Source organism: Streptomyces mauvecolor (assembly GCF_039532965.1).
In the GTDB taxonomy this organism is placed as follows: Bacteria; Actinomycetota; Actinomycetes; order Streptomycetales; family Streptomycetaceae; genus Streptomyces; species Streptomyces violascens.
Map to the genome: position 1 here is coordinate 1 of NZ_BAAASQ010000056.1, position 55,785 is coordinate 55,785.

51 protein-coding genes, 3 tRNA genes and 2 pseudogenes (1 of these 56 only partly in view) are annotated in these 55,785 nt (G+C 71.0%); 23 read left to right on the plus strand and 33 right to left on the minus strand.

The window, feature by feature from the left end; all coding sequences use genetic code 11:
• Positions 1–53: 53 nt before the first annotated feature.
• Entirely contained in the window at positions 54–707 is a 654-nt protein-coding gene (locus ABD346_RS37430) for a chaplin (protein ID WP_344380784.1), read from the minus strand.
• A gap of 261 nt (positions 708–968) precedes the next feature.
• Here ABD346_RS37430 and ABD346_RS37435 point away from each other — a divergent pair, with 261 nt between their 5' ends.
• Complete coding sequence (locus tag ABD346_RS37435) at positions 969–1,814, plus strand: hypothetical protein (protein ID WP_344380785.1); 846 nt, start codon at positions 969–971, stop codon at positions 1,812–1,814.
• Positions 1,815–1,829: 15 nt separating this feature from the next.
• On the opposite strand, the gene ABD346_RS37440 is transcribed toward ABD346_RS37435, so the two are convergent.
• The 3 genes from ABD346_RS37440 to ABD346_RS37450 form a co-directional block, all read right to left on the minus strand.
• On the minus strand, positions 1,830–2,549 hold the full coding sequence (locus tag ABD346_RS37440; RefSeq protein WP_344380786.1) for an MgtC/SapB family protein: 720 nt from the start codon (positions 2,547–2,549) through the stop codon (positions 1,830–1,832).
• Between the two features lie 81 nt (positions 2,550–2,630).
• Positions 2,631–4,154, minus strand: a complete 1,524-nt coding sequence (locus ABD346_RS37445; RefSeq protein WP_344380787.1) for a helix-turn-helix domain-containing protein — start codon at positions 4,152–4,154, stop codon at positions 2,631–2,633.
• Between the two features lie 394 nt (positions 4,155–4,548).
• Positions 4,549–4,622: transfer RNA gene (locus ABD346_RS37450), tRNA-Pro, on the minus strand.
• Positions 4,623–4,715: 93 nt separating this feature from the next.
• On the opposite strand from ABD346_RS37450, the gene ABD346_RS37455 reads away from it, so the two are divergent.
• Entirely contained in the window at positions 4,716–5,201 is a 486-nt protein-coding gene (locus ABD346_RS37455) for a DUF309 domain-containing protein (protein ID WP_344380788.1), read from the plus strand.
• Here ABD346_RS37455 and ABD346_RS37460 read toward each other — a convergent pair.
• From ABD346_RS37460 to ABD346_RS37485, 6 genes are all read right to left on the minus strand, one after another.
• Positions 5,191–5,814, minus strand: a complete 624-nt coding sequence (locus ABD346_RS37460) for a LutC/YkgG family protein (protein WP_344380789.1) — start codon at positions 5,812–5,814, stop codon at positions 5,191–5,193. The two genes, ABD346_RS37455 and ABD346_RS37460, sit on opposite strands and share 11 nt — an antisense overlap.
• Positions 5,811–7,229 carry a LutB/LldF family L-lactate oxidation iron-sulfur protein gene (locus ABD346_RS37465; RefSeq protein ID WP_344380790.1) on the minus strand — a complete coding sequence of 473 codons (1,419 nt, stop codon included), beginning with the start codon at positions 7,227–7,229 and terminating at the stop codon, positions 5,811–5,813. Before ABD346_RS37465 ends, ABD346_RS37460 begins: the two co-directional genes overlap by 4 nt.
• The gene (locus ABD346_RS37470) at positions 7,226–7,981 is read right to left on the minus strand and encodes a (Fe-S)-binding protein (RefSeq protein ID WP_344380791.1); all 756 of its coding nucleotides are present in this window, start codon (positions 7,979–7,981) and stop codon (positions 7,226–7,228) included. Before ABD346_RS37470 ends, ABD346_RS37465 begins: the two co-directional genes overlap by 4 nt.
• 141 nt (positions 7,982–8,122) lie before the next feature.
• Positions 8,123–9,352 carry a cytochrome P450 gene (locus tag ABD346_RS37475; protein WP_344380792.1) on the minus strand — a complete coding sequence of 410 codons (1,230 nt, stop codon included), beginning with the start codon at positions 9,350–9,352 and terminating at the stop codon, positions 8,123–8,125.
• A 110-nt stretch (positions 9,353–9,462) separates the two neighbouring features.
• Positions 9,463–10,320, minus strand: coding sequence for a class II fructose-bisphosphate aldolase (locus ABD346_RS37480; protein WP_344380793.1), 858 nt, complete (start codon positions 10,318–10,320; stop codon positions 9,463–9,465).
• A 76-nt stretch (positions 10,321–10,396) separates the two neighbouring features.
• A complete protein-coding gene (locus ABD346_RS37485) occupies positions 10,397–11,281 on the minus strand; it encodes an SIS domain-containing protein (RefSeq protein ID WP_344380794.1) in 885 nt (294 codons plus the stop codon).
• A gap of 157 nt (positions 11,282–11,438) precedes the next feature.
• Here ABD346_RS37485 and ABD346_RS37490 point away from each other — a divergent pair, with 157 nt between their 5' ends.
• Positions 11,439–12,218, plus strand: a complete 780-nt coding sequence (locus ABD346_RS37490) for a DeoR/GlpR family DNA-binding transcription regulator (protein WP_344380795.1) — start codon at positions 11,439–11,441, stop codon at positions 12,216–12,218.
• Between the two features lie 197 nt (positions 12,219–12,415).
• On the opposite strand, the gene ABD346_RS37495 is transcribed toward ABD346_RS37490, so the two are convergent.
• Positions 12,416–13,015 carry a TetR/AcrR family transcriptional regulator gene (locus tag ABD346_RS37495; protein ID WP_344380796.1) on the minus strand — a complete coding sequence of 200 codons (600 nt, stop codon included), beginning with the start codon at positions 13,013–13,015 and terminating at the stop codon, positions 12,416–12,418.
• Between the two features lie 171 nt (positions 13,016–13,186).
• Here ABD346_RS37495 and ABD346_RS37500 point away from each other — a divergent pair, with 171 nt between their 5' ends.
• Positions 13,187–14,059: a phosphatase PAP2 family protein gene (locus ABD346_RS37500; protein WP_344380797.1), complete on the plus strand. Its 873-nt coding sequence runs from the start codon at positions 13,187–13,189 to the stop codon at positions 14,057–14,059.
• A complete protein-coding gene (locus tag ABD346_RS37505; protein WP_344380798.1) occupies positions 14,056–14,970 on the plus strand; it encodes a DMT family transporter in 915 nt (304 codons plus the stop codon). Before ABD346_RS37500 ends, ABD346_RS37505 begins: the two co-directional genes overlap by 4 nt.
• Positions 14,971–14,980: 10 nt before the next feature.
• Here the strand turns inward: ABD346_RS37505 and ABD346_RS37510 are convergent, their stop codons facing one another.
• Positions 14,981–16,090, minus strand: a complete 1,110-nt coding sequence (locus tag ABD346_RS37510; protein WP_344380799.1) for an FAD-dependent monooxygenase — start codon at positions 16,088–16,090, stop codon at positions 14,981–14,983.
• 224 nt (positions 16,091–16,314) lie between these two features.
• Here ABD346_RS37510 and ABD346_RS37515 point away from each other — a divergent pair, with 224 nt between their 5' ends.
• A complete protein-coding gene (locus ABD346_RS37515) occupies positions 16,315–17,280 on the plus strand; it encodes a TetR/AcrR family transcriptional regulator C-terminal domain-containing protein (protein ID WP_344380800.1) in 966 nt (321 codons plus the stop codon).
• Here the strand turns inward: ABD346_RS37515 and ABD346_RS37520 are convergent.
• The 3 genes and pseudogenes from ABD346_RS37520 to ABD346_RS37530 all read right to left on the minus strand — a co-directional run bounded on the left by ABD346_RS37520 (position 17,270) and on the right by ABD346_RS37530 (position 20,579).
• Complete coding sequence (locus tag ABD346_RS37520; protein WP_344380801.1) at positions 17,270–17,857, minus strand: zinc-binding dehydrogenase; 588 nt, start codon at positions 17,855–17,857, stop codon at positions 17,270–17,272. The two genes, ABD346_RS37515 and ABD346_RS37520, sit on opposite strands and share 11 nt — an antisense overlap.
• Before the next feature lie 113 nt (positions 17,858–17,970).
• Positions 17,971–18,252, minus strand: a pseudogene (locus tag ABD346_RS37525) (alcohol dehydrogenase catalytic domain-containing protein); the annotation flags it as partial.
• A gap of 134 nt (positions 18,253–18,386) precedes the next feature.
• Positions 18,387–20,579: a glycoside hydrolase family 31 protein gene (locus ABD346_RS37530; RefSeq protein WP_381226525.1), complete on the minus strand. Its 2,193-nt coding sequence runs from the start codon at positions 20,577–20,579 to the stop codon at positions 18,387–18,389.
• A gap of 1,075 nt (positions 20,580–21,654) precedes the next feature.
• Between ABD346_RS37530 and ABD346_RS37535 the strand changes: the two genes are divergently transcribed.
• Complete coding sequence (locus ABD346_RS37535) at positions 21,655–22,797, plus strand: acyltransferase family protein (protein ID WP_344380802.1); 1,143 nt, start codon at positions 21,655–21,657, stop codon at positions 22,795–22,797.
• A 64-nt stretch (positions 22,798–22,861) separates the two neighbouring features.
• Here the strand turns inward: ABD346_RS37535 and ABD346_RS37540 are convergent, their stop codons facing one another.
• A complete protein-coding gene (locus ABD346_RS37540) occupies positions 22,862–23,443 on the minus strand; it encodes a DUF308 domain-containing protein (protein WP_344380803.1) in 582 nt (193 codons plus the stop codon).
• A 451-nt stretch (positions 23,444–23,894) separates the two neighbouring features.
• Here ABD346_RS37540 and ABD346_RS37545 point away from each other — a divergent pair, with 451 nt between their 5' ends.
• Positions 23,895–24,632, plus strand: coding sequence for an AfsR/SARP family transcriptional regulator (locus tag ABD346_RS37545; RefSeq protein ID WP_344380804.1), 738 nt, complete (start codon positions 23,895–23,897; stop codon positions 24,630–24,632).
• Between the two features lie 12 nt (positions 24,633–24,644).
• Here ABD346_RS37545 and ABD346_RS37550 read toward each other — a convergent pair whose 3' ends face one another.
• Entirely contained in the window at positions 24,645–25,637 is a 993-nt protein-coding gene (locus ABD346_RS37550) for a phosphatidylglycerol lysyltransferase domain-containing protein (protein ID WP_344380805.1), read from the minus strand.
• Positions 25,638–25,821: 184 nt separating this feature from the next.
• On the opposite strand from ABD346_RS37550, the gene ABD346_RS37555 reads away from it, so the two are divergent.
• The 8 genes from ABD346_RS37555 to ABD346_RS37590 are packed head-to-tail and all read left to right on the plus strand — an operon-like array spanning position 25,822 to position 33,449.
• Complete coding sequence (locus ABD346_RS37555; RefSeq protein WP_344380867.1) at positions 25,822–27,483, plus strand: aldehyde dehydrogenase family protein; 1,662 nt, start codon at positions 25,822–25,824, stop codon at positions 27,481–27,483.
• A gap of 10 nt (positions 27,484–27,493) precedes the next feature.
• Complete coding sequence (locus ABD346_RS37560) at positions 27,494–28,627, plus strand: acyl-CoA dehydrogenase family protein (protein WP_344380806.1); 1,134 nt, start codon at positions 27,494–27,496, stop codon at positions 28,625–28,627.
• Positions 28,628–28,640: 13 nt separating this feature from the next.
• Positions 28,641–29,927, plus strand: coding sequence for an aspartate aminotransferase family protein (locus tag ABD346_RS37565; RefSeq protein WP_344380807.1), 1,287 nt, complete (start codon positions 28,641–28,643; stop codon positions 29,925–29,927).
• Positions 29,920–30,453 carry a type II toxin-antitoxin system RatA family toxin gene (locus ABD346_RS37570; RefSeq protein ID WP_344380808.1) on the plus strand — a complete coding sequence of 178 codons (534 nt, stop codon included), beginning with the start codon at positions 29,920–29,922 and terminating at the stop codon, positions 30,451–30,453. Before ABD346_RS37565 ends, ABD346_RS37570 begins: the two co-directional genes overlap by 8 nt.
• The gene (locus tag ABD346_RS37575) at positions 30,453–30,944 is read left to right on the plus strand and encodes a hypothetical protein (protein WP_344380809.1); all 492 of its coding nucleotides are present in this window, start codon (positions 30,453–30,455) and stop codon (positions 30,942–30,944) included. Before ABD346_RS37570 ends, ABD346_RS37575 begins: the two co-directional genes overlap by 1 nt.
• A 14-nt stretch (positions 30,945–30,958) precedes the next feature.
• Positions 30,959–31,423: a flavin reductase family protein gene (locus ABD346_RS37580; RefSeq protein ID WP_344380810.1), complete on the plus strand. Its 465-nt coding sequence runs from the start codon at positions 30,959–30,961 to the stop codon at positions 31,421–31,423.
• Between the two features lie 5 nt (positions 31,424–31,428).
• Positions 31,429–32,403 carry a VlmB-like protein gene (locus ABD346_RS37585; RefSeq protein WP_344380811.1) on the plus strand — a complete coding sequence of 325 codons (975 nt, stop codon included), beginning with the start codon at positions 31,429–31,431 and terminating at the stop codon, positions 32,401–32,403.
• Positions 32,400–33,449, plus strand: a complete 1,050-nt coding sequence (locus tag ABD346_RS37590) for a fatty acid desaturase family protein (protein WP_344380812.1) — start codon at positions 32,400–32,402, stop codon at positions 33,447–33,449. The genes ABD346_RS37585 and ABD346_RS37590 overlap by 4 nt, the downstream gene beginning before the upstream one ends.
• An 11-nt stretch (positions 33,450–33,460) precedes the next feature.
• Here the strand turns inward: ABD346_RS37590 and ABD346_RS37595 are convergent, their stop codons facing one another.
• Genes ABD346_RS37595 through ABD346_RS37605 form a run of 3 tightly spaced genes read right to left on the minus strand, consistent with a single transcriptional unit; the run spans position 33,461 to position 37,880 of the window.
• Positions 33,461–34,225, minus strand: coding sequence for an SGNH/GDSL hydrolase family protein (locus ABD346_RS37595; RefSeq protein WP_344380813.1), 765 nt, complete (start codon positions 34,223–34,225; stop codon positions 33,461–33,463).
• Positions 34,222–36,291: an MmgE/PrpD family protein gene (locus tag ABD346_RS37600; protein ID WP_344380814.1), complete on the minus strand. Its 2,070-nt coding sequence runs from the start codon at positions 36,289–36,291 to the stop codon at positions 34,222–34,224. The genes ABD346_RS37595 and ABD346_RS37600 overlap by 4 nt, the downstream gene beginning before the upstream one ends.
• Positions 36,288–37,880, minus strand: coding sequence for a DHA2 family efflux MFS transporter permease subunit (locus tag ABD346_RS37605; protein ID WP_344380815.1), 1,593 nt, complete (start codon positions 37,878–37,880; stop codon positions 36,288–36,290). Before ABD346_RS37605 ends, ABD346_RS37600 begins: the two co-directional genes overlap by 4 nt.
• A 150-nt stretch (positions 37,881–38,030) precedes the next feature.
• Between ABD346_RS37605 and ABD346_RS37610 the strand changes: the two genes are divergently transcribed.
• The 3 genes from ABD346_RS37610 to ABD346_RS37620 all read left to right on the plus strand — a co-directional run bounded on the left by ABD346_RS37610 (position 38,031) and on the right by ABD346_RS37620 (position 39,794).
• Positions 38,031–38,660 carry a TetR/AcrR family transcriptional regulator gene (locus ABD346_RS37610; protein ID WP_344380816.1) on the plus strand — a complete coding sequence of 210 codons (630 nt, stop codon included), beginning with the start codon at positions 38,031–38,033 and terminating at the stop codon, positions 38,658–38,660.
• Between the two features lie 89 nt (positions 38,661–38,749).
• Positions 38,750–38,841 (plus strand) — tRNA-OTHER (locus ABD346_RS37615).
• 53 nt (positions 38,842–38,894) lie between these two features.
• Positions 38,895–39,794: a diacylglycerol/lipid kinase family protein gene (locus ABD346_RS37620; protein WP_344380817.1), complete on the plus strand. Its 900-nt coding sequence runs from the start codon at positions 38,895–38,897 to the stop codon at positions 39,792–39,794.
• A gap of 93 nt (positions 39,795–39,887) precedes the next feature.
• On the opposite strand, the gene ABD346_RS37625 is transcribed toward ABD346_RS37620, so the two are convergent.
• Positions 39,888–41,498, minus strand: a complete 1,611-nt coding sequence (locus ABD346_RS37625) for an alpha/beta fold hydrolase (RefSeq protein ID WP_381226497.1) — start codon at positions 41,496–41,498, stop codon at positions 39,888–39,890.
• Positions 41,499–41,511: 13 nt separating this feature from the next.
• Positions 41,512–42,804 (minus strand): alpha/beta hydrolase, encoded by a 1,293-nt coding sequence (locus tag ABD346_RS37630; RefSeq protein WP_344380818.1) that lies wholly within the window; start codon positions 42,802–42,804, stop codon positions 41,512–41,514.
• 454 nt (positions 42,805–43,258) lie between these two features.
• Between ABD346_RS37630 and ABD346_RS37635 the strand changes: the two genes are divergently transcribed.
• Complete coding sequence (locus ABD346_RS37635) at positions 43,259–44,149, plus strand: DUF4436 family protein (RefSeq protein ID WP_344380819.1); 891 nt, start codon at positions 43,259–43,261, stop codon at positions 44,147–44,149.
• Between the two features lie 167 nt (positions 44,150–44,316).
• Here ABD346_RS37635 and ABD346_RS37640 read toward each other — a convergent pair.
• The 3 genes and pseudogenes from ABD346_RS37640 to ABD346_RS37650 all read right to left on the minus strand — a co-directional run bounded on the left by ABD346_RS37640 (position 44,317) and on the right by ABD346_RS37650 (position 46,114).
• A tRNA-Pro gene (locus ABD346_RS37640) sits at positions 44,317–44,393 on the minus strand.
• Positions 44,394–44,512: 119 nt separating this feature from the next.
• Positions 44,513–44,848, minus strand: a pseudogene (locus ABD346_RS37645) (MmcQ/YjbR family DNA-binding protein).
• Positions 44,849–44,920: 72 nt separating this feature from the next.
• Positions 44,921–46,114: a Gfo/Idh/MocA family protein gene (locus ABD346_RS37650; protein ID WP_344380820.1), complete on the minus strand. Its 1,194-nt coding sequence runs from the start codon at positions 46,112–46,114 to the stop codon at positions 44,921–44,923.
• Between the two features lie 1,249 nt (positions 46,115–47,363).
• On the opposite strand from ABD346_RS37650, the gene ABD346_RS37655 reads away from it, so the two are divergent.
• The gene (locus ABD346_RS37655) at positions 47,364–48,569 is read left to right on the plus strand and encodes an acyl-CoA dehydrogenase family protein (RefSeq protein WP_344380821.1); all 1,206 of its coding nucleotides are present in this window, start codon (positions 47,364–47,366) and stop codon (positions 48,567–48,569) included.
• 24 nt (positions 48,570–48,593) lie between these two features.
• On the opposite strand, the gene ABD346_RS37660 is transcribed toward ABD346_RS37655, so the two are convergent.
• From ABD346_RS37660 to ABD346_RS37690, 7 genes are all read right to left on the minus strand, one after another.
• A complete protein-coding gene (locus tag ABD346_RS37660; RefSeq protein ID WP_053730981.1) occupies positions 48,594–49,157 on the minus strand; it encodes a GAF domain-containing protein in 564 nt (187 codons plus the stop codon).
• Between the two features lies 1 nt (position 49,158).
• A complete protein-coding gene (locus tag ABD346_RS37665) occupies positions 49,159–49,776 on the minus strand; it encodes a GTP-binding protein (protein ID WP_344380822.1) in 618 nt (205 codons plus the stop codon).
• Positions 49,754–50,125, minus strand: coding sequence for a DUF742 domain-containing protein (locus tag ABD346_RS37670; RefSeq protein WP_189966701.1), 372 nt, complete (start codon positions 50,123–50,125; stop codon positions 49,754–49,756). The genes ABD346_RS37665 and ABD346_RS37670 overlap by 23 nt, the downstream gene beginning before the upstream one ends.
• Positions 50,126–50,127: 2 nt before the next feature.
• Positions 50,128–50,562, minus strand: coding sequence for a roadblock/LC7 domain-containing protein (locus ABD346_RS37675; protein ID WP_189966702.1), 435 nt, complete (start codon positions 50,560–50,562; stop codon positions 50,128–50,130).
• 7 nt (positions 50,563–50,569) lie between these two features.
• Positions 50,570–52,489 (minus strand): ATP-binding protein, encoded by a 1,920-nt coding sequence (locus ABD346_RS37680; RefSeq protein WP_344380823.1) that lies wholly within the window; start codon positions 52,487–52,489, stop codon positions 50,570–50,572.
• 340 nt (positions 52,490–52,829) lie between these two features.
• Positions 52,830–53,027, minus strand: a complete 198-nt coding sequence (locus ABD346_RS37685; RefSeq protein WP_344380824.1) for a hypothetical protein — start codon at positions 53,025–53,027, stop codon at positions 52,830–52,832.
• 94 nt (positions 53,028–53,121) lie between these two features.
• Complete coding sequence (locus ABD346_RS37690; protein WP_344380825.1) at positions 53,122–53,559, minus strand: hypothetical protein; 438 nt, start codon at positions 53,557–53,559, stop codon at positions 53,122–53,124.
• A 241-nt stretch (positions 53,560–53,800) separates the two neighbouring features.
• On the opposite strand from ABD346_RS37690, the gene ABD346_RS37695 reads away from it, so the two are divergent.
• Both ABD346_RS37695 and ABD346_RS37700 read left to right on the plus strand, forming a co-directional pair.
• The gene (locus ABD346_RS37695; protein ID WP_344380826.1) at positions 53,801–55,060 is read left to right on the plus strand and encodes a sensor histidine kinase; all 1,260 of its coding nucleotides are present in this window, start codon (positions 53,801–53,803) and stop codon (positions 55,058–55,060) included.
• On the plus strand, positions 55,045–55,692 hold the full coding sequence (locus ABD346_RS37700; protein ID WP_344380827.1) for a response regulator transcription factor: 648 nt from the start codon (positions 55,045–55,047) through the stop codon (positions 55,690–55,692). Before ABD346_RS37695 ends, ABD346_RS37700 begins: the two co-directional genes overlap by 16 nt.
• Positions 55,693–55,694: 2 nt before the next feature.
• On the opposite strand, the gene ABD346_RS37705 is transcribed toward ABD346_RS37700, so the two are convergent.
• Positions 55,695–55,785 carry the end of a transglycosylase domain-containing protein gene (locus ABD346_RS37705; protein WP_344380828.1) on the minus strand. It continues 1,979 nt past the right edge of the window, so the window shows 91 of its 2,070 coding nt (coding positions 1,980–2,070); the start codon falls outside the window, past its right edge; its stop codon occupies positions 55,695–55,697.

Here is a 55,785-nt window from a genome sequence, read left to right on the forward strand (position 1 = left end):
TCTTCGCCATGATCAAGACCAACCAGCGTTAACAACGCTCGTGATCAATACAGCTAGCGCGTAGCGCCGCGGAAGCGCCGGTAGAGGACGCCACCGCCCAGCAGCAGCCCGGCGGACGCGGGGATCGCGAGGCCGATGCCGTCGGCGCCGGTGTGGGCCAGCGTGGCCCCCTGCGGCACGGGCAGCGCGCGGGAGACCGGGACCGGGGCGGGCGCCGGGTGCGCGGGAGGCGCGACCGGGTGGTGGCGAACCGGCGTGGAGTGGTTCACCGAGGTGTTGCCCACGGCCGGGTTGAGCGCGCCGACGACGCTGACCGAGTTCCCGGAGACGTTGACAGGGAGATCAACGGGGAGCTGGAGGCCGTTGCCCGAGAGCACCCCGGGCGAATCCTTTCCTCGACCTGATGCGGAGGCTCCGCCGGTGCGGCCGGAGTGCTCGGAACCCGCCTTGGCGCCGTGGTGGGCGCCCGAGACGTTGGCGCACGTGTTGCCCGCGCTGGGATTGAGCAGCCCGAGGACGTCGACGGTGTTCCCGCACACGTTGACCGGGACGTTCACCGGAAGCTGCACGGAATTGCCCGCCAGCACGCCTGGGGAGGAGTCAGTGCTGCCGCCTGCGTGGGAGTCCGCGTAGGCGTAGCCGGTCGCGGCCAGCACACCGCCCGTGGCCACCACCGTGACCAGGCCTTTCATGGCGACCCGTCTCATTGGTTTCCTGCCTTCCGGAGGTTGTCGCGGGCCACTCGCCCGCACCGCCATCAACTCCGGAGAGGCCTGATGGGTTATGCCTAATACGCCTTTCACCCCATCGAGTGGCCTGATTATCGATTTGAGTCAACTAAGTGATGTTTGCCGCTTTATGTACCTGTATATACGCACGCGCCAAGGCGCCGCACACCTGGTCGAATAGGTCCGGGGGCGGCCCCTGCCCCGTGTCCGTCCCATGGCAGGATCAAGGACCGGAGGTCGGTGGGGAGTCCCTGGCCGGAGCGGGTCTGGGGGTTGTCGGTGAGCGTGGACGCGGAAGCCCGGGTGCGGGCTGCGGGGCCGGAACCGGCCCTCGCCGGAGTTCGGCGACCCGTCGCCGCCCCGGCGCTCCGCCCGCCCGGCCGAGCCGAACGCAGCCTCAAGAGCTTCGTACGTTTCCTCGGACGAAACCTGCTCCGCGAATTCCGCTCCATCGTCGCCGAGCCCGTACGCGAGCTCGTGCGGCGCGGCCTGTCCGGCATTCTCATCGCGATCCTGGCGTCCGCCGCGGTGCTCTCGCTGCACGCGGTGGACCAGCACCGCACCGGCGCGGTACTGGTGCGGCTCGTCTCGCACGTGCGGGGCGACATCCCGCTCCCGCTCGTGCTGCTGCGTACGCCGCTCTCGCTGTTCGTCCCGGCCCGCGACATGCCCGCTCTGCCGGGCATCCCCGTGCTGTTCCTCGGCTTCGCACTGGCCCAGCTGGTGCTGGGGCGCAGGCGGACCCTGGTGGTGGCGTGCGCCGTGTCGCTGGCGGGCACGCTCAGCGCCCGCGTCATGATCGCGGTGGGGCCCAGGTGGTGGGGGCTGCCGCCCGAGGCCGCCCATGTCGTCGACACGGGTGCCTCCGCCGCCGTGGTGGGCCTCTTCGCCCATATCGCCACGGTGAAGCGGGCGCCCGTCCTGTTCTTCTTCGCGGTCACCCCGACCGTGATCAGATCCTTCGAGAAGCCGAACCTGGCCGGCCGCGAACACATCGTCGCCATCACGTTCGCCGTGGTCCTCGGCTTCCTCGCCACCCGGAAGCCCAAAAAACCGGCACCCGTCGACACCGCTCGTCCGGCCTGAGGCCGAGGCCGCGGCTCATTCGTCCTCGTTGCCGCCACGCGTGCAGGCCACCACACCGGCCACATCGGCGAACCGGGCGGTGAGGACGGCCGGGTCGCCGCGGCCGACCGCCGAGATGAGCACCTCCGCCGGGTCCCCGGTACCGCCCGCCCTCAGCATCTGAAGCCCCCCGACGGCGAACCCGGCGCGCTCGCACTGCTCCATGAGTTCCTGAAGCAGCCCGGGCCGCTGCTCGTACGCGATCCGGAAGGTCGAGGCCACCGACCGCATGGCGGGCAGCCGGTGGGCTATCGGGCGGACCACGTAGGCGGCGACGAAGTACGCGGCGGTCGCCAGGACCGAGAGCAGCGGCAGGCCTGCGGCAGCGGCAGCGCCCACGGCCGCCGTCAGCCAGATCGTGGCCGCCGTCGTGAGGCCCTGGACGGAGCCCCGGTGCACGAAGATCACCCCGGCGCCGATGAAGCCGACCCCCGACACGATCTGCGCCGTCACACGGGACGGGTCGAGCTCGATGGTCCCGGCGTGCAGGACATCGGCGAACCCGTACTTGCTGACCAGCGTGAACAGCGCCGCGCCGACGCCGACCGTGGTGTACGTCCGCAGCCCCGCTGCCTTCTGGCGGATCTCCCGCTCCAGGCCGATGGCCGCGGAGAGCAGGAACGCCAGGCCGAACTCGCCCGCCTGGAGCCAGCCCTGCCCGCTCGGCTCCAGCGCCCCGGCCGCCAGCAGCACCATCCCGTGCCCCTTCCCACGTCAACCGCACGAACAGGCTCTCCCTACCCAGACAGCCACATTCCATGAGGCCCGCCGCTCGGCTCAGCGGCAGCGGAGAGCGGCGTACAGGTCGAGCTTGTGCTCCAGGCGGGAGAGGTCGCGGCCGGTGAGGACCTCGATGCGCTGGATGCGGTAGTGGACGGTGTTCACGTGCAGGTGCAGGGCCTCGGCGGTGCGCGCCCAGGATCCGTTGTGCGCGAGGAAGCACTCCAGGGTCTCCCGGAGCATCTGCGAGGACGTGTTGTCGTCGTCGGCCAGCGGCCCCAGCACGCGGTCGTGGTAGGCGGCCCGGACATCGGAGGGGATACCGGCAAGCAGCCCCTCCAGCGTGGTCAGGTCCTCCACGGAGCCCAGCCTCGCCCCGTCGGGTGCCTTCGAGCGGGCTGCGGTCAGGGCGTACCGGGCGCCGGTCAGGCTGGAGTTGAGCCGGTCCGGCGAGGTCACCTCGGCGCCGATGCCGCCGTGCAGCGGGACCAGCGGTGCACAGGCGTGCACCACGGGCCACAACTCACCCAGTTCCGCGGCCGGTTCGGGCCCACCCTGCACCACGGCCACCACCTCGCCGTGCGGGAGCCGGCCGAGGGCGAACGGCCGGTCGGAGATGTGGCGCAGGGCCTCGGCAAGGGCGTCGGCCGCCGCGCCCTGGTCGGCGTCGGCCTTCGCGGCGGCGGTGACGACGTGGAACGGGCCGCCGTGGGACAGCCCGCAGTCGGTGAGCGCGCCGCGCAGCGCGGAGAGGTCGGGGCTCCTGGCGTCGATGAGCCGGACCAGGTCACCGGCCCGCCGCCGGGCCTCCTTCCTCGCCCGGTCCCGGCCGTACCGGTGGTCGGCGAACACGTCGGCCGTCTCGTGCAGGAGCCGGGGTGGGGCGGTGGCCGCGTCGGCGAGGTGCAGGTACCAGCTGTCGTACGGCGAACTGTCGGTGTCGATGCGCAGGGTGAGGCCGTCGGGCGCGCGGCGCAGCAGCTCCCGGGCCCGCTGCGCCGGGATCGCGGGGGCCTCGGGGGTGCGCGCGACGGTGCGCCCGGTCGGGGTGAGTACATAGCAGTCCGGGGCGCCGAGATGGGCGAGTGCGCGGTCGAGCAGAACGTCGGGTTCCGCGCCCGCCCGGACGAGGTCGCTGAGCTCGCTGCGGACGTTCTCGGGCAGGGCATAGCGGTGCGAGGTGGGCCGCCGGCTGAGGTCGCCCCACTGACGCAGATAGACGGCCTCGGTGATGGCCCGGAAGTTGGTGCGCGAGGGCACGGCGAGCAGCGGAATGCCGTTCTCGCGGCACGACCGGGTCAGCTCGTCGGGCACGGCGCCGTGTGTCTCCTCACCGGCCAGGAGCGCTGCCGCGCCCGCGGTCGCGAGGGCCGAGACGAAACGGCTGATTTTCTCCGTCCCGTTCCCGGGGCTCCACCACACCAGACCGCTGAGCACGACCTCGCCCGGCCGCAGGAAGCGGGTCGGGTCCTCCAGGTCGGTGGCGGTCACCCCGGTGATCTCCCGGACGAGCTGCTGCTCCTCGCCCCAGAGCAGTTCCAGGTCGAGCGATTCGAGACGCAGGAGGTCTTCGACGTGCATGAGTGGCTCCTTGGTGCGGGTGCCGGGCCGTCGGCACCGGTTCTCGCATTCACCAGGTGAATATGAGTTTCTGCATCGTAGATACAAGGCTAGCTGGCCGATACACCTCTTGTTTGATCCTCCAGAGATGACTCGGCCCTCTGGTGGTTTTCCGTGTGACGCACCAGTCGCGCCGGATCGAAATACATTGCTTCACTCCCCCGGCGAACGGGCGGCGGACGGTGCGGATCGAGGGTGTCGGCGCCCCGGGTCGAGGGTGCGGATGCCCCGATGGCCTCAACTCCACTCCGCGCGGCGGAGGTTCCCCGATGAGCGGGGCTTCACAACGGCCCCGAAAACGCCGAAAGCCGCATCGGAATGATCCGATGCGGCTCTGACCTACGACTCTTACAAGTCGGGACGACAGGATTTGAACCTGCGACCCCTTGACCCCCAGTCAAGTGCGCTACCAAGCTGCGCCACGTCCCGATGCCCGTCTGACCTGGGGTTTCCCCCGGCCGGTCGTGCATGAGAACCATACCGCACTCTGGGACCCCGACAGGAACGGGGGACAATCGGCACATGGAGAGTTCGACGCACCGCGATCGTGATGCCGAGGGGCGGGCGCGCAACGCGCGGCCCAGGGACGGGCTCGGCCGGCCGCTGCCCTATGGCGCCGGCGGGGTGGCCCGCCAGCCGGAGGGCGTGACCAGGTCCCCCGAGGAGACGGTGCGGGAGGCGCAGCGGCTCCTCGACGCGGGGATGCCGTTCCACGCCCACGAGGTGTTCGAGGACGCGTGGAAGTCGGGCCCGGCTCAGGAGGAGCCGCTGTGGCGGGGGTTGGCGCAGCTCGCGGTGGGTTTGACGCACGCGGCGCGCGGCAACGCGAAGGGCGGGGCCTCGCTCCTCGATCGCGGCACGGGCTCGCTCGCCACGTACGCGGCGCGCGACGGCGCACCGACCTACGGGATCGATCTGGCCGGGCTCGCCGTATGGGCACGCGCGCTGGCGGACCGGCTGCCGGGCCCCGTGGACGCGGCGGCCGAGGCACCCCGGATCACCCGCTGAGCAGAACTACTTCGAGGGTGCGGGGGCCGTGCACGCCCTCCACCCGGTCGAGTTCGATGTCGCTGGTGGCGGAGGGGCCCGAGATCCAGGTCAGCGGGCGGCGCGGATCGAGCCGGGACATGGCCTGCGGAACGGAGGCGACGATCTGGTCGGGGACCCGTACGACGCAGATGTGGTGGTCCGGCACGAGGGAGATGCGGCGGCGGCCCTGGCCGGGCCCCGCGTCCAGAACGATGGTGCCGGTCTCGGCGATGGCCAGGGCGCAGCCGGTGACGACGCTGTCGACGGCGTCGAGTTCGGCCGCTGTCGAGTCCGGGGTGTCGTCGACGCGTACGGCCGTGGCGCCCGACAGCCACTCCCGCGGCAGCCCGTCCGGCACAAGGACGCTCCCGGAGCCTCGTGCGGCGAGCAACTCGGCGATGAGAGGACCGGCCGCATCCGTGCGGTGCACGACGGCGCGGTAGTCGGCGAGGTTCTCGTGCAGGAGGTCGAGTACGGCCGCCGGGTCGTCCGGGGTGTGGCTCGTCAGGTAGTCGCGGGTGATGGCGGGGGCCGCCGGGGCGTCGGCCACGGCGGCCCGGACCCGGGCCAGGATGCGGTCGCGTGAGCTCATGTGCGGTTCTTCTTCCACCAGTCACGGAAGGGGGCTTCGGGGAGTTCCGGCAGGTCGCGGCTGTCGGTCCAGGCCCTCGCGCCGGGCGGCCGCTCCGGATGCAGCGCCCGGGTCCTCGCGGCCGCCCGCTCCCCCGCCGCCATGACGGCGGGACGGTCCATGGCCCAACTGGCGGCCTTCATCGCCGCCTTCTCCAGGCGGTGCCCCCGCCCGCCCTGGCCCGCGACCTTCTCGCGGAGGTGGACCAGGACCTCCGGGATGTCGATCGCCACCGGGCACACCTCGTAGCAGGCGCCGCACAGCGAGGAGGCGTAGGGCAGCGAGGCGTCGATCTCGCTTGTCGTGCCCCGGAGTTGAGGTGTGAGGATGGCGCCGATGGGGCCCGGGTAGACCGAGCCGTACGCGTGGCCGCCGGCGCGTTCGTACACCGGGCACACGTTGAGGCAGGCCGAGCAGCGGATGCAGCGCAGCGCCTGGCGGCCGATGTCGTCGGCAAGGGCGGCGGTGCGGCCGTTGTCGAGGAGTACGAGGTGGAAGGTCCGGGGGCCGTCGCCGTCGGCGGTGCCGGTCCACATGCTGGTGTACGGGTTCATCCGCTCGGCCGTCGAGGAGCGCGGCAGGGTCTGGAGGAACACCTCCAGGTCCTGCCAGGTGGGGACCACCTTTTCGATGCCGACGACCGAGATCAGGGTCTCGGGGAGGGTCAGACACATGCGGCCGTTGCCCTCGGACTCGAAGACGACCAGGGTGCCCGTCTCGGCGACCATGAAGTTGGCGCCCGAGATGCCCACCTTGGCGCGCAGGAACTTCTCGCGCAGATGCAGTCGGGCCGCCTCGGCGAGGTCGGCGGGCGTGTCGGTCAGCCCGTCGGGGGCGGGCCTGCCCCAACCGCCCATCTTTTCAAGGAAGATGTCGCGGATCTCGCCCCGGTTGCGGTGAATGGCCGGGACGAGGATGTGCGAGGGCCTGTCGTCGCCGAGCTGGACGATGAGCTCGGCGAGGTCGGTCTCGTAGGCGCGGATGCCTTCCACGGCGAGCGCCTCGTTGAGGCCGATCTCCTGGGTGGCCATGGATTTCACCTTGACCACCTCGCTCTCACCGGTGGCCTTGACCAGGCCGGCGACGATCCGGTTGGCCTCGTCCGCATCGGCGGCCCAGTGGACGACGCCTCCGGCCGCGGTGACCGATTCCTCCAGTTGTACGAGGTAGCGGTCGAGGTGGCGGAGGGTGTCGTCCTTGATGCGTTTGCCCGCCTCGCGCAGTTGCTGCCAGTCGGCGAGCTCGGCGACCGCTTTGGCGCGCTTGTCGCGGATGGTGTGGGTGGCGTGGCGCAGATTGCCGCGCAGGGTGGTGTCGCGTACGGCGTCGCGGGCCGCCCGGGGGAACGCCGGCATGCCGACGAAGGTGCCGCTCATACGTGGGGCTCCGCTTCCGTGCTGCCCAGGATCTCGGCGATGTGCAGGACCCGCAGCGGGGCGTCCTGGCGGTGGAGGATGCCACCGATGTGCATCAGGCAGGAGTTGTCGGCACCGCACAGCACCTCGGCTCCGGTGGCGGCGGCGTTGCGCACCTTGTCGGTGCCCATCGCCGCCGAGACGTCCGGGTTCTTGACGGCGAAGGTGCCGCCGAAACCGCAGCACTCCTCGGCGCCGGGCAGTTCGCGCAGCTCCAGGCCCTTGACCGCGTCAAGGAGCCTGCGCGGCCGGTCGCCCAGACCGAGCAGGCGCAGGCCGTGGCAGGAGGGGTGGTAGGTGACGGTGTGCGGGAAGTACGCGCCGACGTCGGTCACGCCGAGTACGTCGACGAGGAACTCGGTCAGCTCATACATACGCGGCACGAGGGATTCCGCGGCCTCGGCCAGGTCGGCGCCCCGCCGCTGCGCGGCGGCCCTGCGGGCGATGCGGGGGTAGTTGTCGCGGACCATCGCCGCACACGAGCCGGAGGGGGTGACGATGTGGTCGTAGCCCTTGAAGACCCGGCCCATCCGGCGCACCAGGGGCTCGGTCTCGCGCCGGTAGCCCGTGTTGAACTGCGGTTGCCCGCAGCACGTCTGCCCGGCCGGGAAGTCGACCTCGACCCCGAGCCGTTCGAGCAGCTTCACCGTCGCGATGCCGGTGGCCGGGTACACCGCGTCATTGACGCAGGTGACGAAGAGTGCGACTCGCATGGTCGGAGGATATGCCGCGCGAGTGGTTCAGGGTAGGACCGTGATCAGCTGACATTGCGGGCGAATCGGGGCATGTGTTCCGGAAGCCGGTCCGCAGACATCGGACAACTCCCTTGTGTTCAGGGCCAGTTGATACTGGACTCACCACACCAGCGGAAGTTCCTCCGGCGAGCGGTGGATCATCGTGGGGCGCATGACGACGGGTCTCTCCTCGGCCAGGCGCAGTCCTGGCAGCCGCGTCGTCAGGAGTTCCAGGGCGACCCGGAGCTGTTCGCGGGCCAGGCCGGAGCCCGGGCAGCCGTGCACGCCGTACCCGAAAGCGAGGTGGCGCGCGGGCGGGCGGGTGATGTCGAAGACGTCGGGGCGTTCATGGCGGCTCGGGTCGCGGTTGGCGGAACCGTACGCCACGAACACCACGGCTCCGACGGGGAGTTCGGTGCCGGACAGGACGACCGGGCGGGTGGTGATGCGGCGGAAGCCCTGGATCGGGCTGTCGTAGCGGGCGGCCTCCTCGACGGCGGCCGGGATCAACTCGGGCTTCTGGCAGAGGAGTTCCCACTGTGTGGGGTGGTGCATCAGGTGCAGCAGCGTCGAGCCGATCAGGGCGCTCGTGGTGAGGTGCCCGGCGAGCAGGAAGTTCTGCAGATGGGCGACCATCTCGTGGCGCTCGTCCAGCGTGAGCTCGCTGGCGGGCGACTCGCCGCCCGGCGCGAGTGCGCTGGTCAGCGACGTGCACAGGTCGTCCTGGGGCCGGGCGTGCCGTGCCCTTACGTAGGTGTCGAGGAGGTGCTGCATCTCGACGACGTCGCGGGCCGCCGCGAGCTGGTCCTTCTCGGACATCGGCCGGAAAAGGAGCTGCTCGGCGCGGTAGCCGCCGTGCACGACGAGCGGGACGTCCGCCTCGTCGAGGCCGACCAGGCGGCCGATGACCTGGCCGGGCAGTCTGAGCGCGAACTCCGCCATGAGGTCGGCCGAGCCACGGTCCGCGAAGGCGTCGATCAGCGCGGTGGCGCGCTCCACCGCGTACGGCACGACCGCGGCGACGCGCGCGGGCGAGAGGCCGTGCACGACCGGGGCGCGCAGCCGCTGGTGCAGGGCCCCGTCCGAGCTGACCACGACGGGACGGCCGCCGAATCCGCGGCCCATCTCGGCGAGCACCGTCGGCCCCGGCAGGACGTCGGGGCGCAGCACGTTGGCGGAGGAGAACGCCTCTGGGCGGCGCAGGACTTCGCGTACGTCCGCGTCCCGGGCCACCAGCCAGGCGTCGAGCTCCGGCACGAAGGTCAGCCCTTCGGCGTGCCGGGCCCGCGCATAGTGCGGATAGGGGTCGCGCTGCAGCGCGTCGAGCCGAGCGTGCTCATGCCTGTCCACAGGCCCATCGTCTACGACGTCCGGCCACATCGGAAGAGCGCCGTAGGGGCAGAACGTGGCGCTTTCGCCGCCGGGACCCTGCCGGGGGCCCGGCGGCGGGCGCGTACACCTCAGGCGGTCCGGTCGAGCACCCCGATGAGGCGGGTGACGGTCGCGGCCATCGCCTGGCGGCCCACCGTCAGATAGGTGCGGGCGTCCACCGCCTCGGGGTGGGCGGCGAGATAGGCGCGGATCGCGTCGGTCATGGCGATGTTCAGCGCGGTGCCGATGTTGACCTTGGCGATGCCGCCGGCCACCGCGGCCGACAGGGCGTCGTCCGGAACGCCGGACGAACCGTGCAGGACCAGCGGCACCCGCAGCGCGTCGTCGAGCCTGGCGAGGAGGGCGTGGTCCAGTTCGGCGGTGCGCGAGGTCATGGCGTGGACGCTGCCGATGGCGACGGCGAGCGCGTCGACACCCGACTCGGCGACGAACTGCCGCGCCTCGTCGGGGTCGGTGCGCGCACCGGGCGCGTGCGCGTCGAGCGGCGCCTTGCCGTCCTTGCCGCCGACCTCCCCCAACTCGGCCTCGATCCAGAGCCCTTGGGTGTGCGCCCAATCGGCGGCGGCCCTCGTCGCGGCCAGGTTCTCCTCGTACGGCAGATGGGCCGCGTCGTACATCGCGGAGCTGAACCCGGCGTCGGCGGCCTGGCGCAGGAGTTCGTCCTGCTTGACGTGGTCGAGGTGGAGCGCGACCGGTACGGAGGCGGCTTCGGCGGCCGCCGCGGCGGCGCGGGCGAGCGGCAGGACCCGGCCGTAGCGGAACTTGACCACGTTCTCGCTGACCTGGAGGACGACCGGCGATTTGGCGGCCTCGGCGCCCGCGATGACGGCCTCGGCGTGTTCCAGCGTGATGATGTTGAAGGCCGCGACGGCGCGGCGTTTGGCGGCGGCATCGGCGACGAGTGTGCCGGTCCGGGCGAGTGGCATCAGTGCTTCCCCTTCACCTGTGTCACGTAGTCCTGCGCCTGTGTCACGTAGTTCGCTGTCACGCGGTCGCGCCCGCTCACGCGCCGTCGAGGATGACGGAGCGGGTGAGGTGGCGCGGCCGGTCCGGGTCGAGTCCGCGGGCGGCCGCGACGGCGACGGCGAGGCGCTGGGCGCGGACGAGTTCAGCGAGCGGGTCGAGGCGGCCCTCGATCCACAGGGCGCCGGTGGCGGCCACCTGCTCGGCCAGGCCCTCGGGGGCTTCGCCGAACATCCAGGTGGCGGTCGTGGTGGTGGAGATGCTGATGGGGCCGTGGCGGTACTCCATGGCCGGGTAGGCCTCGGTCCAGGACAGTGACGCCTCGCGCATCTTGAGGGCGGCTTCCTGGGCGAGGCCGTTGGTCCAGCCGCGGCCGAGGAAGCTGAACTGGGTCGATGCCACGAGGCCTTCGGGCAGCGGCTCGGCGAGCGCGGTGCGGGCGTCGGCGACGGCCTGCTCGGTGTGCAGCCCGAGGTGGGCGCGGAGCAGCGTGAACGCGGTGGTGGCGAAGCGGGTCTGGACGACCGACTCCTCGTCCGCGAAGTCGAGCACCACGATGTCGTCGGCGGCCCGCATCACCGGCGTGTCGGGGTCGGCCGTGACGGCGGTGGTGCGGGTTCGGCCGCGCACCGCCGCGAGGAGGTCGAGCACCTCGGTGGTGGTGCCGGAGCGGGTCAGGGCGACGACTCGGTCGTAGCTGCGCGCGGCGGGGAATTCGGAGGCGGCGAAGGCGTCGGTCTCACCCAGGCCCGCGCTCTCGCGGAGCGCGGCGACGGCCTGCGCCATGAAGAAGGAGGTGCCGCAGCCGACGACGGCGACGCGCTCGCCGGGGGCCGGCAGGGCGTCCTTGTGCTGGACGGCCAGTTCGGCCGCCCGCTTCCAGCATTCGGGCTGACTGCTCAGTTCGTTCGCGACATGGCTCATGCCGGGCTCCCACCCTCTGAAATCTGACACTCTCTGGATCTGACGCGCCACATGCTTGTTTCTGCAAAATATAGCTCGCTTTCGAGCACAATCAAGCATCTAGCCGTGCGCTAAGGTCATTACGGACGGTTACCGGTACGAAGAATGGAGGGCGCGGATGTCTCGCGATGCCCGCTGGCAGGCGCTCCTCGAACTGCTCGTGGAGCAGGGCCGCCTGGACGTCGACGAGGCGGCGACCGCCCTCGGGGTCTCGGCCGCGACGATCCGCCGCGACTTCGACCAGCTCGCCGAGCAGCAGATGCTGGTGCGCACCCGGGGCGGCGCGCTCGTCCACGGCGTCTCCTACGAGCTGCCGCTGCGCTACAAGACGGCGCGCCAGGCCTCGGAGAAGCAGCGCATCGCGAAGGCGGTGGCGGATCTGGTCGCCCCGGGCGAGGCGGTCGGCCTGACGGGCGGCACCACGACGACAGAGGTCGCACGCGCACTGGCCGTGCGGCCCGAACTGGCCACCGGTTCACCGGCGTTGACGATTGTCACCAACGCGCTCAACATCGCGAACGAGCTCGCGGTACGGCCGCAGTTCAAGATCGTGGTGACGGGCGGGGTGGCCCGCCCCCAGTCGTACGAGCTCACGGGGCCGCTCGCGGGCGGGGTGCTGAACCAGATCACGATGGACGTGGCGGTGCTCGGCGTCGGCGCCTTCGACGTGACACACGGGGCCTCGGCCCACGACGAGGACGAGGCCGGCATCAACCGGCTCCTGTGCGAGCGAGCCGAACGGGTCGTGGTGGCCGCGGACTCCACGAAACTGGGCAAGCGGACGTTCGCCCGGATCTGCGCGACGAGCCAGGTGGGCACGCTTGTGACGGACACGGCGGTGCCCGAGGAAATGGTGGCCGCGTTCACGGAGGCGGGGGTGACGGTGCTGGCGGTCTGAGCACCCACGGCCATGACGCCCCATCAACTGAGGCGCTCGCGCTACGAGTTGGAACCAGCCCGGGCTCTGAGCACGGGCAGGGATGAGCACCCCAGGGGGCGCGGGGAACTGCGGTCCAGCCACGCACGGTCCGCGGCCGAAGTGCGTGAGGAACGCGCCGCCGGACGTGCGGCATGGACCCGTCGGGGGCGGGCGCGTCAGCCGATCCTCAGCGCGGGGAAGATGACCGAGTCCAGCAGCCCGAGCAGCGCGTCCTCCCCCTGGAAGCGGTCCTCGAAGAGCCGCTCGACGCGCAGCATGCCCATGATCATGGGCGCGACGTACCCGATCGCCGGGTTGTCCGCGGCCACCTCGCCCCGCTCGACCCCCCGCCGCAGCATCGCGTCCAGCGCGGCGATCTCCGGGTTCAGAACGGTCTCGCGCAGGGCTTCGCGCAGGTCGGGGTGCTTGATGTAGGCCTGGCCGACGGCTTCCATCAGCGCCGTGTCGGGGCCCTCGCGCCGGCCGGCCACGCGCGCCGCCGCACGCAGATCCCCGACGAGGGTGCCGGTGTCGATGCCGGTGAAGAACGAGCAGCGCTTCGCGCCCAGCGCCGCCGTCACGAGCACCGGCTTGCTCTTCCACTGCCGGTACAGCGTGGCCTTGCCGCACTTGGTGCGCGCGGCCACCCCCTCCATGGTCACGGAGTCGTAGCCGCCCTCTCTGAGCATGTCGAGCACCGCGTCGTACAGCTCCAGCTCACGCTCGGGGCTGATCTTGCTGCGGCGGGCAGCGGCCGTGGCGGCCTGCGTCGACATCGTTCCCTCCGGAGAAAAACAAGGGGTGCTCCTGCACGTACGAGAGTAGGCTCCGCTCAATCGAGACGCAAACGTATCGAGACGTTTGCGTCTCGATGAGTTTCGATCTAGCCTTCCTACGTTTGCTTGTCTTTTTTCCATGTATCGATCCAGGTTCAAAGGGGCCGGAGAATGTTTGCCGGTATAACCACGGGGACGCGTCGCCAGACCCGTCCCGCCGGACCGGAGACGACCGCTTCCCGGCCGCCCCTGGTGCGCGAGCTGCTGCTCGTGACCGCGCTCTTCCTCGTCTACAAGTTCGGCCGTCAGCTGGCGAACGGGCACGAGGCGAGGGCGTTCGACAACGCCGACCGCGTATGGAGCTGGGAGCGCGCGCTGCACCTGCCCGGCGAGGGCTCCGTTCAGCATCTGCTGCTGCACGGCGACACCCTCGTCAAGGCGGCCAACACCTTCTACGCGACGGTGCACTTCCCGGCCACGGTGGCCTTCCTGGTCTATCTGTACCTGCGCCGCCCGGGGCACTACCTGCGGTCGCGCCGGGTGCTCGCGGGGCTCACCGCCGCCGCCCTTGTGCTGCACATCACGGTCCCGCTCGCCCCGCCGCGCATGCTCACCACGGCCGGACTCGTCGACACCGCACAGGTCTACGGGCCCTCCGTGTACGCGGCGACGCCGGACAACGACGCCATGGCGAACCAGTTCGCCGCGATGCCCTCGCTGCACTTCGGCTGGGCACTGATGGTCGCGATCGGCCTGATCATGGCGACCCGGAGCCACTGGCGCTGGCTGTGGCTGCTGCACCCGGCGCTCACCCTGCTCGTGGTCGTCGGCACCGCGAACCACTACTGGCTGGACGCGGTCGTGGCCACCGCGCTCCTGGCGGCGGTCCTCTACTTCGTACCGGCGCCGAAGCGGCTCACAAGGTTGCCTGCGGCATCCAAGGCGGCCCGGCAGGCACCCGCCCCGCAGCAGACGGCCGTCCCCGAACCCGCGCTCGCCTCCCAGCAGGCACCCGCGCCCCAGCTCTCCGAGGCCGTGCGATGAACGAATCCGCGCTGCTCGCCATCCTGCTCTCGCTCGCCTCGGCCGCCGGCTACGCGCTGGCCGCCGTCGGCCAGTCCCGGCTCGCCGCTCAAGGCGGCGGCGGTATCGGCCAGTTGCTCACCCGCCCGCTGTGGTGGTGGGCGGTCGGCCTCAACGCGGCCGGCGCCCTCATGCACGTGGCCGCGCTCCACTACGGCCCGCTCACCCTCGTCCAGCCGCTGGGCGCGCTCACCCTGGTGGCCGCGCTGCCGCTCTCCGCGTACTACGAGCGGCGCCGCGTCACCCGGCGCGAGTGGCGCGGCGCGGCCTGGACGCTGGCCGGGCTCACCGGTCTGATCGCGGTCACCGGCCCCGCGAGCCCCGGCGACGCACTCAGCCTGCGCGAGGCGCTCGCGATCGCCGCGGCCACCGCGCTGCTGCTCGCCTTCCTCGTACGGGCCGGGGCGCACTCCGCACGCGGCGGCGGCCTCGGCCATGCCACCGCGTCCGGCGTCGCCTCGGGTGTCGCGTCCGCGCTGACCCAGACCGTCACCGCGTCGCTGGCCCGCGAACTGCCCGGGGGCCCGCTCAACTGGTGGCAGACCACCCTGCTCGCGGTGCTCGTCGCGACCTTCGCGGTCGGCGGGCTTCTGCTCTCGCAGGCGGCCTATCGCGGTGGCCTCGCCGCCCCGCTCGCCGTGGTGAACCTCGCCAACCCGGCGGCGGCCGCGGTGATCGGGGTCGCGCTGCTCGGCGAGAGCTTCCACGGCGGGCCGCTCGGCTGGCTGATCGCCGCCGCATCGGCGGGCGTCGCGGCCCGCGGCGTGATCATGCTGACCGGCGCCACGCCCGAGGACCTCCCCGCGCCTGTGCCCGCGCCCCTGCCCACCGACCTGTCGGCCCCCGAGCCGGCCGTCCGCATCACCGCCTGAGGCACGCGCCTCAGACATCCAGCGTGATCGCGTTCTTGGCGCGCTCGACGGATTCCTCGGCGGCCGGACCTCCCGGGTTCTCCGTGGCCAGTGCCTGGTTGGCCTCGACGAAGGGCCGCAGGCGCGCCTCGTACTCCGCGAAGGCCGCACGGTGCTCACCGCCCGTGCGGCCCAGCGCGTCCGCGAGGACGTACGCGCCGACCAGCGCGAGGCTGGTGCCCTGGCCGGAGAGCGGCGAGGCGCAGTACCCGGCGTCGCCGAGCAGCACGGCCCGCCCGCGCGACCAGTGGTCGAGCCGGATCTGGGCCATGGCGTCGGAGTAGAAGTCGGGCGCCTCCCGGAGCGCCTTCAGGAGCCGCGGCGTCTCCCAGCGCAGCGCGCCCATCCGCTCGGCGACCTCCCGCCTCAGCGCTTCGGGATCCCGGTTCGCGGGGTCGAACGGGCCGGACGCGAAGCCGAAGGTGACCCTCAGCTCGCTGTTGTCGCGCACCGGGTAGATCCCGTACCCGGCGTCGCCGTCGCGCTGCCAGAGCTGCCAGTTGTCCAGGCCGAGGAAGTTCTCCGCGCTGAAGATCGCGAGATGCGTGCCGAGGTGGTGCAGGAAGTCCGCCTCGGGCCCGAAGACGAGCCCGCGCACAGCCGAGTGGAGCCCGTCGGCCCCCACCACGAGGTCGAACGTGCGGGACGCGCCGTGCTCGAACTCGACGCCCACGCCGTGCTTGTCCTGGTCCAGTGCGGTGACGCGGTCCCCATAGATGAACTCGGCCTGTTCCTGGGCGAGTTGCTCCAGCATGCCGACGAGGTCCTCACGCAGCAGCTCGACGTCACCGCTGTCGAGGCGGCCACTGCTGAAGGTGGCCTCGGTGGACCGGTGGAGCTCATGGCCGTCGGCGTCGAGCATGGACATGCCCCGCATGCGGGTGGCCGCCGCGCGCACCGGGCCGAGCAGCCCCATCCGCTCCACGACGTCGAGCGCCACTCCCCTGATGTCCACGGCCTGGCCGCCCGGCCGCAGCGCCGGGGCGCGCTCCACGACGGTCGGCGCGAACCCGCCCCGACGCAGCCAGTGGGCGAGCGAGCAGCCGGCGACTCCGGCACCGGAGATGAGGACGGTCTTCATGGCGGACTCCTTGATGGGCGCGATGAGGGAGATGGGACTACGAATACGACGTACGCGTCGTGAATGTACGGCGTACTCACACGCCTGCCAACTGGCCTTTTATCACGGCTGAACTAGGACAGAAGGCGCCCCGGACCGCCTCCCCGCTGCTAGCCTCTGCACTAGTACAGGCAGCATGGCCGCCCAAAAAACTTCGCGGCCGCCGAGGGGAAGGACGTACAGGCATGGCCGTGCAGAGCGAACCGCCCTATCTGCGGATCGCCGCCGAGATCCGGCGGCGCATCACGAGCGGCGAGCTCGCGCCGGGCGACCGGGTGCCCTCGACGCGAGGGATCGTCAAGGAGTGGGGTGTCGCCCTCGCGACGGCCACCAAGGCGCTCACCACCCTGCGGCTCGAAGGGTTCGTGGAGACGCTCCCCCGGGTCGGCACCGTGGTGAGCGACCGCGCCCCGGCGCCGCCGGTGAAGGCGCGCACGCAACCCGAGCACGATCTGACGCGCGAGCGGATCGTGCGCGCAGCCATGGACATCGCCGACACCGAGGGCCTGGCCGCGCTGTCCATGCGCGGGGTGGCGGCCCGGCTCGGGGTCGCCGCGATGTCGCCGTACCGGCATGTCGGCAGCAAGGACGACCTGGTGCTCCTGATGGCCGACGCGGCGTTCGGTGAGGCCCGCTATCCGGCCGTGCCGCCGGACGGCTGGAGGGCCCGGCTCGAACTCGGCGGCCGGACACTCTGGTCCCTGTTCCGCAAGCACCCATGGCTCGCCCAACTCGCCCCGCTCACCCGCCCGTTGCTGCTTCCCCACCTCATGACGCACGCCGAGTGGGCGCTGGCCGCGCTCGACGGGCACGGGCTCGACCCGGTCACCATGATGGACGTGCACGTGCTCCTGTACGGCTATGTGCAGGGGCTCGCGGTCGGCCTGGAGCAGGAGGCGCAGGCGGCGGCCACCACCGGGGTGAGCGAGGACGGGTGGATGGAGCAGCAGGCCGCCGCGCTCAACTCCCTTGTGGTGTCCGGGAGATACCCGGTGTTCAGCCGCGTCACGGCGGCGCTGGCGGACGGGTACGAGCTGCGCTTCGACGAGCTCTTCGAGTTCGGGCTCGGCCCGCTGCTCGACGGCTTCGCGGCCGTGATCGAGGGCGGCCGACCCGGGCCGGCCGCCCTCACGACGCCCGTCAGGCGTTGACGTCCACGACCGTGCGGCCGCGCACCTGACCGGCCAGGATGCGCTGCGCCACGGAGGGCACCTCGTCGAGACCGACGACCGTGGTCATCCTCTCCAGGCTCGCCAGATCCAGATCGCGGGCGAGGCGTTCGTACGCCCTGATCCGGCGCTCCATGGGTGCCTGTACGGAGTCGATGCCGGCCAGCGTCACCCCGCGCAGGATGAACGGCATCACGGAGCCCGGCAGGTCGAGGCCCTGGGCGAGGCCGCAGCAGGTGACGGTGCCGCCGTAGCAGGTGCCCGCGAGGACGTTGACCAGGGTGTGGCTGCCCACCGAGTCGACGGCCCCGGCCCAGCGCTCCTTGCCGAGCGGGCGGCCGGGCTCGGAGAGTTCGGCGCGGTCGATGATCTCGGCGGCGCCGAGTTCGTGCAGGTAGCCGGCCTCGGCGGGCCGCCCGGTGGAGGCGAGCACCCGGTAGCCGAGCCGGGCCAGGAGTGCCACGGCGACCGATCCGACACCGCCCGCGGCGCCGGTGACGAGCACGTCGCCGCTCGCCGGGGTGAGGCCCGCGTCTTCGAGGGCGAGCACGCTGAGCATCGCGGTGTATCCGGCGGTGCCGATCGCCGCCGCCTGGGGGTGGTGAGCCCGGCGGGCAGCGGGACCAGCCAGTCGCCGCTGACCCTGGCCTTCTGCGCGAAGCCGCCGTCGTGCCGCTCACCGACGCCGTAGCCGTTGAGCACCACCTTGTCGCCGGGTGCGAACGAGGCGTGGGTGGACGACTCGACGGTGCCCGCGAAGTCGATGCCGGGCACCAGCGGATACGACTTCACGATGCCCTTGTCGGCGAGCGCGAGGCCGTCCTTGTAGTTCACGGTCGAGTAGTCCACGACGACGGTCACATCGCCCTCGTGGAGTTCGCTCTCCTCCAGGGTGACGGTCTCGGCCCGGTGGCCCTGCTCGTCCTTGGTCACACGGATGGCGCGGAATGACATCGAATCGATCTCCTGGCGGTCGGGGGCCTGTGCGGCAGTGAGTCGATCTTGCCTCAGCCTCCGCTGCGCGCGTGCGGAGGGGCCGCACCGGACGGCTCACGGCACGGCCCCCGATCCGGTGGCGGACGGTCAGGTCACGCGATCTCGACGGAGAAGCCGTGCCCGGTGGGCTGCGACGGCGTCTTCACCTCCGTCACTCCGGTCGCGGCATCGACGTACCAGCCCGAGCCGGCCGCGGCGAGCTCCGCCGCGGAGCCGTACCGGTGCAGCCGGTTCCCGCCGAGGGCGACGCGCGCGGGAGCCGCCTTGGTGTGGACGGTGAAGCGGTACGAGCGGGTGGCCGGCTTGCCCTGGTAACTCCCCACGCTGGCACCGACGTCGACGACCGAGGCACGTCCGGCCGAGGTGACCTGCACCCGCTGGGTGGCCGAGGCGCCCTGGGCGAACTGACGGGTGACGCCGTCGTCCTCGTACAGGGTGTAGGAGGACGTGCCGAGCTGCGGGTAGATGTCGTAGTCCAGCTCGCCCTTGTCCCTGGTTTGCCAGGACGTGGTGCCCTTGGGCCACATCGGCACGATCGAGCCGCCCTTCACGAACAGCGGGAGCGTGTCGAGCGGAGCCGCGTAGTTGTCGATGGTCGTCGGGCCCTGGTAGGTCTTGCCCGTCCAGTAGTCGGTCCAGGTGCCCTTGGGCAGATAGATGCCGCTGCGGACACTGGTGTCGCTGTAGACGGGGGCGACCAGGAAGTCGGGCCCGGCCAGGAACTCGTACTTGGCGTTCGCGCCCAGGGTGCCCGGGTCGTCCGGGTACTCCAGGGAGAGCGGGCGGACCGCGCCGACGCCGGTCTTGGTGGCGTCCTTGGAGAGCCCGTACATGTACGGGATGAGCCGCTCCTTCAGCTGGAGGTACTTGCGGTTGATGGAGGCGTACGGCTCGCCGTCGAGCCAGGGCTGCTGGTCGGCGGCCTTGCCGGTGGTGAGGTCCTTGGCCCAGCCGTCCATCGTCATGATGGCGGGCAGGAACGCCTTCCACTGGAGGTCGCGGGTGTACATCTTCGGGTCGTGGCCGAAGATGCTGCCGACGTCGCCCGTGTTGTACGCGATGCCGGAGAGCGTGGCGCCCGCGTAGGTGGGGATCTGCCAGCGCAGGTAGTCCCAGCTGAGCTTCTGGTCGCCGCTCCACAGGACGCCGCAGCGCTGCGCGCCGGACCAGGAGACGGGCAGCCACACGAAGCCGCGCGCGTCGCTGTTGTCCTCGATGCCGGCCTTCGCCTGGTCGCAGGCGTTCAGGGCGAAGCCGTAGCCGTTGCCGACCCAGGCGACGTCCAGTTTCGCGACGCGCTGGCCCGCCTTGACCTGGTCGGCGAGCTTGTCGAGGCCGTCCTGCGTCCACAGGCCGAGCTGGGCGTTGTGCGCCTGGAGGCCCTTGCCCGTCTCGGGGAGGTTCTCGTAGCCGCAGCCGTACCCGTCGTTGACGAGCATCCAGCCGAGCGGCATCTGGTTCTGCGTGTAGCCGTCGGCGACCTTGAGCGCGTCCAGGGTGTGCCGCTCGCCCCGGTTGGCGTTGTGCAGATAGCAGTCGGAGTCGCCCGGTTCGAGTCCGTACACCGGCGGCATGAACGGCTTGCCGACCAGGGAGGTGTACTTGCCGATCACGGACTTCACGTCACCGGTGAAGTAGTAGGCGTCCAGGCGCCGTTCCTGCTGCCCGGTGCGCACCCGGGGCCCGAAGTCGTACACGCCGGGCGCGAAGGTGTTGCGGAAGACGGCGTATCCGGCGGAGGAGATGTAGAAGGGCTGGGAGTTGTTCCAGCCGCCCTCGTTCCAGTTGGTGTTGTTGCCTACGTTCATGACCTGGTCGCGGTGCGAGAAGCTGCCGTTCTGCTCGCCGCCGCCGAAGAACTGCTCGTCGGCGCCGCGCGTCAGGCTCTGGCGCATGCCGCCGGAGGTCCAGCGCAGCGGGTCGGCCTCCGACCAGACCACGGTCTTGTTGTCGCCCTTGTAGAGCGCGAAGCGGAGCGGCTTCTTGTACACGCGCAGGACGACGTCCTTGCTGCGGATACCGTAATAGGCGCCCGTGTCGAAGGACTTGGTGTCCTTCTGCGGCTTTGGCTGAGTCTGGATCATGTGGCTGCCGGGCGGGTCGGTGAACGTCCCGTCCGGGGCGGCGCGCAGCCTCAGCGTGTCGTCGGCGAGGAAGTCGGCGCGGGCCTTGAGCGCCCCCGCGGCGATGTCGTAGGTGCCGTCCTTGCCTCCGAAGGAGGTGAGGCTCCCGGCGTCGGTCGGCTCGGGCAGATAGGCCTTGCCCGTGAACGAGTTGTGGTGCACGTCGTACGGGACGACGACCACGTGGTACGTGCCCGACGCCTTCGGGATGACGGTCGCCTCGGGGTCCGCGGTGCCCGCGCTGGAGGCGACCTGCTTGCCCGCGTCGTCGTAGATGTACAGGTCGAAGTCGTCGGTGGGGGTGGCCCATTGGACGGAAACGGGCACACCGCCCTCCGGGTTGTCGTCCCACTGGCCGGCCGGCGGCTTCACGGTCAGGTCGAAGCGGGCGCAGACGGCGCCGTCCGGGTCCTGCGCGGGCGGCGGGCACTTGTCGGGCGAGTCGACCGTGCCCTTCTCATAGACCGGGCTCTGCCAGGTCAGGGACTTGGTGCCGCTGTCCAGGACGCCGCCGGGCGGCGTCGCGGCCTCGGCGTGTGCGGCGGGGACGGCCAGGGCGGTGAGACCGAGCGCGAGCGCCGAGAACACGGCGACGGCGGGCCTTCGGGGCGGGTGGGAGCGATGCCAGGGGGTCCGCAAGGGTTCGTTCTCCGTTCGTACCGAGCAACAGCCGGGCGCGGCGTGCGCGTTCATGCTTGGAACAGTGGAGTTTCGAGCATCAAGATTCACTGTGGGCCGGGTACATGTCAACGCCTGGGGCGCTTGAGGTACTGGAGGCCTCGACAGAAATGGCGGTTTCACGACACGGGCGACGCCAGGATGGCGCAGAACCGGCCGATCACAACCGGCCCCCGACCAGGCATCCACGGCTCGCCGCACTCCGGCCCACAGGCTTCCGCTTCATCCACCCCGGACCCAGGGCCCGTTGCGGCGATCACGCACTGTCCGGATTCCGGTTCCAGCTTTCCGGATGATCAAAAACGTTCAGAAAGAGACAGATCCGGGCGGCTTGAATGACGGAGGGGCAAAGGAAACCGCCATCGCGGTTTGTTAGCTTGATCGGGTCGCTGTGCGCCACCACCAACACCGTGCGCACCCATCCACCGACGGGGGTAAAACCGCCATGTCCGTTTCCCTTTCCAGACCTCTCCCAGCCGCCAACCACCCGGCTCACGAGCCGAGTTCACAACAGAAGCCAGGACCGTCGAACGGCCGGCGCCGCGCACACGAACCCGCGATGGACGGCCTGCGCGCGCTCGCCATGCTGATGGTGGTCTGCCTGCACCTGGGCCAGTGGACCGGAAGCCTGATCGACGACAAGGGCAGGCCCGGGCCGCTCGCCCGGGTGCTCAACGGCTTCGACGTTTCGGTTCCGCTCTTCTTCGTCATCAGCGGCTACCTGCTCTACCGGCCGTGGGCCGCCGCGGCCCTGACGGGTCGCAGGGCTCCGCGGGCGGCGGACTACTACTGGCACCGATTAATCCGGATCATGCCCGCGTACTGGCTGCTCATCATCACCTCGCTCCTGGTCTTCGACCGCGAGCGCCTGGGTGACGGCTGGCGCATCGTGCGGCTGCTCACCGTGCAGCACGTCGAGCACTGGACGGATCTGCGGGTGGATCCGGGCAGTGTGAGCGACTGGGCGCAGACCTGGAGCCTCGCCACCGAGGTGCACTTCTATCTCGCGCTGCCGCTCATCGCGTTCGTGCTGCACCGCGCACTGTCCTCGCGGCACGGAGTACGCCTCGCCCTCGCACTGCTGGCCGGTGTGGTGGCGCTCGACCTGGCGTGGCTCGTCGACAGCAGCCCCGCGAGCCTCCAGGGCCCCACGGGTCTGTGGTGGCTGTGCGGCTATGTGGGGTTCTTCGCGGTCGGCATGGCGCTGGCCGTGCTCGTCGCCCACATCGACCACTCCGGGCAACTGCCCTCGCCCGTACGCTTCGTCATCCGCCACCCGTGGGTGTGCTGGGTGGCGGCGGCCGTCGCGTTCGCGCTGCTCAACACCCCGCTGGCGGGCGGCCTCAGCGCCCCCGCCGACCAACTGGAGGCCGCCTTCCGTTACGTCGCCGACCTCACCGTGGTCGTCGGCCTCGCGGCACCGCTGGTGTTCGCCCGCGCGAGCGGACCGGCGCGACTGCTGTCCCACCCGGTGCTCGCCTGGCTCGGGGGCATCTCGTACGGGATCTTCCTGTGGCACCTGATCGTGCTGCAGGTGACCGTGCGCGACGTGCTGGGGATGCACTACGCCCAGCCGGGGACGGGCGCGTTCTTCGTACTGCTGCCGTTCGTCCTGCTGCTCTCGGTCGCCGCGGGCTGGGCCTCGCACCAACTGGTCGAAGCGCCGGTCGTCCGCCGATTCCGCAGACGCCCAAGGGGGTAGCGGTCGTACGTCGCCGGCCCCTTCCTCCGCTGCGGAAGCGGCGGGCAGGGGCCGGCGGCGGCCGTCACGGCAGGACGAACCAGTCCATCCCGAGCGCCGCGGCGAGGCCCACCACGAGCAGCCAGGAACCAAGGCGGGTGCGCCCGTTGCGGCTCAGCTCGATGACCACGCCGCACAGGATCAGCGCGAGCCCGTACACCCCGACGACGAGCACGGAGGACCGCGTCGCAAGCCGCACGACGAGGATCACCCCCATCGCCGCCATGAGCACCCCGGCGGCGACCATGCGGATACGGCGCGCCTGCCGCGGGGCCATGCCGTGCCGCTCGGAGTCGTCGGCGGAGTCGTCGACGGGCTCCTCGGCGGGTTCGCCGGAAGGCTCTGGGTCGTCCAAGTTCTTGGCGGAATCCAGCAGTTGCTGGCTCTTAGGCAGCTCGGCGGGCGTGGAGGGGGCATCGTCCCCGGCGGCCCCGCCGACCTTCGCGCCCTCGGCGGCTTCGGCGGCTTCGGCACCCTGCTCCTGCGGAGCCCGCTCGGCCGGGGGCCGGCTGGGGGCCTGGTTCGGTACCGACGCTTCCGTCGCGCGGGACGCACTCCGCGCCTTCGGGGTCGCGTCCACCGCTTGTTCCTGATCCGAGGTGCTCATGAGCCCGGATCGTAATCGCTTCCCCCGTTACGGTGTTCCATCCAGGTCACGGCCGCGCCACACCTCGACGTGAGTCCACTCACAAGCCGTCACCTGCGGGTTGCGCACGGGACCCCGCCACCTGCGGCGCTCCCGCCGGGCGCGGATCACCGCGCGACAGCGGACAGCGCGCTGTCAACCCACCGTTATCTTCTGGGACGTTGACCCTAATAGCAGGGCGAAATACTCTTCCTCCATGTTCTCTACGGGGGTAGAGCACTGCTCTTGGGAGCGATGGGCGAGAGATCGACGGCGAAGAACGCCGATCATTCCGCCGATCCGCGGCCCGGTCGATTCGCCGGGCACACCTGATCCACTCGCCGGGCCCGCACGGCCCGGCGCCGTGGATTCCGTTTTTTGCACGCAGCACGGGGGAAGCACGTTGAAAGTTCGCCTGCTCGGATCCCTTGAATTGACCGACGGACACATCACGTTCAAGATTCCCGGCGAAAAACTCAGGGCGATCGTGGCGGCACTCGCCCTTTCGCCCAACCGTCCGGTATCCCGAAACGACCTCATCGACGAACTGTGGGGAGAGGAACTCCCGCGCAACGCCGAGAACTCCCTGCAGGGCCATGTGGCCCGGCTCCGCCGTGTCATCGAATCCCGTACGGGCCACGACGGCCTGCGGGAACTGATCCGCACGTCCGGTTTCGGCTACGCCCTCGCACTCCCGGAGAGCGACGTGGACGCCTCGCTGTTCGAGTCACTGGTCCGCGAGGCGACCGCGCTCGGCCGGAGCGACCCGGACCGCTCGGTTCGGCTGCTCACCGAGGCGCTCGCGCTGTGGCGCGGGCCCGCGCTGCTCGACGCCGGGCAGGGCCTGATCAGCCGCATGGCGTACACCCGGCTCACCGAGATCAGGCTCACCGCGTACGAGCACCTCTTCGACGCCGAGCTCGCCCGGGGGCTGCACCGTGAAATCATCACGGAACTCCAGCAGTTGCACGCCCAGTACCCGCTGCGGGAGCGGTTCTGCGAGCAGCTGATCACCGCGCTGTACCGCTCGGGCCGCCAGGCCGAGGCTCTTGACGCCTACCACCGCACCCGGCAGCGGCTCTCGCACCACCTGGGTCTGGAGCCCGGCGAGGCGCTGCGGGCCAGGTTCCAGGGCATCCTGCGCCAGGAGCCGGTGCCCGCCGGACGCTGAACACGCCATATCTCAGAGGGAGTTGGTGACCCGAAGGAGCTGCCAGACGGCGCCCGCCCTGGCCCTTCCCTGGAAGGCCAGGTATTCGGGCAGGACCAGGTGCGGCGCCCATTTCTCCTTGTACGCCAGCTGGCTCGCGGCGGGGTACACCTTCTCGCCGTGCGCGGCGAGCTGCCGCAGGAACCAGGCAGTGGGCCGGCTGGCGGAGGGCGCCTCGTGTTCGGGCGCGAGTCCGGTGAACGGAGTGAAGCCGAGGTGCAGCCACTCCGCGCCCTCCGCACGGAAGGCCTCGACGGCCGTCAGGTTGATCGCCTCCAGGACGCCCGGCGCGGTTCCCGGCAGCCGACGGCTGAGGTCGTGCAGCAGGCCGGCGCGCTTGCCGAAGGCAGGCGAGTACGAGATGTAGGCGACGAGTTCGCCGCCGATCCGGCCGGCGAACAGCCGGCGGTGCACCTGGCCGGGACCGCCGAGCTGACCCACGAGGAACTCGATCTCCTTGACGTGGCGCCCCTTGCCGCGCAGCCACTGCCGGTCGATGTTCCGCGCGTCCTCCGCGACGTGCTCGTAGGGCACTTCAGCCACGTCGAGTCCGCTGCGGCGTGCCCGCGACACCTTGTTGCGCAGTTTCACGAACCGCGAGCCCTTGAGCCCGAATTCGGGCAGGTGCAGGGAGTAGGAGGAGCCGACCTGATTCACGGTGAATCCGCACCGCGCGTAGAGAGCGACGTCCTCGCTCTGCAACTGGACGGCTGCCACCGTGCTCCGGCGCGCCCACGCGAAATCGAGGAATCCGCGCAGGAGTTCATCCCGCGCATGCTCCGGCGCGAAAACCCCGCCGAACTGCATCAGATACTTCCCCGCACTCCGATAGGCGATCACACCCGCACTGCCGGGCACGGTGAAGTACTCGTTTCCCGTGTTCATCGCCAGAAACGCGCTGGGATTGTCCGCGTAGTCCCGTAGTTGATGCAGAACGCTGTCAATGGCAAGGACATGACCGGTCATCGAAGCTCCTCCGCTGGTCGTCCGGCGAATCGTCCCACCGGGCCGTGTCGAATTCCCTGAAGCCGCCGTCTCAGCACCGTCTCAGGCGCTTCTCAGCCAGGGCTGAAAAATTTACGGCGAAACATTCAAGCAATTCCGTCGCGCAGTGCGGGGCGGACGTAAACGGGGGCCTTGCGTGACCGGAATATCAGCGAAATCGCGTGCACTGCTGCATCCCGACGACGTGCTGCTCGCCCAGGGGGCGCGCTCCTACGGCTCGTACGTGGCGGGGAAGAGCGTGCCGGGTGAGGAGTGGGTGTACGTCGTCGACTCGGCGGCTCTCCTCGACGACGCGTTCACGAGTCTCACGCTCAAACGCAAGCTGGAGAAGGGCTGGACACCGATCGGGCCACTGCCCGGCTCGATCGTCGCCCGCGTGGCCAAGGCCTCCGCCGACACGGTCGAGGAGGCCCTCGAAGCGGCCGCGGGCGCCGCCGCCGAGTGGGGTGCGACGCCTCTGGACGTACGCCTCGACCAGGTCTGCTCCCTGCTGCGCGAGCGCATCGCCGAGCGCACCGGCGAGATCATCGAGGTGCTCGTCCAGGAGGGCCACCCGCTGGCACTCGCCCGCTGGGAGGTGTCCGGGATGCTGCAGTGCTGGAGCCCGGAGTCGATCGGCTTCTACCACTCGCAGATGATCCAGGAGTTCCGGCACGGGGTGCGCGAGATCTCCGTGCGGCGCAGGCCGGACGGAGTGGTGTGCCTCAACCCGCCGCAGAACGCGCCGATGGCCAGCGCCCTGCTCGGCGTGTACTCGATCTTCGCGGGCAACGCCCTGGTGGTACGGGCACCGCGCAGCGGCCCGCTCGGCGTGATGTACGCCCTGCAGGAGCTGGTCGCCCCCGTCCTCGACGAGGTGGGCGCCCCGCCCGGCACGCTCGGCGTGGTCTGCGGGGACCCGGGGCCGATGCTGAACTCCTGGCTCGCCAGTGAGCATGTCGACGACATCATGTATTTCGGCAGCAGCGAGAGCGGTATCCGGTTCCAGGAGCGGTGCATCGCCGCCGGAAAGAAGCCGATTCTCGAACTCGCCGGCAATGACATCGTGACGGTCTGGAAGGACGCCGATGTCGAACTCGCCGCCGAAGCCCTCACCGAGGGTTTCTACGGTTCCGGCCAGCTCTGCATGATTCCCAACCAGGTGGTGGCCCACCCCGACGTCGCCGACCGCCTGGTGGCCGAACTGGCCCGTCAGGCCCGGCGGATCAGGCCCGGCCGAGCGGGGGACGAGGGGGTGCTGCTCACCCCGGTGCTGCGCAACGAGAAGTTCTTCGAGTGCCTCGACGACGCTCTGGCGCACGGCGCCGAGCTGGTCTGCGGCGGCCATGCCATGCAGCTCGACGGAACGCGGGACGCGAACGGCATCTTCCTGGAGCCGACCGTGGTCCGCGTGAACGGGCTCACCCAGGCGCGGCGGGTGCAGGCAGTGCGGCACGAGACGTTCTTCCCGCTGCTCCCGGTCGTCGTGGCCGAACAGGCCGAGGACGACGAGCTGTTGACGTCGTTCATCGACTTCGTGAACACCAACTGGTACGGCCTGCGCAACTCGCTGTGGGCGAAGGACCGCGCGGTCGTCGACCGGTTCGTGGCCCGGGTCACCGAGGGCGGGCTGCTCAAGGTCAACGACTCGCACATCGGCTTCCTGCCCTATCTGCCCTCGCACGGCGGTACCGGCCTGACCGGCGGCGTGTTCGGCGAGGCCAACTATCCGATGCTGCGCACCACCCATGTGCAGGGCGTGAGCGTGGCACCCGGCGGGATCCGCCCGCGCGACGCCGTGTTCGGCACCGGCAGCAGTGCGGCCTGAGGAGGATCCGATGCGTTCGACGGAACGGGCCGCGGAGGTCTGTGAGGGTTTCCTGCCCGGGCTGCTCGGCAAGCTCGCCGACATCCCGCTGAGGGAGCTTGAGGCGCCGGGCAGCCCGGCCCTCGCCCACTTCAAGGCGTGCAAGGGCCCGGGTCTGGTGATCCCGGAGGCGTACCAGGGCAGCGGCGCCACACCGCTGGAGGCGCTCGCCGTGGTGGGGGCCATCGCGGCGGCCTCGCCGTCGCTGGCCGTGGGCACCACCATGCACCACTTCTCTGTGGCGACCCTGTTCACGCTCGCCGACAGCATCAAGAGCAGCGGCATGGAGTGGGCGCTGCTCGAAGGCATCGCCGAACAGGGCCTCCTGGTCTCGTCGGGCTTCGCCGAGGGGCGGCCCGGACAGGGCATCCTGTCGCCGACCATGACCGCGGCGAAGGCCGAGGGCGGCTATCTCATCAACGGCTCGAAGAAGCCGTGCAGCCTGGCGCACTCCATGGATCTGCTCACCGCGTCCGTGGCGCTGCCCACCGACTCCGGCTCCGAGATGGCGGTGCTCCTGGTTCCGCGCGGCACTCCGGGCATCACCGTCCACCCGTTCTGGAAGAGCTGGGCGCTGGCCGGCGCGGAGAGCGACGAGGTGCGGCTCACGGACGCCTTCGTCGACGAACAGCTCGTCGTGCGGCCGGAGTTGGGCGGAGCCGGTGAGCTGGACGAGCTCCAGACGGTCGGCTTCATCTGGTTCGAGCTGCTGATCTCGGCGTCGTACCTGGGCATGGCCGGCGCCCTGGTGGAGCGGGCGCACGCAGCGGGCCGGGGCAGCGTCTCCGACCGGGCCGAGCTCTTCATGACCTACGAGAGCGCGGGCCTGCTCCTGGAGGGCGTGGCCCGAATGCTGGGGGACGGCGAGCACGGCAACGAGGCGCTCGCCAAGACGCTGGTGGCCCGGTACGCGGCGCAGGACGCGCTCGGCGTGGCGGTGCGGCGGGCGGTGGAACTGCTCGGCGGCATGGCGTTCATCGGCTCGTCCGACGTGGCCTACCTCGCCGCCGTCTCGCACGGGCTCGCCTTCCACCCGCCTTCGCGGGCGAGCTTCGCGGCGCCCTTCCTCGACCACGTCGACGGCCACCCGCTGCGGCTGGCCTGAAGGGGTGGACACCATGACGGTCACGACAACACCGGTCAGGGAACTGCCCGACCGGGACGCCCTCGGCCGCCTGTACCGGGCCCGGCTCAGCAAGGGCCGGGCGACGCTCGGCGAGATGTTCGGCGGCCATGTGGAGGTGGCGTCCGAGGGGGCGTGGGTCACCACGGCCGAGGGGCGCAAGTTCCTCAACTGCGGAGGCTACGGCGTCTTCATCACCGGCGCGAAGCACCCCACGGTGATGCGCCACGTACGGGAGCAGCTGGAGCAGCACCCGGTGGCGACCCGCCTCTTCATGGAGCCGCAGATCGCCCTCGCCGCCGACGCCCTGGTCTCCGTCGCCCCGCCCGGCCTGGAGCGGGTGCACTTCGCGGGCTCGGGCGCCGAGGCGGTGGAGGCCGCGATCAAGGTGGCCCGCACGCGCGGCAGGACCCGGCTCGTCGCGATGGCGGACGGCTACCACGGCAAGACGATGGGCGCCCTCAGCCTCACCGGCAAGGACGTCTTCCAGGACCCCTTCCGCCCGCTGCTGCCTTCGGTCACGCATGTGCCGTACGGCGATGTGGAGGCCCTGCGCAAGGAGCTCGCCGCCTGCCCGGGCGAGGGCTGTGTCTTCGTCGAACCCGTGCAGGGCGAGGCGGGGGTCGTCATTCCGCCGCCCGGCTATCTGGGCGCGGTCGAGAACGCCTGCCGCGAGTACGGGGCCCTGCTCGCCGTCGACGAGATCCAGACCGGCCTCGGCCGGCTCGGCACCTGGTGGGGCTGCGGTCCCGAGGGAGTGCGCCCCGATCTGCTGCTCGTCGGCAAGGGGCTCAGCGGCGGCGTGGTCCCGGTGTCCGCGGTGCTCGCGACGCCCGAGGTGTTCGGCGCCTTCGACCGTGATCCGTATCTGCACACCTCGACGTTCTCCGGTGCGCCGCTCGCGATGGCCGCCGCGCGCGGCGCGATCGCGGCGCTTCGCGAGGACAACCTGGTGGGGCGGGCGCGGGTACTCGGCGAGGAGATCCTGCGGGTCGTCGGCCGGATCGTGCGCGGCCACTACGCAACGGCCGTGCGCGAGGTGCGCGGGCGCGGACTGATGCTGGGCATCGAGTTCGCCGAACCCGGCCCGGCGGGCGACCTGCTGATCGAGCTGATCCAGCACGGCGTCATCGCCAACCACTCGCTCAACTCCCATCTGGTCCTGCGGCTCACCCCGCCCGCGGTCCTGACCCGCGGCGACCTGGACTTCCTGTACGAGGCGGTGGACCGGGCCTGCCGGGCCCAGGCCGCCCGCTACACACCGACCCGTGAAAGTGGCTGAGACAACCATGCGCAGCACTCAACTGACCGTCCGTGTCGAGGCGGTCTGCCCCAGCACGGCCTACCACCGCATCAAGGACTACGCGCGCTATCCGGAACTCGCCCCCGTCGTACGGTCTGTGACGGTCCACGAGGTGGGTGAGGGAGAGGAGCGCAGCGACTGGGAGGTGTACTTCCGCAACGGCATCCTGCGCTGGACGGAGACCGACCGGTTCGACGAGGCGAAGCTGCGGATCTCCTTCCGCCAACTCGAAGGCGACTTCGCCGAGTTCACCGGCACGTGGTCGGTGACGCCGGACGGCGAGGGGTGCCTGGTGGACTTCGCCGCCGAGTTCGACTTCGGCATCCCGAGCCTCGCGGGCATTCTCGACCCGGTCGCGGCGCGGGTCCTGAAGGAGACCATCGGCGTAGTGGTCACCAGCCTCTTCGAGCGGGCCCATGTGGTCGGCGACGACCCGGTGGCACGCTCGGTCGCCCTGGCCGCCGCGGCCGCGCCCCACCGGAACCGCCCCGGAGCGGCCGCCTGATGGACGCGAAGAACCTCTTCGAGACGCCGGTGACGTACCGCCTCGTCCGCCTTGAGTACGCGGTCGGGCTCGCGGTCGCCGCCGGGCTGCTCCTCGCCCATCTCGGCGAGGTGCGGTGGGGCGTGGCAGCCGGCCTCTTCGTGTACATCGACCTGATCGGCTACATCCCGGGGGCGATCGCCCATCACCGAAGCCCGGACGGCCGGATCCCGCAGACGTATTACGTGCTCTACAACGTGATGCACAGCCTCGCCACCCAGACACTGGTGGCGCTGGCGTGGATCTGGCTGTTCGGCGCCGAGTGGGCGCTGCTCGCGCTGCCCATCCACCTGTTCGGCGACCGGGCGGTCTTCGGGAACTTCCTGAAGCCGTTCGGCGTGGGCTTCGAACCCGTGGCGCACCCCGCGTACCAGCGCTTCAGCGGCGAGTACGCGGCCGGAACCACGGGCCGGGAGCACCACGCGGTACGCCTCGGTGCGAGGCCGTCATGACGGCGCCGGGGAGCGTGTCCACCCGTACGGGCTGGCGGTTCGCGTCGGGGGTGTCCGTGCTGACCTGCGGGGCGGCGGACCGGGCGCACGGGGTCACGGTCAGCACGCTGTCCGTGGCCTCGGTCCACCCGCCGATGGTCTCGGTCGCGCTGCGCCGGGGCAGCCGGGGGCTCGGCGCGCTGCTCACGGCGGGCCGCTTCGTGGTCAACGGCCTCACGGTCCAACAGGCCCCGCTGGCCCGGTACTTCGCGCGCAAGGACCGCAGCGACGGGCTGGCCCTGTTCGGCCCGGAGGCCGAGTCGGCGTGGGAGCCGTACACCGCCGACGGGGTGCCGCTGCTCGCCGGAACGGTCGGGCGTCTTGAGTGCCGGATCGAGCGGACCGTGCCCGTCGGCGACCACGAGCTGCTCATCGCCCGCGTGCTCGGCTCATACCTCGGCAGCGGCACTCCCCTGCTCAACACCGACACCAGGAGCTGAATCCGATGACCGACACCAAGAGCGTTCTCGGCGCGATACCCGCCGAGGCCGACCGGGAGCAGGCGCCGTCCCTCGTGGACGGGGCGATGCGCCTTGAGCTGACGGCCGCCGACTGCGATCTGCGGTACTGGCTGCGGGCCGTCCCGCAGGGCACCCTGCGCGGCCAGGAACTGGGCCACGCCGACGACGTCCGCCCGCTGGCGGTGACCAGCGAGCCGGGCCCGCTGAACGACGCCCTCACCCAGGAGCTGGCGTTCCGCTCGATCGCGGAGGAGAAGGCGACCCGGGCGATCTCCTATCTGGTGGCGCTCGCACCCGACATCGACAGCATGGAGTTCTACGCCACCCAACTCCTGGACGAGGCACGCCATTCGATGGTGTTCCGCTCGCACCTGACGTCGCTCGGCGTGGCCGAGAGCGAGCTGTGGCCGACCGTGGAACGGCTGGCCGGAGCGGACCGCGAGGCGGTTCTGGCGCCGTTGGAGGAGCTCGGCCTCCGGGTGCTGCGCGACGAGGGCGACTTCATCGGGGGCGTGGTCGTCCTGACCATCCTGGTCGAAGGGGTGCTCGCGCCCGCGGCGGAGCTCAGCGAGCGCAAGTGGCGGATCTTCGACCCTGCGGCCGCCGACATCGAGCGGGGCGCCGCCATCGACGAGATCCGGCATCTCACGGTGGGCAGCTCAATCGCCCGTGAACACCTTCTCGCGCACCCCGAGGACAAGACCCGCATCCTCGAACTGATCGCACGAGGACGGGAGTTGTGGGGCTCACTGCCCGCCACGGACATGATTTTCCGCCGCGAGTCCCTCTTCCAGGAGGGGCTGCGCAAGCACGCCGAGCTGGCTGGTGACTACGAGATCTGGCCGGGCCGACGCCTGGTGGACACCGATGTCGAGGAGCGCATGACGACCGCGCTCGGCTGGGCGGACGCCATGCAGCGCCGCCGCCTGGAGTACATGGGTCTGGAGGAGGCACTGTGACGACCACCGTCCCCACCTCGTCCGGCACGCTGGACGAGGTCACCCGGATCGTGCGGAACGCCGGCCTGATGGACACCCGTCCCGGCTACTATGCCTGGAAGATACCGCTCAACTTCCTTCTCCTGTCGGTCGGCTGGGTGCTCTTCGCGGTCGTGGGCGACAGCTGGTGGCAGCTCGTGGTCGCCGCGTATCTGGCGTTCTGCTTCGGGCAGACGGGCCTGATCGGTCACGACGCGGGCCACCGGCAGATCGTGCGCACCCGCCGCGGCACCGATCTGCTCGGCCACTTCCACGGCAACCTGCTGACCGGGGTGAGCTTCGGCTGGTGGGTGGGCCACCACACCGCCCACCACAACTATCCCAACCATCTGACACTGGATCCCGACATCCTGCGCCGCCAGGTCATCTTCGACGCGAGCCAGCGCGAGCAGCGGACGAGCCGGGCGGCCCGCTTCATCGTCCGCCACCAGTCGTGGATGTTCTTCGTCCTGATCACACTTGAGGGCGTACGGCTGCACATGTCCGGCTATGTGGCCGCGCGGCGGGGCGCCCTGAAGAAGTACCGTGGGACCGAACTGGCTGTGCTCACCCTGCACTTGGCGGCGTACCTCGCCGGCGTCTTCTACGTTCTGCCGCCCGCGAAGGCGGTCGCGTTCATCCTGGTGCACCAGCTCCTGTTCGGCTTCTACATGGGGCTGCTCTTCGCTCCGAACCACAAGGGTCTGCCGGTGCGCGACGGCGAGACCGAGGAGTTGGACTGGCTCACCCGCCAGGTGGTCACCTCGCGGAACCTGCGCCCGGGCCGGGTCACCGACTTCTTCTACGGCGGCCTGAACTACCAGATCGAGCACCATCTGTTCCCGTCGATGCCGCGTACGAGCCTGCACCGCGCCCAGCCTCTGGTGAAGGAGTTCTGTCTGCGCGGCGGCCTGCCGTACGCCGAGGTGTCGCTCATCGCGTCGTACCGGGAGGTCTCCGGATACCTGGGCGGCATCAGCGCGGAGGTCGCCGAGTCGGAGGGGACGGCGACCTCCGCACCACCATAGGCCTGTGGGCTTCATCGGGTCCGGGCCTGTCCGGCCAGGGCGCGCACGACCGCCGCGGCGGCCACGGCGTGCCCTCGGCCGCCCAGCCGTCCGGGCTGCGAACTCCACAGCAGCTTGGAGTCGAGACCCTTCTCATACGCCATCAGGTCGATGTGCACGGCGCCATGACGCAGCGTCACGACGGTGACGCGCTCGACGAGGAGGCGCTGCCGGGTGCGGATGCGATCGCGCTGGGCGTCGGCCACCTGGCCGGATCCCGACCAGTCGAAGGGGCTGACCACGGCGGCGTCCCGGCAGGTCGCACCCTTCAACGACGTCAGAATCCGGCTGAGTTCGGACTCCACCACATCGGGGTCGAAGCTGCGCGCCCGCAGATCGGGGCCGCCGCAGGCCAGTACCGCGAGGTCGGCCTCGAAGGCCAGCGCCTGCGCCAGCTGCCGGGACCGCACCTCGGACAGGACCAGGTCACGCCGGGGGCGCAGGGACAGGCAGGCGAGTTCGGGCGGCCCGGCCTGCCTGAGCAGGCAGGCCACCCGCTCGGGCCAGGCTTTCGCCCGCCGGTCGCGCACCGCGGCCACCGGCACCGGGCCCGCCTCGCAGCCGCCGAACACCACGGCCCGCCGCCACGGAAGGCCCGCCAGCAGTTCCTCGGGCTCGCCCGGCCGTAGGACATACGGATCGGGGCCCTGCGGATCGGGACTGTACTGATCGGGGTTGTACGGATCGGGACCCGGCGGATCGTGATCCTCCATGGCGTTGCCTCGCTCGACACTCAACCGGCTTTCTCCTCACAGCAGTTGATCCGGTCCGTGTGTCCCGGCAGCTGCTCCTCGGCCCGCAGGCGAACGATCTCTCCCCACGGAACGGTCCCGCTGAACAACTCCTCTCCAGCCCCGTTCACGAGCCGCACCCTCACGTCGGCGGCCCGGTGCCGGTCCGGGGTGCGGGCGAGCAGCCCGACCAGCTCGGCCGCGTTCCGCCGGACGAGCTCGACCAGGACGGCCCGGTCCGCCGCCGCGACGAGCGCATCGATCGCCGCGGGGTCGGTGGCCGCGGCGTTGTCGAGCAGCGGCGCCGCCCCGTCGAGCACCTGCCGCGCGGTGTCCGCCAACAGGCGGTCGCCGAGTGCGAGATGAGCGAGCGTACGGTCGACATCGCCCCCAGCCCCGCCGTCGGCTTCGGAGCCGACGCCGACCCGGGAGGCCGCGGCACGGAACAGCCCGTCGTACGCCGACTCAAGTCCGGCGGTGTCCCACATGACCTCGGATGTGCGAAGCGGGGTCGACCCGAGGTCCGCCGCCCCGCCATCGAAGCCCGCGGGCGCGGGCCGCTCGGTCTGAACCCGCCTGCTCAGAGCCCCCTCCCCCAGATCACCCAGCGCCAGCTCGACGAGTCGCGAAACCCCCGCCGGATCCAACTCCGCCAGATTTTCGACCAGTTCGACGACTTCCGGCTCGCCGCCGCAGCGCAGGAACTTGCGGCGGGCCAGTTCCTCGTGGCCCGGCCCGTCCGTGCTGCCCGCCGCTCCCACGGCGGTGCGGCGCTCGGCCCGCAGCTCACGGCCGTCGTGCAGCCTCACGGTGACCCGGGCGCCCAGATCCTTCGTCGCCCAGCGGAAATCGTCCGCCGGGGCCAGCCAGTCCGGCGGCAGTGCGTCCGCGGCTTCCCGGCCGGCCGCCCCGGCCCAGCCCGCGGCCCGCTGCCCCGCGCGCCGCAGCGCCTGTCCCAGCGGGGCCGTGGCGAGCAGCGCCGCCCGGCTCAGCGCCGGGTCGTGGACGGTCCGTACCTTCGCGGCGAGCGCCCAGCGTTCCGGCCGGGCGACGTCGGGCGGTGCGAGGTCGGCGGGCTCCAGGGATCCGGTCAGCAGGGCGGTCGCCACGTTGTAGGGCACGGAGAAGTTCAGGGCGGCCACGCTGGAGTGGGGACCGACGGACTCGGAACGGGTGAGCCGGTCGAGGCCGCTGGTGAACAACGAGCCCTCGACCACGACCTCGGCGATGCCTTCGTCCCCCAACTCCCTTACCACCGCGTGAAGTTCGGACGCGCAATCGATGGCCGCGCTGAGATAGGCGCTGCCGGGGTGGACCTTGTACGAGAGCGTCTCGGTGTACCAGAGCGTGCCGAGCCCGCCGACGGCTTCCTCGGGGAGCGGCAGCGCGGCGAACCGGTGGAGGAAGCCCTGGGGGTGTTCGAGGACGTCGGCCGGTCCGCCGAGTCCCGCGCGGGCACCGTCGCAGGCGCTGAGCCCGATGCGTACCGGAACGGCGGCCGTGTACAGCTTGGCGTCGGTGGTGAAGAAGCCGCGCGGGAGCGTCCAGGTGGGGGTGGTGAAGGCCAGGCCAAGGGCGTTCACCCAGGTGTCCGTGAGAGCGCTCTCGGCGCGCAGCCTGCCCGCCACCGCACCGGCGAGATGGGTGTGCCCGGCGGTCTGGCCCCGGAACGGGCCGAGCGTGGCGGCGGCCGTGATGCGGGCCGCGCATTCGTTGGCCGCCAGGATCGCGGTGGCGAGCCGCCGCCCGTCGAGGCCGAGCGGCCCGGCATACACCAGGGGGACGTTGACGCAGGAGTGGGAGAGGTGCCCCGCGAACGCGGTGTCGTCGAAGTCCAGGCAGATGGTGGCCATGGCCAGGGAGTGCGCGGCGCGCTCGGGGTCGGCCTGGAGAGGGCTCCCGTACGCCTGGCTGATCCTGGCACCGAGCGGGTGGCCGTATCCGGCCCGGGCGGCGGCGAGCTGGCTGAGCAGTTGGCTCCTGAGGTGGGCGAGGACTCGTTCCGGGGCGTCCTCGACGTCCAACTGGCTTGTCCAGGAAGCTAGTTGGGCCAGCAGTGAAGGCTCACTCATCCCTGCCTCCGGCCCATGGCGGCCTCGGGCTGCGCCGCCTCGGCCTGCTTCGGTGCGGCGCCGTCTCCTCGTCGGCGCAGGAAGACCAGGGCGCACAGGCCTCCCACCAGGGTGCCTGCGGCGGCGACCTCCATCACCAGGTGCATGCCGTCGATGAAGACGGGGCCGACCGCGTCCATGACGGTGCCGCGCATGCCGGGTGGCAGCGTCCCGGCCTGCGACAGGTCGCCGCCGCTGAGCTGGTCGTAGGCGCGGTCGCGGACCTGCTGCGGGAGGGGGGCCGCCGAAAGCGCTCCCGGGAGCCCGTCCCGCAGGTGGCGGAGCAGCAGGGCGCCGGCGAGCGCGACCCCGAACACCGCGCCGACCTGCCGGAAGGTGTTGGAGATACCGGAGGCCGTGCCCGCCTGCTCGGGCGGGACCGAGCCGAGCAGGGCGACCGTGGCCGGGGCGCCGGTGAAGGAGACGCCGACGCCGAGCAGCGCCAGGGCCCACCAGTAGCCGCCGAAGCCGGTGTCCACGTCAAGGGCGGTCAGGCCGTAGAGCCCGGCAGCGGACAGGACGGATCCGACGACGATCGGCCGGCGTGGGCCCGCCTTGGCGGCGACGACGCTCGCCGCGAACGAGGCGATCATGATGGGTACGGTCAGCGCGAGGAAGCGGACGCCGGTCTCCACACTGCTCAGCCCCTGAAGGCTCTGCAGGACGAGCGTCAGCAGGAAGATCGCGGCGAACAGGCCGAAGAGGCTGAGGAAGTTGACGGCTCCGGCGACCGCGACGACCGGGCTGCGGAAGAGCTTCAGCGGAAGCATCGGGTCGGGCCGGCGCAGTTCCCAGAACACGAACAGCACGAGGGTCACCGCGGAGAGCACGAACGATCCGACGATGAGCGCCGAGGCCCAGCCCCTGCTGTTGCCCTCGATGAGCGCGTAGGCGAGCGTGGCGATCGCGACGATGAACAACGCCTGCCCCGTCAGGTCGAGTTGGCGGGCGCGCGGGGACCGGTTTTCGGTGAGCAGCCGGGCGAGGACGAGCGCGGCGAGCACGCCGATGGGAACGTTGATCCAGAAGATGCTCTGCCAGCCGACGTGGTCGACGAGCACTCCGCCGGCCACGGGGCCGGCGGAGAGCGCGACACCGCCGATGCCCGCCCAGATGCCGATGGCCTTGGCCCGGGCGGCGGGTTCGGTGTAGGCGGCGGAGACCAGGGCGAGCGACACCGGGATCATGACGGAGCCGCAGATGCCCTGGAGGGCCCGGCCCACGAGCAGCACGCCGATGGATCCGGCGAGCGCGCACATCACCGAGCTGAGGGTGAAGCCGATGAGGCCGCCGAGGAAGAGCTTCTTGCGGCCGAGGACGTCCCCGAGGGTGCCCGAGGTGAGCAGCAGGCAGGCGAACGCGAGCGCGTAGGCGTCCACGATCCACTGCAACTGGGTTATTCCGGCGGTGAGTTCGTGCTGGATGTTCGGCAGCGCCACGTTCACGATCGTGGCGTCGAGGTACACCATGAACACGCCGAAGCAGAGGAAGGCCAGCAGCAGCCCCTTCCTTGGGGCATGTGCTGAGCCGGCGCCGATGGTCTCGCTCATTGCGGATCCTCACGTGAGGGGGTCCGGGGACGGTCTGGCTTTCGCAACATAATGACCGGCGGTCAGTCAGTCAATGCGCAATGACTGGCGGTCAGTCACCAGAAGGGTAGATTGGGCCATGACCAACTCCCCGCAACCGGAGGCGAGTTCATGGCCACCACCAGTCCCCCGAGCCGTCCGCGCCGCAAGCGGGTCACCAGGAGCCCCGAGGACCGCCGCGCGGCGCTGCTGAGCGGCGCCGCCGAGGTGTTCCGCGAGAAGGGCTTCGCGGACTCCACCGTCGCCGAGCTCGCCGAGGCGGGCGAGGTCGCGAAGGGCACGTTCTACCTGTACTTCGACTCCAAGGACCATCTGCTCGGCGCGATGTGGGAGGAGTACGTCGACCGGTTCCTGGTGACCACCCGGGCGCTCCTCGACGAGGGCGGGGCCTGGTGGCCGACGCTCGACCGGCTGGTGCGGGCGCTGGTGGCGCACGCCGTCGAGAACGCAGAGCTGCACCGCATCGTCTACCGCTCGGCGAACGCCAAGTCCCTCGATCTGTGCCGGAGTTCGAACCAGCGGGTCATCGACCTGATGGCGGAGTTCATCGGCCGGGGCGCGCTCGCGGGCGCCTTCCGGGCCGGGGACGTCGGGCTCGCCTGCCGCATGCTGTTCCACGGCGCGCACGGTCTGCTGGACGACCTGATCAGCAGCGCGGAGCCCATCGACGTCGAGGCGGTCACGGCCGCAGTCCTCGAACTGGCCCACCGCGGCCTGGGCGCGCCCGAGCCGACCGCCTGAGACCACCCGGCCCACGGTCTCAGTGCCGTCTCAGCGAAATCTCAGCCCACGCCCGCAGGATCGGAACGTACGCGGAAAGAGGCGTACGGGGAGAGGTACCCGAAGCGGCCCAACGGGGTTCCGGTGCTTTCCGGTCCGGGTGTGAAAGCCCTCGCAGGTTCGAATCCTGCCCTCTCCGCCACAGCCCAGGAGCCGCCTGTCGCGACGAGGTGCCCGCCGATGACTCCATCTCTCATGTCCGTTCTGGTAGTGGCCAACCCGGCCGCGGGAACGTACACACCGGAGATGTCGGAGGCAGTCGTCCGGCGGATCGCGGGGGTCGGCGCGGCAGTCGAGCTGGCTGTGACCGAGCGGCCGGGCCATGCCCACAAGCTCGCCTTTGCGGTGGGCGAGCGGGGCGGCCCGGCCCTCGTGGTGTCCATCGGAGGCGACGGCACCGCCCATGACGTCATGACCGGCCTGTACGAGGGCGCACCGGCGGAGCGGCGCGTGCCGCTCCTCGTGCTGCCCTTCGGCACGGGGAATTCCTTCTACCGCGAGATCTGGTCCGACCGGCCCTGGCAGGAGGCCCTGGAGAGCGCGCTCTCGCGGCCGCGCGTGCGCCGGGTCGACCTGGCCCGCGTCGCCGAGACGGACGGCCTGGCGCTGCTCGGCGCCTCGTCCGGCCTCGCCGCCCAGACGCTGGTCACCGCGCGCTCCGTCGCCGACACGGGCCGGGCCCGCTACGAGGAGGCCCTGGCCCGCACCGTCGAGGCGTTCCGCCCTTACCCTGGCCGGGTCACCGTCGACGGCGAGGTCGTCCACGCGGGCCCGACGGTCTCGGTCGGCGTGGGGGGCGGCCGCCATCGCGGCGGCCGGTTCATGCTGCTTCCGCGGTCCGTCATGGACGACGGACTGCTCGACGTCTGCGTCGCGGGCACGGCTCTGCCTCTCCCCGAGCTCCTGCGGCTGTGCCGCGACGGCAGCCATGTGGGCGGCCCCGGAGTCGTGTACGCGCGGGGCCGTCGCGTGGTGGTGGAGCGCACCGACGGGGAGCCACTCGTCTTCGAGTACGACGGCGATCTGCTCCCGGGCGCTGCCGCCCGCTACACCCTGGACGTGGACCCGCACGCCCTCCCAGTACTCGCCCCGTGACGGGCCCGAGCCGCGCACGGCGTTCCGGACTTCTTCCGGCCCAAAAACCCGGAACGCCGGAGGTCAGGGGTGTTCGGTGGGGTGATCGCCGGTTCAGCGACCGATCTCGAATGCGGGCGGTTCAAGGCTGTTCAGGCATGCGGTCCTCGGTGCGGCCGGAGTGTCGAAGAAGGACACGGCCATCTCCTGAGCGCACTTCGAGGTGGCGAACACCACGTGCGGCTCGTAGGGGACCGTGACGACCTTGGCCTTGCTCAGCGTACGGGCGACGTACGGTCCGTTGTCCGCTCCGGTCTGGGAGTCGAAGCCGCCCGACAGAGCGAGCGTGGGGATGTCGCTGCGCGTGGCGTCCCGGATCGAGGGGGCGGCGGCGGGGACGTTCCAGGTGTCGCAGTCCGGGCGGAGGAAGGTGAGTTGCGGCGCCTGGGCCTGGACCGGGCGGGGAAACGTCGGAAAGGCTTTCCGGCCGCCTTCGAGCGCCTGGGCCTGGCTTTCGTACGGTGTCCACTCGCTGCAGAAGACGCCGTAGACGAGACCGTGGGCGACCTTGCCGATCGCCGCCGGGCTGAGCTTGCCGCCCGCGTACTGCCGGGCGATCCGCTGGGGCTTGCCGTGGGCCAGCTCGTCGAGGGCGGCGGGTACTTGGGGGGCCACATGGGTGGCGGAGGTCAACCAGTTCACCAGGGCTCCGCCGTCCAGCACGACCTTCACCGGCTTGCCGCCGCCGGGCAGCGTGACGGTGGTGGTGACCGGCTTGGCTTCGAGGTCGCGCACGAGCTTGTCGAAGGTGGCCGACAGGTTGGGATAGCGCTTGTTGCACGCGGGCTGGTCGGCGCAGGCGTTGAACAGGCCGTCGATGCCCTGCCGGAAGCTGTTCCAGGTCATGACCGAACCGGCCTTGGACGGCGGCAGTATGCCGTCGAGGCCCACCGAGCGGAGCCCGTCGGGGTGCAGGCGCATAGCGACCAGGGCCAGGTGGGTGCCGTAGGAAATGCCGTACAGGTTCCACTGCTTGATGCCGAGCACGGTACGCAGGTCGTTGTAGTCGGCGGCGCTCTCCGTGTCGTTGTAGGCGCTGAGGTCGATGCCGCGGGCCGCCAGCTTGTCGCGGCAGGCCCTCGTGGCCTCGACGTGCAGGCGTTCGGTGGACGGAGCGTCGGAGACGAGACCGACGGCACGTGCGTTGAACTCGTCGATGTTGGGACACAGGACGTTCGGCTCGGCCGAGTACGTACCGCGCTGCGACATGAAGATCACGTCGCGGTCGCGGTTCAGGCCGCCGTCGATCGCCATTTTCGCCTCACCGACCGCGTCGTCCCCGGGTCCGCCCGCGAGCCACACGATGGGGTCGGGTTTCGGCGTGGCGGACGCGGCGGCCACGATCGCGACACCGAGCCTGATCGTCCTGCCGGTCGGTTTGGCGCGGTTCTCGGGCACGGTGAGGGTTCCGCAGCGGGCGCCCTTGAGCGCCTCGATCGGTTCCGGCGTCCTGGGGCAGGCGCCCGGTTCGTAGCGGGCGTCGCCCACCGTCCGGGCGGCCGTGCCGATCGGCGCCCCGGGACTGGCGCCGGCGGGGGTGCGGGACTGTGCCTGCACCGGTGCCGCGAGCAGTCCGGTGACGAGGAGACCGGCCGCCATGCCGGCCGACGCGGCCTGGAGTCGACGTACGGTGCGGCGACGACGAGGTGCTCGCTGGCGGGCCATCTGGACCTCCCGGTTACTTCGGGACAATCGTGAACGGTTCGGGTGCGAGTCCGGCCACGCAAGAGGTGTCGGGAGCGGTCGGGCGAGCGAGGAACGACGCCAGCACGCGTTGCGCGCAGGGCGACTGCGGGACCACCCAGTGGCCGATCCCGGGTACCAGGACGGCGGTCGAACGGGACAGGCCGGCTGCCACGCCCTTGGCCCAGCTCGCCCCGGTCTTGGCGTCGAACGTGCCGGAGACGACGAGCGCCGGCACGGAGCTGACCGTGGCCACCCGCTGGATCTTCGCCCGGTCCGGAACGTTCCAGAGACCGCACACCGGGTACTGGAAGGGCAGCTGCGGCACTTGGGCCAGGACCGTGTCCGGCCATCCGGGGAAGGCCTTGCGCCCCGCCTTCAGCACGTCGGATTCCGAATGGCCCGGGGCCCACTCCCCGCACGCGATCGAGTTGGTCAGGCCGTGCGCGAATTGGCCGGTCTTCTGGACCGAGCCGGCCGCCCGGGCCTGCGCGAAGCGCTCCGGGTTGCCCCGGCTGAGCTCGTCGAGCGCCGCCGGGATGTCCTTGGGCCGTGGGGTGAAGGCAACGATCAGGTTCAGCAGGGCGCCCCCGTCGAGGACGGTCTTGACCTGCTTGCCCCCGCTCCGCGGCGTGACGTTCAGCGTCAGGGGGTGGGCTTCCAGCTTGTGCACCTGCTCCGTCAGCAGGCCGGGGAGGTCGGGGTACCGGTCCTTGCAGGCGGGCTGCGCCGCGCACGCGTCGAAGATGTTGTGGATTCCCTCCGCGGCGCTGCCCCATCCCCACGGCAGGGTCAGGAACCGGGGAGGCGCGATCGAGTCGATCGCCACGGCGCGGATTCCCTCGGGGTGAAGGCGCAGGTAGGTGAGGGCCAGATCGCTGCCGTAGGAGTATCCGTACACATTCCACTCGGGGATGTGCAGAGCCGTGCGCAGGTCGGCGAAGTCCGCCGCGTTCTCGGTGGAGTTGTACGCGCCGAGGTCGACACCGTCAGCGGTCAGGCGGGCCCGGCAGTCCTGCACCGCCTTCAGCATGAGCTGCTGCGCCTGCTGCGAGTCATAGCCCAGTCCCACGGCCCGGGCGTTGAACCGGTCGACCTCCGGGCAGGCGAGGTTCGGCTGATCGTAGAGGTTGCCGCGCTGGGCCATGACGATCAGCTCGCGGTCCTTGTTCAGGCCGGAGCCGACGAGGAAGGGAATGTCGTCGAACGTGTCGGCACCGGGACCGCCCGCCATGAACACCACCGGGTCCGCGGCCGGCGTCCCCGCGGCGGTCGGGATTCTCGCCACGGCCAGCTTGATGGTCCGGCTTCCGCGGAGGGAGCGGTTCTCGGAGACCTCCAGGAAACCGCACCGGGCCCTGTTGAGCTCTTGGACGGGCTCCGGTGGCTTCGGACAGGTGCCCGGCACGAACCGGGGGGCTGTCGGGCCGGACTCGGGAGCCTGGGCTGATGCCGATGCGGCGCTGCCCGGTGCGGGGCCGCATACGGCCAGGCCTGCCAGGGCTGCCGCCGCAGTCACCGCTCGGATGCTGTGCTTTGGCATGTGATCTCGTTCCTCTGCCGACATCGCCGACGGCCGCCGACGGGGCCCGGCCGCAACGCGTTTGAGGCGGAACGCTCGCTTTCGACGCTACCGGGTGACGCGTTCGGGTGCACGCGCTGCGGTCACGACGCGTAACCCCCGGCCGTCCGACACGATGGGGCGCGCGCCGGTTCACCCTTCCCACCTCGCCGGAGTCACCATGGCCGCACCGTCGGACCCGCCTCGCCCTCGCAGCGCCGGGGGGTCGATCCTGCGGGTCCTGCTGTCCATCGCGGTCCTGATCGTGGTGGCGGTCGCCATGGGCTCGTGGGTGCAGTTCACCGAGCGGCAGGCCGTCGACACGGTCCACACCTCCGGATCCTCGGCCGCCGACCGGGTCGACGTGGAGGCTGTCGTCCAGCGCGTCGATGCCACGGCCAGGGAGCTGGAACTCCACGTCCAGGTCGTCCCGCGCGGAACCCTCGGCGAGGCGGAGGGATCCGCCCCTGTGGCCGGGCTCAGCCTCCAGACCTCCGGGGCTACGCTCGGTAACCTGGCGTTCAGGGCGCACGAGCGGATCGAGACCAGGGACGTGTCCGTCACGTTCAAAGGCGGGTCGATCAGCGACTACCCGTTCGACACCTACGAGACCGGCATCGGGTTCCGGGCTCAGCTGGGTGGCAGGCAGGTGCCGGTGCGCCTGCTGTTCTCCAACAACGACACGCTCTTCTCGGTCTCCGCCGAACCCGTGGCCTCCCGGCAGGAGGCCGCCGCGGGGCTGCGGCTGGCCCGATCGGGCAGCCTCCTCGTCTTCGCGGTCTTCATGATGGTCGTCATGTGGGCACTGGCGTCGTCCGTGCTCCTCGGGACGTGGTACCTGACGACCCGCGCCAAGAGCCTGGTCTGGCCCGCCCTCGCCTGGATGGCAGCCACCCTGTTCGCCCTCTCGGCGTTCCGCAACTCGGCCCCCGGCACACCCCCGATCGGCTGCGTGCTGGACTGGTTCGCCTTCCTGTGGGCCGAGACCATCATCGCCCTCTGCCTGGTCACCGCGGTCATCACCAGCATCCGCAGCGCCCTCCAGGCGGACGGCGCCCAGCCCGCCACGTGAGGCGGTGCGCACTCCGGTCAATGAGGTACCCGTAGATTTCGGCGGTGGTCGACAGGGTGGAGTGGCACCTGCTGGACGTGCGACCGGGATGCGACCACCCTGGCTCCGGATACGCGAAAGGCCGCCCTCCCACGAGTGAGAGAACGGCCTCCGACCTGCTAAAAGCATGGTCGGGACGACAGGATTTGAACCTGCGACCCCTTGACCCCCAGTCAAGTGCGCTACCAAGCTGCGCCACGTCCCGATGCCCGTCTGACCTGGGGTTTCCCCCGGTCGTTCGTGCATGAGAACAATACCGCACTTCCCCGGGTGGTCACGAACCCCTTTCCCCGGATGCCGCACGGCGGCCCTGAGCGGCGCCCGTCAGCCACCGGGCGCCGGATGCGCGTCCTGGATCTTGCGCGGGGCGACCTGGCGCCAGGAGTCGGCCAGGATCGCGGACAGCTCCCGCGCGCCGTCGAGGGCCGCGAGCCGCACCCTCAGCCGGCCGAAATGGCCGTCGTGCCCCTCACGCGGGAAGAACTTGCCGGGCTCGGCGGCGATCAGCCCGGCCCTCCTTCGGACATCTGACGCCCATCGAGGTGTCGTCGCCGAGCGGGGCGAAGATCTCCCCCCGACGCGGAAGGCGGGCATGCCCCAGGCGAGCTCCTCCGTCGCCTCGGAGAGCGCGATGCGACGTACGTCGTCGGCGGTGGCCATGGGACGACCGTACGCCGCACCACTGACAGCGGCCCCGCGCAGCCGCTCGGCGCTCCGGCTCGGCCTGCCGCCTCAGTCGGCCTCGGGCCGCTGCCCCCGCTCGAAGTAGGCCACGAGCCCGGGGTCCAGCCGCGGCACCTCGTGCGGGGTGCCGCCGGCCCGCAGCGAAGCCGTGGCCTGGTAGCCCGCGGCGACCGCCATCCGGGCGGCGACCGGCGAGGTGTCGGTGACGCCCCCGTCACGCACGAAGCGCAGGAACTCGTCGATGATCAACGGGTCCGCGCCGGCGTGCCCCTGGTCGTCCTCGGGCTTGGGGATGTCGTACGTCTCGTCGGGCTCGGCGCGGTACTCGGAGCGCCGGGAGTTCCAGACCTTCACCTGGCCGCCCGGGCCGTCGCCGAAGTTCTCCAGGCGGCCCGCGTCTCCGATGACCGTGTAGTTGCGCCAGTAGTCGGGGGTGAAATGACACTGCTGGTAGGAGGCGAGGACACCGTTGTCGAGGCGCATGTTGAGCAGCGAGACGTCCTCGATGTCGATGACCGGGTTGAGCGCACGCTGGGTGTGCGGCGGCCAGTGGCCGTCCTCGGTGTACCAGTCCTCGGTCTTGGGCTCGCCGGGAGCCCGGCGGTGCGGGTTGTCGCCGTACACCATCAGATCGCCCATGGCCTGGACGTCGCGCGTGTAGCCACCGGACAGCCAGTGCAGTACGTCGATGTCGTGCGCGGCCTTCTGCAGGAGGAGGCCGGTGGTGTACTGGCGCTCGGCGTGCCAGTCCTTGAAGTACCAGTCGCCGCCGTAGCCCACGAAGTGGCGCACCCACACCGTCTTCACGGTGCCGATGGCGCCGCGGCCGATGAGGTCGCGCATCATCCGGACGACGGGCATGTGGCGCATGTTGTGGCCCACGTACAGCCGGGTGCCGGTCCGGCGCGCGGTCTGGAGGATCTCGTCGCAGCGCTCGACCGTGATGTCCAGGGGCTTCTCGACGAAGGCCGGCTTCCCGGCGAGCAGGGCCGCGCAGGCGACGTCGGCGTGCGTGTGGTCAGGGGTGAGGACGAGCACGGCGTCGAGGTCGGGGGCCTCGATCACCTTGCGGTGGTCGGTCGTGACGAGCGCGCCGGGGAAGGCCGCGGCGGCCGCCTCGCGGGCCCGGGGGTCGGGGTCCGCGACGGCGGCGACCACGGCGCCGCGACCGGGCCGGTGTGCGGTGCGCGCGATGGTGCCGCGCATGCCGTATCCGATGACGCCGATACGGAGGTCGGTCATGTCAACTTCCTTCACGTCGGGCGGTGTTGTGGTGGGACGGGCGGGAGTGCCGCGGGACGGCCGGGCCGCGCCGGGGCGCGGGACGTACCGACCGGCGGGCACAATCTCGTCCAGGGGCACGCTGCGCATTGTTCTCGATGCCGGTGCCCACGGCAGGTACATCCCGGCAGCCACCCGCCGGCGTCGGCCGGGCGGGCGCCCGTACGGCCCACGGGGTGGCCGGAATCCTCACCACTTCCCCACACCTCAGGGACCGCGAGCGCCCGTACGGCAGCGTGGGCCGCTCGGTCAACCCCCGTTTCGCGTCGGCGACCGGTGTCCGGATGCGGACGCCCACTGGCCTGACCGTGCCGGTGCCGCACGACGCCGACCAGGGCGGCCTCCGATTCCGTATCGGATGCTCCGACACGCACCCCGGACCACTTCCGCGCACGGTGCGCGCCGGACCGCACCCCAACGCGCCGCCCCCGAGCGCAACCGCAAGCGTGACGGAGAGGTATCGGTGCCTCTTTCAGAACCGATCAACTCTCGTTCAAGGAAAGGGGGTTACGGATCAAGACAGTCAGCCGGAGATGCCCTCGCGAATTCCTGCCGGGCGGTCGGCGTGAAGCGCCGCGCGGCAAGGCGAGATCGCCGCCCCTCTTCGCTGCCGCCGGTCCGAGATCCGCCATGTCGCACGTCCCACAGGAGACAGGCAGGTCAGCGCTGCGATGGGGCGAATCGCCCAGCCTTCCCGACGGGTCGCGCGACCCGGCCACCGCGGGCACAACTCCCGTACACGGACGACCTGTTCGCCACCCGACGCCACCCCGGCGAAGCGACGGCGCAGGCCGGTGCGGCACTGCGGGCCTCCTTCATTCACCCACATGCATCAAGGGAAGGTCGCTTTCGTCGATGTCGAAGCCGAATCGGTTCTGCACGTGTCCCCGGATGTCACGACCGTGCCCATCCGATTCCGCTTCCTGGCCCTCAGTGCCACATGCCCACGAAACCTTTGCCGTTGGCATGTGGCAGAAAGTTGTGTGAAGGGGATGCAATCGACTGGGACCGAACGGGCCGGCCCGCACACAACACATCGCCATTCAAACGTCAACACGCCTGATTCTGGCCAAAGTTGACGGCGAATGTTGTACGAACCGAAGGTGATCCACAGCATTGAGGAGGTCGGCCTCTTCGGGACGGGACCACTGCCGATGCACCACCTGCCGGGCCTTCGCCTGGCGGGCGTTTCGCGGAGGAGGGCTCGCGGATGGACGGATACTTCAACAGCCGACTGCACCAACAACTCAGGGAAGACGTACGGCACTTCGCGGAACGCGAGGTCCGGCCGCGGATCGCCGAGATGGAGACGGCCCGCACCGTCCAGCACGAGCTGTCGCGGCTCATCGCCCGGCAGGGCTGGATAGGAGCCACCGTGAGCCCCGCGTACGGCGGTATGGGGGTGGGGCACCTCGGCAAGACCATCATCATCGAGGAGCTGTCCCGGGTGAGCGGCGCGATGGGCGCCATGGTGCAGGCCTCCCAGCTCGGCGTCGCCAAGATCGTGCACTTCGGCAGCGAGGAGCAGAAGAAGTGCTGGCTCCCGGCCGTTTCCTCGGGTGACTGCCTGCCGACGATCGCGGTCACCGAGCCGGAGTCGGGCGGTCACGTCCTGGGGATGGCGGCGAGCGCGGTCCGCGACGGCGACGACTATGTACTCAATGGCCGAAAAGTGTACGTCGGCAACAGCCACGTCGGCGATCTCCACGGAGTGATCCTGCGTACCGGACCGGGTTCGAAGGGGTTATCGGCCTTCCTCGTGGAGTCGGACCGGCCGGGATTCTCGCTCGGCGAGCACCGCGAGGCGATGGGCCTGCACGGTTTCAGCTTCGGCGAGGTCCACTTCCACAACTGCCGGGTCCCCGCGGCCAATCGGCTCGGCGATGAGGGCGACGGGCTCGCCGTCGCGTACTCCTCCAGCGTGCTCTACGGGCGAGCCAATCTCACCGCCGTGTCGCTCGGCATCCACCAGGCGATCCTCGACGAAACCACCCGGTTCTGCACGGAGCGGATTCGCTACGGCCGGCCGCTGTATGAACTCCCCAACATCAAAATCAAGTTGGGGCAGTTGAAGTCCCGCCTGATGACGGCCCGGCTCGTCGCCTACCACGCGGTCCATCTGCTCGACCAGGGGCTGCCGTGCGACGCGGAGCTCATGAACGCGAAGGTCGTCAACGTCGAGTCGACGCTGGACTCCGCGCGCAACGCCATGGAGATCCACGCGGCGGCCGGCCTGTTCACCGACCGCCCCATCGAGCGCTATCTGCGCGACGCCCACCACATCTTCGCCCCGGCCGGCACCTCGGACGTCCAGCTGCTGAGGCTGGCCGAGGTGGCCCTGGGCACGGCGAAGGGCCAGTGGTCGCAGCGGCTCTCCGAGCTGGTGCGCATGGAGGAGCTGGCCGCGGCCCACTGACCGTACGTGCACCGCGAGGGCGGCTCAGATACGGCCGTCCTCGCGCCGGTGGATCTGCTCGACGAGTTCCGCCGCCATGGACTTGATGGTCTCCAGGCCGGCTCGGCCCCAGGGCCGCGGCTCGGTGTCCACCACGCAGATCGTGCCGAGCGCGATGCCCGTACGGTCGATGAGCGGCGCCCCGAGGTAGGAGCGGATGCCGATCTCGTCCACCACCGGGTTGCCCGCGAAGCGCGGGTAGTCGCACACGTCCTCCAGGACCAGCGCCTTGCGCCGGACGACCACGTGCGGGCAGTACCCGTGGTCGCGGGCCATGATCCGGCTGACCCCGCCTGACGCGGCGGCCAGGTCCGAGCCGGTGTGCGCACCGTTCGGGGTGTGCAGACCGGCGAAGAACTGCTGGTTCTCGTCGATGAAGTTGACCATCGAGAAGGGCGCCTCGGTCACCTCGGCGAGCTTGCGCGCGAACTCGTCGAAGGCCGGGTCGGGCCACTCCCCCATGCCCAGCTGCCGCAGCCGCTGGACGCGGACCGGCGCCTCCCGGTCGACGGGGGTGAGCAGGAGGTGTCCGGTCGGATCGTACGTCATGTCAAGCTCCATGGCTGGTGGCTGCCGGGATGGTGGCGAGCAGATGCTGGACCAGGGTGACCAGCGTCCGGATGCCGGAGCTGCCGATGCGGGCGTCGCACAGCACGACGGGGACCTCGGGCTTGAGGTCTATGGCGGCCCGCACCTCCTCCGGCTCGTAGCGGTACGAACCGTCGAACTCGTTGACGGCGACGAGGAATCCGATGCCCCGCCGCTCGAAGAAGTCGACGGCGGAGAAGCATTCGTCGAGCCGCCGGGTGTCGGCGATGATCACCGCCCCCAGGGCTCCTTCGGACAGCTCGTCCCACATGAACCAGAAGCGCTCCTGCCCCGGTGTGCCGAACAGGTACAGCACGTGGTGGTCGTCCAGGGTGATGCGCCCGAAGTCCATGGCGACCGTGGTGGTGGTCTTGGACTCGACTCCTTCGAGGCTGTCGTGGGGCACGCTGACCGTGGTGAGGAGCTCCTCGGTGGAGAGCGGTTCGATCTCGCTGACCGCGCCGACGAAGGTCGTCTTGCCGACCCCGAACCCGCCCGCGACGAGGATCTTCAGCGCGGTCGGGAACTGGTCGACGGCGTCCCCGTCGGCCAGGGCGTCAAAGCCGTCGTCGTAGGCCATCGAGCACTGCCTCCAGCAGAGATCGGTCGGTGGGTGTGTGATGGAAGCGGGGGGCTCGCGCGGTCACCGCCCCGCAGTCCACCAGGTCGGAAAGGAGCACCTTGGTGACGACGGCCGGCAGCCGTAAGTGCGCCGAGATCTCCGCCACCGAGGTGGGCCCCTTGCACAGGCCGAGGGCCTGCGAGTGCTCGGGGCCCAGGAGCGTCTGGGGGATCGTGCCGGTGGCCATCACCTGCGAGAGCAGGTCCAGGGTCGCGGTCGGCCGGGTGCGGCCGTTGCTCACCGTGTAGGGGCGGATCAGCCGCCCGGCCGCGTCGTCGAGCCACGGCCCGTCCTGAGGGGCCGCCACGGTCAATTCCTCAGGCCGCTCGGGGTCCCGGCGCCTTGCCTGGCCGGCGTCACGAGGTAGGGCCGTACGCTCTTGACGAGCATGGCCATCTCGTAGCCGAGGACCGCGGCGTCGGCCTCCCGGCCGGCGAGCACGGCGAGACAGGTGCCCGATCCGGCCGTGGACACGAACAGCAGGGTGGAGTCGAGCTCCACCACGACCTGCCTGACCTCGCCCCCGTCGCCGAAGCGGGCCCCCGCGCTCCGGCCGAGCGAGTACAGGCCGGAAGCGAGGGCCGCCATGTGGTCGGCGCTGTCGGTGTCCAGGCCGTGAACGGATTTGACCAGGCCGTCCGAGGAGAGCAGAACCGCATTGCGGGTGTAGGGCACCCGCTGGACCAGTCCGCTCAGCAGCCAGTCGAGGTCCGAGACGTGTCCGGTCGGCGCATCGCTCGCCATGGTGCATCTACTCCTTGGAGTGTTCGGCGTCAGTTTCCGACTGGAGCGCCTGGGGGGACTGGTGGGTCGGCTGTGCGGGGTGACTCTGCTGTGCCTCCGCGAGGCCGATGCCGCGCTGGAAGGCGGCCATCAACCCCGGGTCGTGCAGGGCGTGTTCATCGTCCTTGCGGGGTGCGGGTGCGTCCCGCAGCTGGGGTACGAGGTGTTCCTGGCTGCGGCGCCGGGGCAGATCGGGGCGGCCCATGGTGCCGCGCACGGCTCCGTTCTGGGCTCTCGGGGTGACGGGCACCCGGGTTTCGACGGGCTCGGGGGCCGCGCCGTGGTGGATGCCGGGGGGTGCGGCGGCCGGGTTGGGCCGCTCGTCGTGCGCCCCGCGCACGGGCAGCGGGCCGCTGCCGTGGCCGGCGGTGGTGGGCTCCGGCAGATGCCGGTGCGGCGGGGGCAGCTGGTCGATGGCGGGCCGGGCCTGATGTGCGGGCTCCGGCTGTACGGGAGCGATGGCGGGCGCGGGGACGGCCGGCGGCAGTGGCGCACTCACCTCGGCGGGCCGGGTCACCTGAGGGGGTGACGGCACGACGGGGATCCGGCCGGTGGTGTCCCGCTCCGGGGTCTGCGCCGCCTGCGGCTGGGGCCGCCCCTGCTGGTTGAGGCCCTCGGGCTCGGCACCCAACAGGCCCTGCGGCAGCACCAGTACGGCCTGGACTCCGCCGTAGATGTTGGTCTGGAGGCGGACGGCGATGCCGTGCCTGCGGGCCAGCGCGGAGACCACGAACAGACCGATGCGGCCGTCCTGGAGGAGGTGGGCGACGTTGACCTGGTCGGGGTCGGAGAGCAGCGCGTTCATCTTGTTCTGCTCGGTGACCGGCATGCCGAGGCCGCGGTCCTCGACCTCGACGGCCAGACCGGCCGTCACGAACTGGGCCCGCAGCAGGACTTGGGTGTGCGGGGCCGAGAACACCGTGGCGTTCTCGACGAGTTCGGCGAGGAGGTGGATGACGTCGGCGACGGCGTGGCCGCGCAGTGTCCCGTCGATCGGCGGCACCAGCTTGACCCGGGGGTACTGCTCGACCTCGGCGATCGAGGAGCGCAGGACCTCGGTCATGGTGACGGGGTGGGACCACTGGCGCCGCGAGATGGCACCGCCGAGCACGGCGAGGTTCTCGGCGTGGCGGCGGATACGGGTGGCCAGGTGGTCGACGTGGAAGAGGCCCTTGAGCAGCTCGGGGTCCTCGACCTCGTTCTCCAGCTCGTCCAGGAGCTGGATCTCGCGGTGCACGAGGGACTGGAGCCTGCGGGCGAGGTTGACGAAGACCTCGACCTTCTGTTCGTTGCCGACGCTGCTGGAGAGCTGGGAGGCCTGCACGACGGCGACCACGGCCGCGTCGTGCGAGCGGGTCAGCTCGTGGGCGAGCAGCTCGAACTCATCCGCCCCTGCGGGCAGTTGGGCTGGTGCGTGACGCGCCGGAGGTCCTTCGCCGCGGCGCAGCGCCTCGACGACCGTACGGAGGTCGGCCGCCGAGCGGGCGCTGCTCCGGCGCAGTGCGTTGGCGCGGCCGAGCACGGTCTTGGCCGCCCGGTCGGCGCCGATCCCGGCCGCGATCAGCGCGGCGATGGCGAGCACGGCGAGGCCCGCGAGCACGGCCCAGAGCCCCACGGTGGGGTGCCGGCCGGTGGAGTGCAGGGTGAAGGCGACGGCGGCCGCGCCGCACAGCACCGCCACGGTGGCGGGCAGCACGGCGGCGCGCAGCAGCTGCGGGCGTATGCGGGACTCGGGTGACGGGCGCGGCCCGGGGGGCATCGGCGCCCGGCCCGCCGGGGCCGGATGCCCGGCGTCGGCGGTGGGCTGCTGCGGCCGGGTGGCGTTGCGGCCGTGCCGCCCGCCCTCGCGGCGGTCCGGCCGCGCGGCGGGTGCGCGGAGATGAGACATCGGTGTCCTCGGTGCGTGGGGTCCCATGGATCATTCTGGCAGGCCCAACTCGGCTGATGTAAGGCCCACTTTGATCGTCGACCACTCACCGTAGTCGTCAATACATCACCCTCGGTGCGCAGTTGGCAAAGTTCCACGCACAGCGTCCCGCTCTGGTATGACGCATCGTACGACAGACCGATAACGTGCGGGATCTTCAACTCCCTTCTGCGGAACGGCCGATGTCATTTGCCGCTCCCCCGGGTTCCGCTTCCCGGCATGGGTGGATGGACGGCCGGATGCCTCCGATGTGGGTTCGAAGGGCGGCCGCGGGAACGGCCGGGCGACGGTCACGCCACCGTCATCCGGCCACACTGCCCGGCCACAGCACATCACGTGCGTGAGTCATCGCGACGAACAGCGGGCTGCGGACCGGCTCATCGCGCTCCCGTGCCGTTTCGGCCACGTCCGCCGCACCGGTGTTGCCACCGGGCAGGAAGGTGTCGTACTGCGGCGGATACGCGACGCCCGCCGCCTGACCGCGGCCCCCCTCGTACACGGAGCGGCGCTCTTCACACCGTGTGCGACTCCCGCGGCAGGGGGCATCGACACCATGTGCGCGCCCGGGTCATGTGCGGCCGGAAGGTTGCGCGTCACCGCTGCTTGGGGAACGCGGCTCGCACGTCGGATCCGTTGACCACGAAAGCCGTCGCGCCAATGGTGAGGGCGCACACGACCTGCATCGCGACGAACCACCCCGGCAGGCCCCCGATGATGTCGACGGCGACGATCGCGATCGGCACGACGACCGAGACGACTCGCACACGCACATAGGCCCATCGCTTTCCCTGTGCGGCGATGACGGTCAGCCAGTAGGTCACCGCGGCGCTCGCCAGCACTCCACCCGACCGGCCCCACATGAACGAGCTCACTGTGTGGCCGGTGAGTGCGCGGATGGCGACGGTGAGCAGGACCACCGAGCTCAGCGCACCATAGGCCGCGACGATCAACTTTGCCTTGCGAAACGTGAGTTGGTGGCGGGGGTGCGCGATGTGGGCGGCGGCGGATGTGGTGTGGGCGGTGGTTTCCATGGTCTTCGGCTTCCTTCGTGATGTCTGCGTTCGGCTTGGTCTCGACGTTAGGGAGCGCGTCGGTCCGCCGGTATGGGCCTGGGCGCCGGGGAGGGTGGGTCCAGCCCCACTCCTGGGCCGACCTGGGGCGTTGCGGGCTGCGGGCGGTGCAGAGTGGGGGTCACGAAGCCATGCCCGACTGATGGGTGCGGTACGGGAACTGCCCGTGTCGCGGTCGGGGTTGTGAGGGAGAACGATGGTCATGCGTCAGCTGGGGGCGTGGGTCGCGGATGTCTGTGTGGGTTTCTGGCGCGCCTGCCTAGTGGTGGCGGCCACCATGGTGATCCCGGCTGTGTGGGCTGGCGCCATGGCGCTGGGGATCTGGTGGGGAGCGGCGAACCCCTGGTCGTGGGTCGCTCCGGTCGTGCTGGTGTGTGGAGGCACGCTCGGCCTGTCCCGCCCGGTGTGCCGGCTGGTCCGCCGTCTCGTCGCGCGGTGGACCGGCACGGTCATCCCCTCCGGATACCGGCAGCCCGGGCCGGTGACACGGCTGTCCACCGGGTACTGGTGGAACGGCTTCAGCTACGAGCGGAGCAGCCGCGATGCCGTCATGGACCAGAAGATGCGGCTGCGGTGGAGCGACCCGGCCAACTGGCGCGACCTCCGGTTCACGGCGATCGTGGCGGTCGGCGCGGGCGTGGCGGCGGCCGTACCCCTGGCCGGGGTGGCCGCGGCGGCCCTCGGGTTCAGCGGGTCGGGGCTCGCCCCGCGCCTCGTCGGGGTGCTCGGTGTGGTCGTCGCCGTCGCTGCCGCCCCGTACGCCTGGCGGCCCCTCAAGCCCGTGGCCGTACGGTTCCTGCGGGCCTCGGCGGCGATGGCCCTGGCCGACCGGGTGGACGAGCTGACCGCTCAGCGGGCGGACACCACGGTCGCGCAGGCCGCCGAGATCCGGCGGATCGAGCGGGACCTGCACGACGGGGCGCAGGCGCGTCTGGTCGCGCTCGGCCTGTCGCTGGCGACCGCCGAGAAGCTGATGGACACCGACCCCGACCGGGCAAGGGCGCTGATGCGCGAGGCCCGGGTCGGCGCCGCCACCTCCCTGACCGAGCTGCGCGAGCTGGTCCAGGGCATCAATCCGCCCGTCCTGAACGAGCGCGGGCTCATCGATGCCGTACGCGCCTTCGCCCTGGACAGCCCGCTGGAAGTGACGGTCGACGCCGACGTCGAGCTGCGTCTCGACCCGCCCATCGAGTCCGCCCTGTACTTCGGCATCGCCGAACTGGTGACCAACGCCGTCAAGCACGCCCGGGCGAGCCGGGGCAGGATCACCATCGCCGTGGACGGCACCGACATCGTGGTGGAGGTCGAGGACGACGGCCGGGGCGGGGCCGACGTACGCACCGACGGCGGACTCGCGGGGCTGCGCCGCCGCCTCACGGTCTTCGACGGCACCCTGGAGATCACCAGCCCGGAGGGCGGTCCGACGCGGGTGAGGATGATGGTGCCATGCGAATCGTTGTAGCCGAAGACCTCTATCTGCTGCGGGACGGGATGGTCCGTCTCATCGAGGCGTACGGACATGAGGTGGTGGCGACGGCCGCCACCGGTCCCGAGACGCTCGACGCGCTCCTGGAGTGGCGGCCGGACGTGGCCGTCGTCGATGTGCGCATGCCACCGGGTCAGTCGGACGAGGGGCTGCGCGCTGCGCTCGCCGCCCGCCGCGCAGTGCCCGCCCTGCCGGTCCTGATCCTCTCCCAGCATGTGGAACAGCTCTATGCCCGCGAGCTGTTGGCCGACGGTACCGGCGGCATCGGCTACTTCCTCAAGGAGAGCGTGTTCGACGCGGACCAGTTCATCGACGCGCTGGAACGCGTCGCCGCCGGCGGCACCGCGATGGACCCGGCCGTCATCGCCAAGCTGCTCTCCAGCGGCTCTTCGAACCGGCTGCTCGAAGGGCTCACCGAACGCGAGCACTCCGTCCTCGGCCTGATGGCCGAAGGCCTCTCCAATCAGGCCATCGGCCGGCGGCTCTTCCTCAGCGAGAGCGCGATCAGCAAGTACACGACGTCGATGTTCGGCAAGCTCGGCATCACGGACGACGACAGCAGCAATCGCCGCGTCCTCGCCGTTCTCACCTATCTCAACAACCCGTGACCTCAGCCGTCGGACCGTGACTCGCCTGGCAGTGTGGTCGTGGTGAGCGTTCCGGCGGGCTGTCCCGCGAGGGCTCCCTCTATGGAGTCTCGC

Bases quoted from the DNA above. Each gene is read 5' to 3' on its own strand.
- ABD346_RS37495 (WP_344380796.1), bottom strand. From the start codon at position 13,015: ATGTCGACGCAGGCCGCCACGGCCGCTGCCCGCCGCAGCAAGATCAGC.
- ABD346_RS37535 (WP_344380802.1), top strand. From the start codon at position 21,655: ATGGACGGCCTGCGCGCGCTCGCCATGCTGATGGTGGTCTGCCTGCAC.
- ABD346_RS37550 (WP_344380805.1), bottom strand. From the start codon at position 25,637: ATGACCGGTCATGTCCTTGCCATTGACAGCGTTCTGCATCAACTACGG.
- ABD346_RS37560 (WP_344380806.1), top strand. From the start codon at position 27,494: ATGCGTTCGACGGAACGGGCCGCGGAGGTCTGTGAGGGTTTCCTGCCC.
- ABD346_RS37460 (WP_344380789.1), bottom strand. From the start codon at position 5,814: ATGAGCTCACGCGACCGCATCCTGGCCCGGGTCCGGGCCGCCGTGGCC.
- ABD346_RS37695 (WP_344380826.1), top strand. From the start codon at position 53,801: ATGCGTCAGCTGGGGGCGTGGGTCGCGGATGTCTGTGTGGGTTTCTGG.
- ABD346_RS37675 (WP_189966702.1), bottom strand. From the start codon at position 50,562: ATGGCGAGCGATGCGCCGACCGGACACGTCTCGGACCTCGACTGGCTG.
- ABD346_RS37585 (WP_344380811.1), top strand. From the start codon at position 31,429: ATGACCGACACCAAGAGCGTTCTCGGCGCGATACCCGCCGAGGCCGAC.
- ABD346_RS37480 (WP_344380793.1), bottom strand. From the start codon at position 10,320: ATGCCACTCGCCCGGACCGGCACACTCGTCGCCGATGCCGCCGCCAAA.
- ABD346_RS37660 (WP_053730981.1), bottom strand. From the start codon at position 49,157: ATGACGTACGATCCGACCGGACACCTCCTGCTCACCCCCGTCGACCGG.
- ABD346_RS37620 (WP_344380817.1), top strand. From the start codon at position 38,895: ATGTCCGTTCTGGTAGTGGCCAACCCGGCCGCGGGAACGTACACACCG.
- ABD346_RS37505 (WP_344380798.1), top strand. From the start codon at position 14,056: ATGAACGAATCCGCGCTGCTCGCCATCCTGCTCTCGCTCGCCTCGGCC.
- ABD346_RS37430 (WP_344380784.1), bottom strand. From the start codon at position 707: ATGAGACGGGTCGCCATGAAAGGCCTGGTCACGGTGGTGGCCACGGGC.
- ABD346_RS37680 (WP_344380823.1), bottom strand. From the start codon at position 52,489: ATGTCTCATCTCCGCGCACCCGCCGCGCGGCCGGACCGCCGCGAGGGC.
- ABD346_RS37485 (WP_344380794.1), bottom strand. From the start codon at position 11,281: ATGAGCCATGTCGCGAACGAACTGAGCAGTCAGCCCGAATGCTGGAAG.
- ABD346_RS37510 (WP_344380799.1), bottom strand. From the start codon at position 16,090: ATGAAGACCGTCCTCATCTCCGGTGCCGGAGTCGCCGGCTGCTCGCTC.
- ABD346_RS37575 (WP_344380809.1), top strand. From the start codon at position 30,453: ATGGACGCGAAGAACCTCTTCGAGACGCCGGTGACGTACCGCCTCGTC.
- ABD346_RS37470 (WP_344380791.1), bottom strand. From the start codon at position 7,981: ATGCGAGTCGCACTCTTCGTCACCTGCGTCAATGACGCGGTGTACCCG.
- ABD346_RS37625 (WP_381226497.1), bottom strand. From the start codon at position 41,498: ATGGCCCGCCAGCGAGCACCTCGTCGTCGCCGCACCGTACGTCGACTC.
- ABD346_RS37610 (WP_344380816.1), top strand. From the start codon at position 38,031: ATGGCCACCACCAGTCCCCCGAGCCGTCCGCGCCGCAAGCGGGTCACC.
- ABD346_RS37600 (WP_344380814.1), bottom strand. From the start codon at position 36,291: ATGAGTGAGCCTTCACTGCTGGCCCAACTAGCTTCCTGGACAAGCCAG.
- ABD346_RS37565 (WP_344380807.1), top strand. From the start codon at position 28,641: ATGACGGTCACGACAACACCGGTCAGGGAACTGCCCGACCGGGACGCC.
- ABD346_RS37520 (WP_344380801.1), bottom strand. From the start codon at position 17,857: ATGCTCAGCGTGCTCGCCCTCGAAGACGCGGGCCTCACCCCGGCGAGC.
- ABD346_RS37690 (WP_344380825.1), bottom strand. From the start codon at position 53,559: ATGGAAACCACCGCCCACACCACATCCGCCGCCGCCCACATCGCGCAC.
- ABD346_RS37605 (WP_344380815.1), bottom strand. From the start codon at position 37,880: ATGAGCGAGACCATCGGCGCCGGCTCAGCACATGCCCCAAGGAAGGGG.
- ABD346_RS37455 (WP_344380788.1), top strand. From the start codon at position 4,716: ATGGAGAGTTCGACGCACCGCGATCGTGATGCCGAGGGGCGGGCGCGC.
- ABD346_RS37465 (WP_344380790.1), bottom strand. From the start codon at position 7,229: ATGAGCGGCACCTTCGTCGGCATGCCGGCGTTCCCCCGGGCGGCCCGC.
- ABD346_RS37515 (WP_344380800.1), top strand. From the start codon at position 16,315: ATGGCCGTGCAGAGCGAACCGCCCTATCTGCGGATCGCCGCCGAGATC.
- ABD346_RS37655 (WP_344380821.1), top strand. From the start codon at position 47,364: ATGGACGGATACTTCAACAGCCGACTGCACCAACAACTCAGGGAAGAC.
- ABD346_RS37540 (WP_344380803.1), bottom strand. From the start codon at position 23,443: ATGAGCACCTCGGATCAGGAACAAGCGGTGGACGCGACCCCGAAGGCG.
- ABD346_RS37635 (WP_344380819.1), top strand. From the start codon at position 43,259: ATGGCCGCACCGTCGGACCCGCCTCGCCCTCGCAGCGCCGGGGGGTCG.
- ABD346_RS37650 (WP_344380820.1), bottom strand. From the start codon at position 46,114: ATGACCGACCTCCGTATCGGCGTCATCGGATACGGCATGCGCGGCACC.
- ABD346_RS37440 (WP_344380786.1), bottom strand. From the start codon at position 2,549: ATGGTGCTGCTGGCGGCCGGGGCGCTGGAGCCGAGCGGGCAGGGCTGG.
- ABD346_RS37665 (WP_344380822.1), bottom strand. From the start codon at position 49,776: ATGGCCTACGACGACGGCTTTGACGCCCTGGCCGACGGGGACGCCGTC.
- ABD346_RS37500 (WP_344380797.1), top strand. From the start codon at position 13,187: ATGTTTGCCGGTATAACCACGGGGACGCGTCGCCAGACCCGTCCCGCC.
- ABD346_RS37490 (WP_344380795.1), top strand. From the start codon at position 11,439: ATGTCTCGCGATGCCCGCTGGCAGGCGCTCCTCGAACTGCTCGTGGAG.
- ABD346_RS37445 (WP_344380787.1), bottom strand. From the start codon at position 4,154: ATGCACGTCGAAGACCTCCTGCGTCTCGAATCGCTCGACCTGGAACTG.
- ABD346_RS37700 (WP_344380827.1), top strand. From the start codon at position 55,045: ATGCGAATCGTTGTAGCCGAAGACCTCTATCTGCTGCGGGACGGGATG.